Below are 57,363 nucleotides of genomic sequence, written 5' to 3' on the forward strand. Positions count from 1 at the left end.
AGCGCCGGCATGTCTTCGTGGGTCTTGATGTTGTCGTACAGGGTGGTGAGTTTGGAGACCGGCACAGCCAGCAGCTTGGCATCCTGCCCGCCTTCGTCTTCCATGGCCAGCATGCCGAGCGGACGGCAGCGGATGACGACACCCGGCGGCAGCGAGAAGGGGGTCACCACCAGGACATCGACCGGATCGCCATCGCCGGCGATGGTGTGGTTGATGTAACCATAGTTGCAGGGATAGTGCATCGAGGTGCCCATGAAGCGGTCCACAAAGAGCACGCCGGAGCCGTCATCGGCTTCGTATTTGATTGGATCGGAGTGGGCGCTGATCTCGATGATGACATTGAAATCGTCAGGCAGCGACTTGCCGGCAGAAACCAGATTCAGGGACATCTTTGGACTCTCTGTAGTTGAGTTGCAGGTTAGGTAAAAGGGGGGAAATTATAACGCCGCCGTCACTTGCTCAGGCCCAGGCAGCGAGAAATTCGGGCCAGGGAGGCGCGGCGACGGTGTGCAGATGGTTCCTGACGAAAAGATGCTCGGCAGCTTCGTCCGCCGCGCTCAATTCACCACGCAGTCGACGGAAACGGGTATAGACGAGGTAGGTGTTGACGACATCGGTTTCACAGTAATCGCGGATTTCCGCTGCCTGCCCGGCCTGCCAGGCATCCCATACCTTGCTGCCATCCATCCCGAGCTTGCCGGGAAAGCCGAACAGCTTGGCCAGTTCGTCGAGCGGGGCGTTGGCACGACCGTTGTACATCGCCAGCAGATCCATCAGATCGAGATGGCGCATGTGATAGCGGCTGATGTAGTTGTTCCACTTGAAGTCGCGGGCATCGGCGTAATCGCCCTCGCCCATTTCCCAGTAGCGCGGCGCGCTCACACCATGCAGCATGGCGCGATAGTGCAGCACGGGCAGATCGAAGCCACCGCCGTTCCAGGAAACGAGTTGCGGGCTGAATTTTTCAATGCCGTCGAAAAAGCGCTGGATGATGGCCGCTTCGTCCAGTTCGGGGGCGGCCAGCGACCATACCTTGAAGCCCTCGCGCGTGCGCAGGACACAGGAAATGCAGACGACCCGATGCACATGCAAGGGCAGGAAATCCCCCCCTGTTTTGGCCCGGCGTGCAGCAAACGCCCGCTCGGCCACCTCGGCATCGGGCACTTCCGCCGGCCAATCGTTGATGCGCCGGATTCCCGCCACATCGGGAATGGTTTCGATATCGAAAACGAGCACCGGCTTCATGCCGGAAAAACCCCGGTGGACAGATAACGGTCACCCCGGTCGCAGACGATGCTGACGATGGTGGCGTTCTCCACCTGCTCTGCCAGCCGCAGCGCCACGACAAGCGCACCTCCGGAAGAGACGCCGGCAAAAATCCCCTCTTCAGCTGCCAGTCGTCGGGTCATGGCTTCTGCCGCCGCCTGGCTGACGTATTCAATGCGATCAACCAGCTCCGGACGATAGATTTTCGGTAGATACTCCTGCGGCCATTTGCGGATACCGGCAATCTGGCTGCCCTCTTCCGGCTGGCAACCGATGACCTGAATGTGCGGATTTTGCTCTTTCAGGAACTGTCCGGTGCCGACGACGGTACCGGTGGTGCCCATGCTGGAAACAAAATGGGTGATTCCACCGGCAGTATCGCGCCAGATTTCCGGACCGGTACCGGCATAATGCGCCGCCGGATTGTCGGGGTTGGAAAACTGGTCGAGCAGGACGCCGCGACCTTCGGCCTGCATCCGCTGGGCGAGATCACGCGCCAGTTCCATGCCACCTTCCTTGGGCGTCAGCACCAGTTCGGCCCCGTAGGCACGCATGCTCTGCCGCCGCTCGACGCTCTGGTTCTCGGGCATCACCAGAATGAGGCGATAGCCCATGATGGCACTGGCCATGGCGAGCGCGATTCCGGTATTCCCCGAGGTCGCTTCGATCAAGGTATCACCGGGACGGATGCTGCCCCGTGCCGCGGCTCGCTGGATCATGGACAACGCCGGCCGGTCCTTGACCGAACCCGCCGGATTGTTGCCCTCAAGCTTGAGCAGCACACGATTACCGCGCGCTTCGCCGGCGGCGCCGGGCAAACGCTGTAACGCCACCAGCGGCGTGTTACCCACAAAATCCTGCAGTGTTTTAAGCATGTGCCTGCAACCAGTCGATGTAACGGGAGACACCTTCCTCGACAGTCGCCATGGGCGCCGAGTAACCCGCCGCACGCAAGGCACCGAGATCGGCCTGGGTGTAGGCCTGGTACTTGCCCTTGAGGGCTTCGGGAAAGGCAATGTATTCGACCTGGCCCGACTGCTGCAGTTCCGCCAGAGCCTGTGGTTCCAACCCGTTGTGCCGGCGACAGCCATTCACTGCCGCCACGGCCACGTCGTTGAAACTCTGTGCCCGGCCAGAACCCAGGTTGAAGATACCCGATTGCTCGGGGTGATCGAGAAAGAACAAATTGACCTTGGCCACATCCTCGACGTAGACAAAATCACGCATCTGACCGCCATCGGCATAGCCATGCGAACCTGCAAACAGCTTCACCTTGCCCTCGGCTCGGTACTGATGGAAATTATGGAACGCGACCGATGCCATGCGCCCCTTGTGCTGCTCGCGCGGGCCATAAACGTTGAAGTAGCGGAATCCGACGATCTGCGATGAGGGCGCCTTGGCCAGCCGCTGCCGCACGATCTGGTCGAAGAGGAATTTGGAATAACCGTAAACATTGAGCGGTGCCTCGTGCTGACGTTCTTCCTTGAATACGCTGGAGGCACCGTAAGTGGCTGCCGACGAGGCGTAAAGGAACTGTACGTCCTGATCCAGACACCAGTCGAGCAGGATGCTGGAATAACGGTAGTTGTTTTCCATCATGTACCGACCATCGGTTTCCATGGTGTCGGAACACGCGCCTTCGTGGAAGATGGCTTCGACATCACCATCGAAGTGACCGGCCTGGATACGGGCAATGAAATCCTGCTTGTCGATGTAATCGGCGATATCGCAATCAACCAGATTCTTGAATTTTTCAGCCTTGGCGAGATTGTCGACCGCAATGATCTTGCTCACCCCGCGTTCATTCAGGGCCTTGACCAGATTGGCGCCGATGAAGCCGGCCGCGCCGGTAACGATGGTGTACATCCTCTCTCCTTACAAAGCGCCAGCGATTTCGTCGCGGCTGACGACGGCGGTACCAAGTTTGCCCACCACAATACCTGCCGCCACGTTGGCAACGCGAATGGCTTCTGCCCATTCCGCACCCGCCGCCAGCATCACCGCCAGGGTAGCAATGACAGTATCACCGGCACCGGAGACGTCGTACACCTCCCGCGCCAGGGCTGCCTGGTGGTAGGTGTGCCCGTCGGTCAGCAGGCTCATGCCTTCCTCGCTGCGGGTGACGAGCAAGGCATCCAGCCCCAATTCGCCGCGCAGCTTTTCTGCCTTCTGCAACATATCCGTTTCCGAGTGCCAGCGACCGACGACACCGGCAAGTTCGGCGCGATTCGGCGTCATCACCGTGGCCCCGGCATACTTGCCCCAGTCATCGCCCTTGGGATCGACCAGCACCGGCTTGGCGGCAGCACGCGCGAGGCGGATCATCTCGCCGATATGCGTCAGCCCACCCTTGCCGTAATCGGATAACACGACAATGTCACAGTGCGCCAGCTGCCGCTCGAACTCGGCCAGCTTGGCCCGCAGCACTTCATGCGACGGCGTGGTTTCAAAATCGATACGCAGCAGCTGCTGCTGTCGGCCGATGACGCGTAATTTGACCGTGGTATCGATCTCGGCATCGACCTGCAGATGGGCCGCAATCCCGCCTTCCTGCAACAGACGCTGCAGGGCACGACCGGCATCATCCTCGCCCACCACCGAAATCAGCGCCGTCTGCGCGCCCAGCGCCGCCGCATTGCGGGCCACGTTGGCGGCGCCACCCGGGCGCTCTTCCAGCCGTTCAACCTTGACCACCGGCACCGGCGCTTCCGGCGAGATGCGGCTGACATCGCCAAACCAGTAGCGGTCGAGCATCACATCGCCAACGACGAGCAGGCGCACCTGCGCAATTTTTTCCAGCATCATGTTCACAAATTCTGATCGAATTCTTCGTTACGGCGCGGCGGCGTGCTTTCCCAGTCGCCACAGGCTGGGCAGCGCTAGTAATACTGGCGGGCCTTGAAACCGCAATGGTTGCACCGATAGCGGGACAACCGTCGGGTGTAGTTCTGGATGATGGTCCGCGCCAGCTCCAGGTCCCCCTGGCTGTCCGGTGTCGCCAACGGCAGGCGCGCACTCATCAGCTTTTCCAGACCGACCAGACTCGGATGGCGCTGCAATTCGGCCTGCACCAGACGGTAAGCCGCCTCCGTACCTTCGCACTCCAGCACCAACTGGTACACCACCTCGATCAGATCGAGCGAGGGGTAATGCTCCAGATAGCCACGCAACAGGGCCACCCCTTCAGCCCGGCGGTCCAGCTTGCGATAGGCCTCCAGGAGACGATGTGCCAGCAGCGACAGATAATCGGGATCCTGCTGCTCGACCCGCTGCCAGGCGGCAATCGCGGCTTCCGTCTGCCCTTCCTGGGCCAGCAGATCGCCCAGCAGCACGTTGGCCCGCACGCAGTTACGGTTTTCCCGCAAGGCAGCGGCCAGATGCTCTCGCGCCGCGTCGCTGCGCGACCGCATGATGTCGCCAGCGGCCAGCTCGCAGTAATACTCGGCCACTTCCTTCGGGCTGGCGATTTCCGGCAACTCACGGGCAAGATCAATGGCTTTCTGCCATTCCTTGCCCAGTTGGTAGATTTCCAGCAGGTAACGCTTGGCCTCCGTGGCCTGCGGCGTATCCTGCAGCCGGTTGAAAATCTCTTCCGCCCGATCAAGCAGGCCCGCCCGGAGAAAATCCTGCCCCAGTTCGATCATGGCGTGCAGACGGTGCTTTTCTTCGACATCGGGCAAATCGAGCAGATTCTGGTGCATGCGGATGGCACGCTCCGTTTCACCACGGCGGCGGAACAGGTTGCCCAGAGCGAAATGCAGCTCCACCGTCTGCGAATCGACGCGCGCCACTTCAAGGAAGGAATCGATGGCCCGATCTGGTTGTTCGTTCAACAGGAAATTCAGGCCGGTGAAATAGGAGCGCGGCAGTGCCCGCGATTCCTGCACCACCTGCCGCATGTCGATGCGTGCAGCAATCCAGCCCAAGGCAAAAAAAACTGGCACCAGAATGAGTTGCCAGTGGTCAAGAAAATCGTTCATGCGTGTGCCGGCGTATCCATATCAGTGGCCGCAGCGGCTGCCGGAGCATGCAACAGGCTCTCCACCCGCGCCATCTCCGCCCGCTCCAGTTCCCGCTTCAGACGGGTGATTTCACGACCTTGCCGGTACAGTTTACCGACCAGGGCCAGCATGCCGAGGAAGGTGCCGGCAGCAAAAAAAATCAGCAGCACCACGACCAGCGGCGCTTCCCATTGGTAATCGGCAGCCAGCTTCAGGTTAACCAGCTCGGTGTTCTGAATGGCAAAAAGGATCAGTACAGCAAAGACGACAAAACGCAGAATCCAGATGATGGCGGTCATGAGAATGATTTGAGCAAGAAAAAGGGGCAGTCACCGACTGCCCCTGAATTTAACACAATGGACCGACCTGGATTGAGTGCAATGCAGGTCAAGCAGAGCAATTCAAACCGCTTGATCGACCCGTTCGCGCAATTCCTTACCCGCTTTGAAGTGGGGAACCCACTTCGCCGGCACATCAACCTTCTCTCCCGATTTGGGATTACGGCCGAGGCGTGGCGGGCGGTAATTGAGCGCAAAGCTGCCGAAGCCGCGAATCTCGATACGGTCGCCGCGCACCAGCGCTTCCGACATCGCATCAAGAATCATCTTCACGGCAAGATCGGCATCTTTCGCCACCAGCTGGGGAAAACGTTCCGCCAGCTGGGCGATGAGCTCAGATTTGGTCATCGTGTCAGATCCGCTCAGCCTTGCTGATTCAGCTTGGCCTTGAGCAGTGCACCGAGGTTGGTCGTGCCGGAAGCAGCCGAAGAGGCATCCGCAGAGAACTTCTGCAGGGCTTCGTGTTGCTCGGCTTGATCCTTGGCCTTGATCGACAGATTGATGCCACGGGTCTTGCGATCCACGTTGATGATCATGGCTTCGACTTCGTCGCCCACCTTCAGGTGTTGCGACAGGTCTTCGGTACGTTCACGCGAGAACTCGGAGGCACGCAGATAGGCTTCGTTCTCACCGTCCAGCGCAACCACGGCACCACGGGCATCGACCGACTTGACCGTACCGCGCACGATGCTGTTCTTTTCGTGCGTGGCGATGAAGTTGGCGTACGGATCACCGTCGAGCTGCTTGATGCCGAGGGAGATACGCTCCTTCTCGACGTCGATGGCGAGCACCACGGCCTCAACTTCGTCACCCTTCTTGAAGTTGCGGATCGCTTCTTCGCCAGTTGCGGACCAGGACAGGTCGGACAGGTGCACCAGACCATCGATGCCACCTGGCAGGCCGATGAAGATACCGAAGTCGGTGATCGACTTGATGGCACCCTTGACCTTGTCGCCCTTCTTCTGGTTCATGGCGAAATCGTCCCACGGATTGGCCTGGCATTGCTTCATGCCGAGCGAGATGCGGCGACGGTCTTCGTCGATTTCCAGGATCATGACTTCGGTTTCGTCGCCCAGCGACACCACCTTGGACGGATGCACGTTCTTGTTGGTCCAGTCCATCTCGGACACGTGCACCAGGCCTTCGATACCCTGTTCGATTTCAACGAAGGCACCGTAGTCGGTCAGGTTGGTGACCTTGCCGAACAGACGGGTGCCGGCCGGATAACGGCGGGCAATACCGACCCACGGATCGTCGCCCAGCTGCTTCATGCCCAGCGAGACGCGGTTCTTGTCGGCGTCGAACTTGAGGATCTTGGCGGTCACTTCGTCGCCCACGTTGAGCACTTCGCTCGGGTGACGGACACGGCGCCAGGCCAGGTCGGTGATGTGCAGCAGGCCATCGATGCCGCCCAGATCGACGAATGCGCCGTAGTCGGTGATGTTCTTGACGATACCCTTGACGGTCGAACCTTCCTTGAGGTTCTCCATCAGCTTTTCGCGATCCTTGTCGGCGGTGGCTTCGAGCACAGCGCGGCGCGACAGGACGACGTTGTTACGCTTACGATCGAGCTTGATGACCTTGAATTCCATGGTCTTGCCCTCGTACGGCGTGGTGTCCTTGACCGGACGCATGTCGACCAGCGAGCCCGGGAGGAAGGCACGGACGCCGTTGGACATGACGGTGAGGCCGCCCTTGACCTTGCCGGTGATCGTACCGGAGACCAGCGCGCCGTCGTTGAGGGCTTGCTCGAGGAAGTTCCACGAGGCGATGCGCTTGGCGCGATCGCGCGACAGGCGGGTCGAGCCGTAGCCGTCTTCGAGCATTTCGATGGCCACTTGCACGAAATCGCCAACGGCAACTTCGACTTCACCCTGGTCGTTCAAAAATTCTTCTACAGGAACGTAGGATTCGGATTTCAGGCCGGCATTGACCACAACGAAGTTGTGATCGATGAGCACCACTTCTGCAGTGATGACTTCGCCTTGACGCATTTCCTGGCGGGCCAGGGACTCTTCAAATAGTTGAGCAAAGGATTCCATTAAGGACTGACTTTCGTGCCGCAAAACCGAAATTTCACAGCGGGTTAGGGATGAAAAAAATCATTGCCGGCCCAAGAAAGCCGGCAATGCCTTGTACAACAAGCACTTGCAACCACTTACAACTTCACTGACGGGACGCCGCCGCAAACCATGCCAGCACCTGCGCCACCGCCTGCTCGATGCTGAGTTTGTCGGTATCGAGCAAAAACGCATCGGCCTCCTGACGCAATGGCGCCACCGGGCGCGCTTGATCGCGCGCGTCACGAGCTTGCAATTCCGCCAGAAGGGTCGGCAGATTAGCAGAGAAGCCTTTTTCGATCAACTGCTTATAGCGCCGTTCGGCACGCACCTGGGCGCTGGCGGTGAGGAACACCTTGAGCCGGGCCTGCGGAAAAACCACCGACCCCATGTCGCGCCCATCGCCCACCAGGCCCGGGCGAGTGTTGAAGGCGCGCTGGCGGAACAGCAAAGCAGCACGCACCGCTGGCAGCGCGGCAACCTGCGATGCGCCGGACGAGATCTCTTCGGTGCGGATGGCATCGCCCACCGGCACGCCGGCAAGCAACACCTCGTCTTCGCTGAAGACCACATCCAGCGCGGCGGCGACCTGCGCCACACCGGCCTCGTCGTCCCAGGCCACCTGCGCACGTTGCGCCGCCAGGGCAGTCAGGCGGTAAAGGGCGCCCGAATCGAGATAGGCAAACCCCAGCGCCGCCGCCACCCGCGCCGCCACTGTCCCCTTGCCGGAAGCGGACGGGCCGTCGATGGCGATCACCGGGGCCGCCTGGGTGACTGTGGCGAAGCGCGCAAAATAATCCGGGAAGGTTTTCGCCACACAGTTAGGATCGTTGATCCGCAGCGGCGTGGCAAACGCCGCCAAGGAGAAACACATCGCCATGCGGTGATCATCATAGGTCGCGATCGCTGCCGGCTGCACACGCTCAACCGGCGTCACACGAATGTAATCAGCCCCCTCCTCCACGACCGCGCCCAGCTTGCGTAACTCGGTGGCCATGGCGGCGATACGGTCGGTTTCCTTGACCCGCCAACTGGCAATATTGGTGAGTTTGGTCGCGCCCTGGGCAAAGAGCGCAGTGGTGGCCAGCGTCATGGCCGCATCGGGAATGTGATTGCAATCGAGCTCCAGCCCGCGCAAGCCGCCAGCCGGCGCCCTTGCGCTCATCCAGTTGGGGCCGGTGTCGATGATGGCGCCCATCTGCCGCAGCGCCTCGGCAAACTTCACATCGCCCTGGATCGATTCGCTGCCCACACCTTCCACCCGGACCGGACCGCCGCCGATGGCCCCCAGAGCGAGAAAATACGATGCCGACGAAGCATCGCCCTCGACATAGACCGTCCCCGGCGCCACGTAGCGGCTGCCTGCGCGCACGGTGAAACGCTGCCAGCCCTCACGCTCGACGGTGACGCCGAAACGCGCCATGGTGGCGAGCGTGATCTCGATATACGGCTTGGAAATCAATTCACCGGCCACCTCCACCACCACCGTCCGCGCGAGCAGCGGCAGCGCCATCAGGAGGCCGGTGAGGAACTGGCTGGAGACATCGCCACGCACGGAAATCCGCTCCGCTGCTGCGTCGGGCAGGCGGTGCCGGATACGCAGGGGCGGATAACCGGGCTCTCCCAGGTAATCGATTTGTGCCCCCAGCTGACGCAGGCCATCGACCAGATCACCGATCGGCCGTTCGTGCATGCGCGGCACGCCTTTCAGCACGTAATCGCCGCCCGCCAGGGCCAGGGCCGCCGTCAACGGGCGAAACGCCGTGCCGGCATTACCGAGGAACAATTCTGCCGCCTCCGTCCGGAAGACGCCGCCACACCCGTCGATGCGCCAGTTTTCTCCCCCCAGATGCGTGACGCCCACGCCCAGCGCCTGCAAGGCTTCCAGCATGCGCTCGGTATCGTCGGACGCGAGCAGGTCGCGCACTTCAGTGGTCCCGGCAGCCAGCGCCGCCAGCAGCAGCACACGATTCGAAATGCTCTTCGAGCCAGGCAGACGCACCGTGCCGGAAGCCGAAAGCAATTGGGGGAGGTCGATAAATTCCATGTCAGGCTGCCAAAAAACGTGGGAGGCTGGCACGCTAGGGGAAGCAGTGTGCTTTGTCAATTGAGCCAGCAGGCTCCCGGATCAGGCGATCCGTGACAGGCCAGCACCCTGAAACGCCTCGCCCGCAGAGGGGGCACTCAGCGCAAATCAGGGGTAGACTCGACAGAACCCTGGGCCATAGACCGGATCACTGATCCAGCCGAGCAAAGTGAAAAACAGGCTCCAGGCCGCAACCCAGAGCAGGCGGCGCGCCGCCACCGGATGACGCGCCAGCCAGGTGACGCAGGGCGGACACAGCCTGTGCAGCATGTCCGCCTGCGTACTTACTGCGCCGTGGCGCGCTGGGCGCGCTTGCGGTCGTTTTCGGTGAGGTGACGCTTGCGCAGACGAATGGATTTCGGCGTCAGCTCGACCAGTTCGTCGTCCGCAATGAATTCGACGGCGGCTTCGAGACTCAACTGGATCGGCGGCACCAGACGTACGGCCTCATCGGTACCGGAGGCGCGAACGTTGGTCAGCTGCTTGCCCTTGATCGGGTTGACCACCAGATCGTTATCGCGGCTGTGGATGCCGATGATCATGCCCTCGTAGAGCTTGTCGCCCGGATTGACGAACATGCGACCGCGATCCTGCAGTTTCCACAGGGCATAGGCCACGGCTTCGCCGTTGTCCTGCGAAATCAGCACACCGTTGCGACGCTCCGCCACTTGCCCTTCCTTGACCGGCGCATAGTCGTCGAAGACGTGGCTGATCAGGCCGGTACCGCGCGTCAGGTTCATGAATTCACCCTGGAAGCCGATCAATCCACGCGCCGGAATGCGGTACTCAATACGCACCCGACCGCGACCATCCGGCACCATGTCGAGCATTTCACCACGACGCAGCCCCAGGCTTTCCATGACGCCCCCCTGGTGACCTTCCTCGACATCAACGGTCAGCATTTCGTAGGGCTCGCACTCGACGCCATCGATGATCTTCTTGACCACCCGCGGACGCCCCACCGCCAGCTCGTAACCTTCACGCCGCATGTTTTCCAGAAGAATGCCCAGGTGCAGCTCGCCACGCCCGGCCACATCGAACACATCACTGATGTCGGTATCGTGCACACGCAGCGCCATATTGGTCAGCAGTTCCTTGTGCAAGCGGTCGCGGATCTGGCGGCTGGTGACGAACTTGCCTTCGGTACCCGCCAGCGGGCTGCTGTTGACCATGAACTGCATGGACAGCGTCGGTTCGTCGATTTTCAGCAGCGGCAGCGCTTCCGGCTGATCCGGATCGGTCACGGTGCAGCCCAGCACAAGATCCTCGATGCCGGTGATCTGGACGATGTCGCCGGCCACCCCTTCCTCCATCTCGACCTTGTTCAACCCCTTGTAACCGAACACCTGACCGATCTTGGCCTTGATCGGCTGCCGGTCGTGCTCGGCAGCTTCTTCTTCGGTGCCGAACATCACCATCACCGGCATACCGGTCTTGACCCGGCCACGGGTAATGCGGCCAACGCCGATGCGGCCGACGTAAGTGGAATAATCCAGCGCCGAAATCTGCAGCTGCAGCGGCGCATTCAGATCGGTATCGGGGGCCGGCACGTGCGACAGAATCATGTCGAACAGCGGCTTCATGTCCGTGCGCGGCGCATCCAGCGACAGCGCCGCCCAGCCATTCAGGCCGGACGCGTACACAATCGGGAAATCGAGCTGCTCGTCGCTGGCACCCAGCTTGTCGAACAGATCGAAGGTGAGATTGACCGCGTTGTCCGGATCGGCGCCATCGCGGTCCACCTTGTTGACCAGCACGATCGGCCGCAGACCGAGGGCCAGCGCTTTTTTGGTCACGAAACGGGTTTGCGGCATCGGCCCTTCGACGGCATCGACCAGCAGCACCACGCCATCCACCATACCCAGCACACGTTCGACCTCACCGCCGAAATCCGCGTGCCCCGGGGTATCGACGATGTTGATGTGGATACCGTTGTAATCGACCGCCGTATTCTTGGCGAGAATGGTGATGCCGCGCTCTTTTTCGATATCGCCCGAGTCCATGACGCGCTCGTCCACCTGCTGGTGCGAGGCAAAGGTGCCGGATTGGCGGAGCAGCTGGTCGACCAGCGTGGTTTTACCGTGGTCAACGTGAGCAATGATGGCGATGTTGCGAATAGCGCGGGCGGACATGAAGAGCAATCTGGAAAATTTTGGGAGGCGTGATTCTATCACCGGTGCTGCAATGCAACATCACCCTCCGGAAGAAATACGGGAAAACTGTTGCAGAAAACCGCGTAAACTCGCCTGAAAACAGTCCAACCAAGGAAATCCCGTGCCCATTTACTCTCTTCCCGGCAAGAAACCCGCCATTTCCAGCAGCGCCTGGGTCGCCCCCAACGCCACCGTCATCGGCGACGTACACCTGGCAGCGGGGGCTTCAGTCTGGTGGAACGCCACGCTGCGCGGCGACAACGACCCGATCCACATCGGCGAAAACAGCAACATTCAGGACGGCAGCGTGCTGCACACCGACGAAGGCATCCCCATGCACATCGGCCGGGGCGTGACCGTGGGCCACCTCGTCATGCTGCATGGATGCACTGTCGGTGACAACTGCCTGATCGGCATCGGCTCGGTGATCCTCAACCGGGCTGAAATCGGCGCCAACAGCATTGTCGGCGCCAACAGTCTGGTGCCGGAAGGCAAGAGCTATCCCGAGCGCAGCCTGATCCTCGGCTCACCGGCGAAGGTCGTGCGCCAACTCACCGACGAAGAAGTCGCACGCCTGCAGCATTCCGCTGCCCATTACGTCAAGAACGCGCAGCGCTATGCCCGGGATCTGGCCAAGGTGGAATAAGCGGCAACCGTCAGAGGCACTGAGGCTGCCCGCCGCAGAGATCAGGCCAGCCCCGCCACAAACTGGCTGATTGCCGCCAGCACCGCGGCTTCCTGGTCGCGCTGCGGGGTATGGCCGCATTGATCGAGCTTGAGCAACTGCGCGCCATGCGGCGTTTTTTCGGCAATCACGTCAATCTGGCGCAGGGTGGCGTATTCGTCCTGACGCCCCTGGATAGCCAGCAGCGGGCAGGTAATGGCGGGCAGAAAATCCTCGATATTCCAGTGGCGGAATGGCGGCGACAGCCAGCAGTCGTTCCAGTCGGCAAACACCCGGGCGGCATGCTTGTGGTAGCGGGCGAGTTTTTTCGGCCAGTCGGTGCTTTCCCAGAGCTCGCGCGCGGCGCGAATGCCGGCCAGCGTTTCTTCTTCGACAAATTCGTGCGGCGCCATGACCACCGCCGCACGCAACTGCGCGGGATAACTGCCGGCAAAAATCAGGGCAATGCTGCCGCCATCGCTATGGCCGATCAAAACCGGCTGCTCCACATCTAGTGCAGCCAGAACGGCGGGCAGAATGTCGCGCCCTTCGCGATGCATGTAATCCGTCTGGCGGCGATCCGGGTACGGATCGGAGGCGCCATAGCCCGGACGCGAATACGCCAGCACCCGGCAACCGGTGGCTGCCGCCAGTTTTTCCGGAAAATCGCGCCACATCGCCACGCAGCCAAGTCCCTCATGCAGCAGTACTAGCGGCGGACGGCCGGCGACGGTGGCGGGAAAATCGACGTATTCGATAGCGTAGCTGCGGTTCTGGAAAACGATGGAAACAGTATTCATGGGGTCTTATGAGTTAAGCAAAAAATTTTCTACCACGGCAATCTGCGCCGCGTTGTGGAACATGGGAGCGTGACCGACAGCGGGGATTTCCACCAATTGCGCGCATGGGCCGCACGTAGCCATGCGCTGCCAGGTGCTGCGGCTGAGCAAGTCGGAACATTCACCCCGCACCGCCAGCGTCGGACAGCGGATGGTAGCGTAGAGCGGCCACAAATCGACGCCTTCGTCCGACAGTTCGGCCTTGAACGGTTCGGCGATGCGCGGATCGTAACGAAAGCGCCATTGGCCATCCGCCTGTTGCTGAATGCTGCTGGCCGTCAGCGCCTGCCACTGGGCCGGCGTCAGATCACCGAAGGGCGCACTGATGACCTCGATCGCCGCCTGTGCCGCCGCAAAGCTTGGCCAGGCGGGGTCGGCACCGACATAAGCGGCAATACGGCGCAGCGCAGCGGCATCGAGAAACGGCCCGATATCGTTCAGAATCAGACGCCGCACCGGCGTTCCCTGCTGCGCCGCGAGCGCCATGCCGATCAAACCGCCCATCGACGTCCCCAGCCAGTCCACCTGCTCGACCTGCAGGCGGGCAATCAACGTCACCATGTCGGCCACGTATTGCGCAATGACATAACCGGCCGGATCGTGCAAATGGCTGCTCAACCCACGCCCGACCACATCCGGGCAAATGACCCGGTAATGCGCCGCCAGGCGTTCGGCCAGCCAGTCGAAATCACGACCGTTGCGGGTCAGGCCATGCACGCAGATCAGCACGCGCGGATTATCCGGCGCGCCCCACTGGTAGTAATTCATGTCATGCAGGCCGCCGGGATTGAGGCACTGCACTTTGCATTGCTGAAAATTCATGACCCACTCTCACGCATAACATTCAGGATGACCACCCCGAATGTATCACCGCCCATGCCAGTAACGCGCGCGCTGCTGCCGCCAGCCATGAACCTGCACCCCTGCAGACTCCAGCCGCAGATGAATGCTGCCGGCAAGATCGGTCCGCCACAGACGTGCCCCCTGCCCGGCATAACGTTGCAGGATGGCTGGCCGGGGATGCTGGAAACGGTTACGGTAGCCGACGGAAAAAACCGCCTCACTGGCCCCCACCGCCGCCACAAAATCCGGAGAAGATGAGCCGGCGGCACCATGATGCGGCACCAGAATCACATCGGCAGCCAGCGCCTCAGCCGAGCGGGCCAGCAAATCAGCCTCCTCGGCCACTTCGATATCGCCCGTCAGCAGCATGCGCCGCCCACCCGCATCGATACGCAGCACACAGGACAGCGCATTGTTCTTCTTGCCAGCCGCATAGTCCGCAGGCAGCGGGTGAAGCAGGGTGAAATCGACACTATCCCACTGCCAGTGCTGGCCGGCGGCGCATAAACTGCCGGGCTGATCGACACTGGACGACGCCACCGCAGCAATCGCCATCCCCGCCTGCAGCGAAGCAAAACCGCCCATATGATCGCTATCGCCGTGCGACAACAGCACACGATCCAGCCGCTCCACGCCCAGCCAGCGCAGATAAGGCAGCACCACCCGCTGCCCGGCATCGGCCTCGGCGCTATAGCGCGGCCCCGCGTCGTACAAGAGCGCATGCCCCCGGGTGCGCACCAGCACCGCCTGCCCCTGGCCCACGTCAAGCACATCGATCTGCGCCACGCCCGGCGGTAATTTCTCGGCAGGCCAGTAGAGACAGGGCAGGATCAGCACACAGCCGAGCGCCCGCCCGGGCACCCCGCGCGGCAGCAGGCAGACCGTTACACCAATGAGCGCCAGCGGGGCCGTCCACCACGGTGGCACTGCCGCCTGCCACACCGGCCAGGCAGCACACCAGAGCAGGAAATGCATCAACCCATCGAGCACCCCATGCGCCAGCAGCAACAAAGGGGGCCAGGGCAGCACCGCCGCCAGCAGCGCCAGTGGCGTCACGATCAGGCTGATGACAGGAATCGCCACCGCATTGGCCAGCGGCGAAACCAGCGAAAACTGCTGAAACACCAGCATCAGCACCGGCAGTGTGGCCAGCGTCGCGGCCCACTGAACCACACCCCAGGTCCGCAGCCGCGCCCGCCAGCCTGCCCCGGCCTCCAGCCGCGCGCTGCCGATGTACAGCAAGGCCGCCACCGCCGCAAAAGACAACCAGAACCCCGGCGCCAGCACCGCCCACGGATCAATCAACAGCACCAGCAGCAAGGCCAGCGCCAGGATGTGCCGCGCTGCCGGCAGGCGACCAGAAAGCACCGCCAGCGCCACCACCAGCAGCATGTAAAAAGTCCGCTGGGCCGGCACACCAAACCCCGCCAGCAGGGCATATAAAAACGCCCCGCCCGCTGCCGCCACAATACCCGCCCGTTGCGCCGGACAGCGCAGCACCAGCGCCGGCACCCGCCGCCAGAGAAAGGCAACCAGCCCACCCAGCATGCCGGCCACCATGGTCACGTGCAAACCGCTGATCGACATCAGGTGCGTGGTGCCGGTACGGTTGAACACGGTCCACAACGCACTCTCCACCGCCTTCTGATCCCCCACCGCCAGCGCCGTCAGGATGCCGGTCCACGGCCACTCGGCAGCCGGCAGGGTGCGACTGAAACGCGCACGCACGGCCGCACGCAGACGCTCCACCCCACTCCCGAAACCCGGCACGAAACCATCCAGGCGCGTTCCCCCCGACGGGCGCACATACCCCGTCGCCCGGATGCCGCGCTCGAACAACCACATTTCATAATCGAACCCACCTGGATTGGCACTACCATGCGGTTTCTTCAGACGCACCGTCAACCGCCAGCGCTCACCTGGCGCAATCGCCGGTACCCCTGCCCCGCTGCCGGGCGAGGCATACCAGTTGAGCAACACCCGCTGCGGCAAGCGCGCCCCCGGCGTCAGCACCGATTCCACCAGAAACTCGAAACGCACCGCGCGCGCTCCGGGCTGCGGCAATCCCGCCACCACGCCCTGCACCACCACATCGCGCCCTTCCCACTGCGCATCCAGCGCATCCTGCAGCCGCAATTCCGCCCGCCAACCCGCCCAGCTGACGCCCAGCAAAAATGCAGCACAAACCAGCACCAGCGAACGCGCCTGGCGCCAGCAGAAATGGCTGAGCAACAAGCACCCAAGCGCCCCCGCCAGCACCAGCCAGAGCGGCGGCAAGCTGGCACAGGTCTGCAAAAAGAAGACGCCGCAGGCAAAGGCCAAAATGACAGAAATCATGCAAATATCATTACACGATGCCAGCCAAGGCGCCAGACATTCGCAGCGTTTCTATCGCAACTCAACCCGAGCCTCTGTTTAACCAGCCCTTGCGTGGGGATTACCCCATGCCCACTACTGGCCGATTTGAGACAGTTGCAGAAAGTGCAAAACACGAAAGCATCTTCCCCCAAAACCTGTGGTCCGAATCGCGACCAAGTCTGTCGACACGAAATTCCAGTAACATCATGCGCCTGCCCATATTGTCATCTCGAGATGTCCCAGAGCACGCTCAGACCGCAAAACCGAACCATCAATTACATCGGCATGGCGGCTATTGTTTTCACCATTGGCATTCAGGCTCATGCCGTCGAAACACGGCGCTGCCAAATTAATGGCAAGACAATCATTACCAACCTGACTTGTGAACAGCTCGTCAATGAAGCCGGTGCTCCGCCACCTGGAAGCGAAAAAACCCAGCCAGTCACACAGCCGAAGCCGACTCAAGCACCACAGAAAAAGACCACCAAGAAACAACCGGTCACTGCCAGCGAAAGTACAACTGCTGCCTCAACCGCAATTCGAACCGGTATGGATAATCTGGTATCTACGATCCTCATCTTTGGCGCCGCTGTCCTCCTTGTTTTTGGACTCATCATCTGGCTAAAGCATAAAGCCAGGCAGGTTGTACACACCTGCCTAGAGGAACTTGCACCGCTTGCGAGGAACACAAAGGAGCCTGTACTGAACAAGGTCCTCAGCAACGAAGACGAGGAGCTACCGTACCGTCAGACCTCAGTAATGTCCCGCTACGAACTTGAAATGTTCGAACGTATCAAGAGCGCACTTCCAGAATGCGAGATATTCCCGCAGGTTCCACTTGCATCATTCATTCGTATTGATCCCCAGCGTGCTGGTACTCGTCTAGCGACCAACAGTTACCGCTGGCAGAACCGCATTGGCCAGCAACGTGTGGACTTCCTGGCTTGCCTGCGCCGAGACATGTCGACCGTTGCCGCCATTGAGCTTGACGATCCAAGCCATGAAAGCACAGATGCCCAACGTCGCGATGCCAAGAAAAATAAGAGTCTGAGGGATGCCAATGTCCCGCTGATCCGCTGGCGGGTGGAAACGATGCCGAATGCAGAGGAAATCCGGCAAGAATTTTTGCAGCGGAAGTTGATTCCAGTGTAGTCACTGGTGGCGCACTTAGGCGGCAATCGCAAATAATGACTTGATTCATACAAACGCCGGGAATAACTCCTAGGCAGCCCCTCTGACAATAACGGCCAACGGCCACTCTCCGTGGCCGGACGGCAAGAAAACGATACCGGAGCCTGCTTCGGCCGAAATTCTGCCTGACCGGGTGCCTTTCTTGACTGGCCCCTCATTCGTTTCAAAAGCGAGCCGACGCGAAGCTATCGCCCGATTCAAGCCCCAGAATTCGCGTGATGCTGCGGCCCTCAACGGCAAAAAACCTTTGGAAACCCTTGCAGTCCCAAGGTTTGCCATCCCTCCCCCTGCGGCGACAAAGCGCAGAACCAGAAAATTTATTGACAAGACATGTCGATATAACTAAGATTTTCGACATGAAGAATGATTACAGCCAAACCATTCCCCCCGCCTGGCAGGCGATGTCAAAAATCTTTGTCGCCCTCGGCGACGAGCATCGGCAGCGCATTCTGCTGTTGTTCGAGCCGGGAGAGCGGCTCAATGTGGGCCAGATTGCGGAAGTGTCCACCCTGGCGCGGTCGACCGTCTCCCACCATCTGAAAATCCTGCACGAATCCGGCGTGCTGGCTTCCGAAAAAATCGGCAAGGAAGTCTGGTTCTGGATCAACCGCGACGTTCTGGCGACAACTTTCAGCAACGTCCTAGATTATCTGAAGGAGTCCACCTGATGCTGCGCTCGCTCATGCGTCGCCTGCTGCGCCCGGTACTGCGCACCTTGGCTCGCCTACTGTTCCGTATCGAAGTTTCTGCGCAGGCGATAGATTTCCATCATTCGCGGCTGCTCGTGGTTGCCAATCACCAATCGTTTCTCGACGGCTTGTTGCTCGGCCTGTTTCTACCGATCAATCCAGTCTTCGTGGTGCACACCACCATCGCCAGAAGCTGGATGTTCCGGATACTGCTGTCGCAGGTGGATTACCTGGCGGTGGATCCCGCCAGTCCGATGGCGATGAAGAAAGTCATCCGGCTGGTGGAATCGGGGCGGCCCGTGGTGATTTTCCCGGAAGGGCGCATCACGCTCACCGGTTCCCTGATGAAGGTTTACGATGGCCCCGCCTTCGTCGCGGCCAAAACCGGTGCAACCGTGCTGCCGGTACGTCTTGACGGTGCCGAGCGCAGCTATTTTTCCCGTCTGTCGGGGCTCAACCGCCGGCAGCTGTTTCCAAAAATCCGCCTGACCATTCTGCCGGAACGCCATTTCCCCATGCCCACCGGGGCGACGGCCAAGCTGCGCCGGCACCAGTCCGGTGAGGCCATGCGCCGCCTGATGCAGGAGATGGTGGTCGCTGCACGCCCCGCCGATACACTCTACGGCGCCCTGTGCACCGCCGTGGCAACGCACGGCCGGCGCCGGCGTCTGCTGGAAGACGTGAAGCAGGTTGAGTATTCCTACAATGATCTGCTCAAGATGGCACTCATCCTCGGGCGTCAGATCGAGCGACTGAGCACCCCCGGCGAACACATCGGCCTGCTGCTGCCCAATCTGGCGCCGACTGTCGGGCTCATTTTCGGACTCTCGGCACGACGCCGCATTCCGGCCATGCTCAACTACACCGCCGGAGTCGAAGCGATGCAGGCGGCCTGTACCGCAGCGCAGGTGCGCACCATCGTCACTTCACGCGCTTTCGTCGAGCAGGCCAAACTGGCCGACAAACTGGGCGCGCTGCGTGCGGTACACCTCGTCTATCTGGAGGATGTCCGGGCCGCCATCGGTGTCGCCGACAAATTATGGCTGCTGCTGTGGGCGCTGCATTTCCCGCGCCGCTTCGCCCTGCCGGCCACACCGGACGAAGCGGCGGTGGTGCTGTTCACCTCCGGCTCGGAAGGCAAGCCCAAGGGGGTCGTGCTGGCGCATCGTGCCATTCTCGCCAACATCGCGCAGATTCGTTCGGTGATCGATTTCTCGGTACACGACAAGGTGCTCAACGCCCTGCCCGTCTTCCATTCTTTCGGTCTCACCGCCGGCACCCTGCTGCCCATCCTGTCTGGCGCCAGCCTCTTCATTTACCCCTCGCCGCTGCATTACCGGGTGATTCCGGAACTCGCCTACGACCGCGGCTGCACCGTGCTCTTTGGCACATCGACCTTCCTCGCCAACTACGGAAAATTCGCCCATCCCTATGATTTCTACCGCCTGCGCTATGTCGTTGCCGGGGCGGAGAAACTTGCCGACAGCGTGCGCGGCCTGTGGTTCGAAAAATTCGGCCTGCGCATTTTCGAAGGCTACGGCGCCACCGAAACCGCCCCGGTGCTGGCGGTCAATACCCCGATGGCCTACCGTACCGGCACCGTCGGTACGCTGCTGCCCGGCATCGAGCTGCAGTTGCAGCCGGTTCCCGGCATCGACACCGGCGGCATCCTGCACGTGCGTGGCCCCAACGTGATGAGCGGCTACCTGAAAGCCGACCAGCCCGGCATCCTGCAACCCCCCGTTTCCGACCTTGGCAACGGCTGGTACGACACCGGCGATGTGGTGGAAGTCGATGCCGACGGGTTCATCCGTATCGTGGGCCGGGTCAAGCGCTTTGCCAAGATCGCCGGTGAAATGATCAGTCTCGAAGTCGTCGAGAAACTCGCCAACGCGGCATCCCCCGACCAGCACCACGCCGCATCCAGCCAGCCCGACGCCAGCAAGGGCGAGGCGCTGGTGCTATTCACCACCGACCCCGCCCTGAACCGCGAACAACTCAGCACCGTGGCCCGCAGCAGCGGCGCGCCGGAGCTCGCCGTCCCGCGCAAGATCTGCCACCTCGACGCCCTGCCCCTGCTCGGCACGGGGAAGATCGACTCCGTGACACTGAAAAAAATGGCCGAGGCGGCATAAGCCGGAACCAAAGTGCATATCGGGCCTGTCATCGTAGTCCAGTTACTAACCTTCCTCATTCCTGCCTGGGCGCTCAAACGATTTCTAATGCGTCACTGCCATGCTGGGGGCTCGCCGCAACTGGCAAGCCTGATTTTTCTCTCCTGGCTCGCCATAGCCCCCTATGGCTTGTCGTATGTTCTTGCACCTTTGGTCAATTGGCTATTCATGACTTACCCCAGTCTGCAGAAAGGAGCTTGGGATGTTGGTCTGGCACTGGCCTTATGGGCAGGCATGGCTCTGTCGTATTTAGCAGCAATCGTGACTGGCATCCCGAGCGTAGCAAGTTTTTTCCGGACAAATCCAGACAAGGAGCAAGAAGATGTCTGTTGAACGCAATCCCGATCGAAGTCGTCGCCATTTCCTCAGCCTCCTTGCCGGCGGCAGCGTTCTGGCGGTTGCCGGCGCCTCGTTTGCCAGGCCGGCGCTCATCAACCCCTGCCGGGCTGCGATTCCGGTCGCACTCCTGGATAGCCCGTGGCTGCGTCAGGCCTGGGCGGGGATCGACCCGGCCGGCGTGTGGGACTGCCATGTACACCTTGCGGGGCTGGGCGATGGCGGCAGCGGCATCGAGATCGGGCCGCAACTGTCGACGCCCCTGAAGCCAGTGCATTACGCGCAGCGCCTGTTCTACATGAACGCCGGCTGCGCGCACGATGCGCCGGGTAAGGTGGATACCGCTTATGTGGCACGTCTGCTCAACCTGTGCGATGCGATGCCAGAAGGTTTCAAGGTCATGCTGTTCGCCTTCGCGCATTTTCATGATCCGGCCGGTCAGGCCCACCCCGAGCATTCAGCCTTTTACGTACCGAATGCCTGGGCGGCCAAACTGGCGCGAGAATTTCCGGCCCGCTTCGAGTGGGTGGCGTCACTGCACCCCTATCACGCCAGCGCAGTCGATGAACTGCAACAGGCCATCGCCGACGGCGCCTGTGCCGTCAAATGGCTACCGGCAGCGCAGGGCATGGACCCGGCCTCCGCGCAATGCGATGCCTTCTACCGCGTGCTGGCTGCTTCCGGCATCCCGCTCATCGTGCATTGTGGCGAGGAAAAAGCTGTGCAAGGCAGCGACACCCAGGCCTTCGGCAATCCGCTGCGCCTGCGGCGCGCGCTCGATGCCGGGGTGAAGATCGTCGTCGCACACTGCGCCTCGATGGGCAGCGATGTCGACGACGACGGCAGCACCCGCTCCAGTTTCGACCTGTTCCTCAAGGCAATGGCCGAGCCGCGCGCCCGCAACCTGCTCTACGGCGACATTTCCGCCATCACCCTGCGCAACCGCCAAGCGGCGGTCATCCGTACCCTGCTCCAGCGCACCGACCTGCATTCGCGCCTGCTTTACGGCTCCGACTACCCGCTACCGGGAATACTGCCGCTGATTTCCTCGGCCACGCTGGCCCGCACCGGCTTGCTGCCGAAGGCGGCTGTCGCCGATCTGAATGCGCTGCGCGAACACAACCCGCTGCTGTTCAATTTCGTGCAGAAACGCCTGTTGTCCTGGCAAGGCCATTTCTTCTCCGCAGCGGTGTTCGATACCCGCCGGATTTTTGCGCGCACCGGCTGATGCTGCCCCCACTTTTACCGACAGAAGCCCGCCCGGGTGCTGCTGTCACCGGATCACTTTTCTGAAAGCCATAGCAACCATGAGCGGTCAGTTTTCCCTTCTCAAGAACAAACGGTTCGCCCCGTTTTTCACCACGCAGTTTCTCGGCGCCTTCAACGACAACATGTTCAAGAACGCGCTGATCGTGCTGCTCACTTTTCACACAGCACAGTGGACGACGCTGGCGCCGGAATTGCTCGCCAATCTGGCGGCGGGAATTTTCATCCTACCCTTCTTCCTGTTTTCCGCCACCGCCGGACAGCTGGCGGACAAGTACGACAAAGCAATGCTGGCCCGGCTGGTGAAAGTGCTGGAAATGCTCATCATGGGGGTTGCCGCTGCCGGCTTTTTCCTCACCAGCCTGACGACGCTGCTGGCGGCGCTGTTCCTGCTCGGGCTGCATTCGACCCTGTTCGGGCCGGTCAAATACGCCATCCTGCCGCAGCATCTGCACACTGATGAACTGGTCGGCGGCAATGCGCTGGTTGAAGCCGGTACGTTCGTGGCCATCCTGATCGGCACCCTGGCCGGCGGCCTGCTCGCCGGTTCGGTCACCTATCCCGCCTGGATCGCCGCCGGCGGTTTTGTGGTGGCGTTCGCGGGTTACCTCGCCAGCCGGGGCATTCCGGTGGCGCCACCGCCGGTGCCGGAGTTGAGGGTGAACCTCAACCCGTTCAGTGAAACCTGGCGCAATCTCTCCTTTGCCCGCCAGGAGCGCGCCGTATTTCTCTCCATCCTCGGGATTTCCTGGTTCTGGCTGTACGGCGCGCTCTTTCTCGCGCAGTTCCCGGCGTACACCCGCAATGTCCTCGGCGGCGGAGAATTGATGGTCACGGTATTGCTCGCCACCTTTACGCTCGGCATCGGTGCCGGCTCCCTGCTGTGCGAGCGACTGTCCGGCAAGCAGGTGGAAATCGGGCTGGTGCCCTTCGGTTCGATTGGCCTGACGCTGTTCGGTCTCGATCTCTATTTTGCCTCGCCACTCGGCCTGGCCGGCAACGGCACACACGACACGCTGGCGCTGCTGAGTGTGGCGGCGGTCTGGCGGGTCCTGTTCGACCTTCTGCTGCTGGGCGTCTTCGGCGGTTTCTTCATCGTCCCGCTGTACGCGCTGGTACAGCTGCGCAGTGCGCCGGAGCAGCGGGCGCGCATCATCGCCGCCAACAACATCATGAACGCACTGTTCATGGTCGCCGGCGCACTGGGTGCAGCGGCACTACTCGGCGCCGGTCTTGCCATCCCGTCCCTGTTCGCGCTGGCAGCCCTGCTGAACGCTTTGGTGGCGATTTACATCTACACCCTGGTGCCGGAATTCCTGCTGCGCTTCATTGCCTGGCTGCTCGTCAAAACGGTGTACCGCCTGCGAATTCATGGCATCGACCAGGTACCCGAGGAAGGCGCGGCGCTGATCGTTGCCAATCATGTCAGTCTGGTTGATGCGGTCATTCTGATGGGCTGCTGCCGCCGTCCGATCCGCTTCGTGATGGATCACCGTATCTTCCGCCTGCCGTTGCTCGGCTTCGTGTTCCGCCACTGTGGCGCCATTCCGATTGCCCCGGCCAAGGAGGACCCGGCGCTGATGGAGCGTGCCTTCGCCGAAATCGATGCCGCGCTGGCAGCCGGTGATCTGGTCGGCATTTTCCCGGAAGGCGGCATCACCCGCGACGGCGAGCTCCAGCCCTTCCGCCCGGGGGTGACGCGCATCCTGCAAGCGCGGCCGGTACCGGTGATTCCGATGGCCCTGTCCGGCCTGTGGGGAAGCTTCTTCTCACGCATAGATGGCGCTGCGATGAAAAAACCCTTCCGCCGCGGGCTGTTCTCAGCGGTCGATCTGCGTGTCGGGCCCCCAGTCGCCTCCAGTGCCGCCACGCCGGAGCACCTGCACGCCGAAGTACTGCGCTTGCGTGGCGAACGGCGATAAGGCGGCTGCCGACCCCGGCGGGCCTTTTCTCAACCGGTCAGCCCGCCGTCCTTCAGTTCCACCTGCCGCATGGCACGGGCGGCCAGGTCGCGGTCGTGCGTGACCATCACCAGACTCGCTCCCTGACGCTCGACGTGTTCAAGCAGCAGGTCAAAAACCACCCCGGCGGTCTGGCTGTCGAGATTGCCGGTCGGCTCGTCGGCAAGGATGCAGGCCGGACGGCTGACCAGGGCACGCGCGATGGCCGCCCGCTGGCGCTCGCCACCGGAAAGCTCGCCCGGACGGTGTGCCAGCCGATGCCCCAAACCGACCGCAACCAGCGCTTGTGCTGCTTCGGCCAGCGCCGCCGCACGTTCCTGGCGGCGGATGAGCAACGGCATGGCCACATTTTCCTGCGCTGAGAATTCCGGCAACAGGTGATGGAACTGGTAGACAAAACCCAGATGCTGATTGCGCCAGTCTCCCCGTGTTGCTTCCGACAAATCGGCGAGCGGCTGCCCCTGAATCAGTACCTGTCCGGAACTGGGCGCATCCAGCCCGCCCAGCAAATGCAGCAAGGTGCTCTTGCCGGAACCTGAGGCGCCGACGATGGCCAGCGTCGTCCCGGCAGCAATGCCGAGATTGATGTCGTGCAGGACCGGCACCTCCAGGCCGCCCCCCTGAAACACCTTGCCCAGCGCACGGGCTTCAAGAATGAACTCACTCATAGCGCAACGCCTCCGCCGGATTCACCCGTGCCGCCCGCCAGCTGGGATACAGCGTCGCCAGCAGCGACAGCACGAAGGCGATCAGGGTCACGCCCCAGACATCGCTCCAGAGCAGCTCGGAGGGCAGATCGGAAATGTAATAGACATCCTTGGCCAGGAACTGGATCCCCAGCAGGCGCTCCAGCGCCGGCACCACGACATCGATGTTGAGGGCCAGGGCAATGCCGCCGGCCACCCCCAGCACCAGCCCGATGCAACCGACCAAAGCCCCCTGAATCATGAACACCGCCATGATCGAGCGCGGCCGCGCGCCCAGCGTGCGCAGGATGGCAATATCGGCCTGTTTGTCGGTCACCGCCATGACCAGGGTGGACACCAGATTGAATGCCGCCACCGCCACAATCAGCGACAGGATGATGAACATCATCGTCTTCTCGATCTGCACCGCCCGGAAGAAATTGGCGTGACTCTTGGTCCAGTCGTGCAGATAGGCATCGGCATTGATGGTCGCGGCCAGTTCGCGCGCGATACGCGGCGCCGCGAACAGGTCATCGACCTTCAGCCGCACCCCGCTCACCGTTTCGCCCATTTGGTACAGGCGCTGCGCATCCTGCAGATTGATCAGGGCGAGGCCGGCATCGTATTCATACATGCCGACTTCAAAAATGCCGACCACCGTGAAGGAGCGCACCCGTGGCACCACGCCGGCCGGTGTCACGCTGCCCTGCGGTGCGATCAAGGTCAGTTTGTCGCCGACATAGACCTTCAGGGAACGTGCCAGATCGGCCCCGAGCACCACGCCAAAACGCCCCGGCTGCAAGGCATCCAGGCTGCCGCTGGTGATGCTTTTACGAAAATCGGCGACCCCGTCTTCCAGCTCCGGTTCGATGCCACGGATCAGCGCCCCCTTCACGCCGCCATCCACCGAGAACATCCCCTGCGACTGCACGAACGGCGCGGCCTTCAGCACTTCCGGGTGTTTCATGGCCTGCTCCGCCAGCGCAGGCCAGTCATGCAAACCGCCATCGATGCCGGTAATCTGGATATGCGAGGCCACCCCGAGAATGCGCGTCCGCAGCTCTTTCTGGAAACCGTTCATCACCGACAGCACCACGATCAGCGCCGCCACCCCGAGGCCGATGCCGGCCATTGAAATCAACGAAATGAAGGAAATGAAGTGGTTGCGCCGCTTGGCCCGCGTGTAGCGCAGGCCGATCAGAATTTCATAGGGCAATGACATGGAAGAAGCCGGGGCAGCAAAAGCCGCTATGGTACATGCTCCGGGCCGGGCCAATGCACATTCCCGGAGAGGCAGGGCAAGCCTGCGGGGGGCGATGGTAGACTGCGCCCTTTGTTTTTCTCCCCTTTCCCCGTGCACCTGACGCTACTCGTTCCCGAACTGATCTGGCCCGAACCGGGCGATGCGCTGACGCTGGCGCAGTTGCCGGCGGAGCATTTCTCCTGGCTGACGGGCCGCGCCAGTTTCCAATTGCAGCCTGCCAGCGCACACGAAGCCTGTCTGCTGGCACTCTGCCAGGCCGCCGGCCGGAACATGGCCCAGCTACGCGGCCTGGGCGAACGCTCCGCCCTGTCGCTGGGCGCAAACACCCTCTGCGCCGACCCGGTGCACCTGCGCTTTCACCAGGAACGCATTGTCCTTGCTGATGCGGGCGCCTTTCCGCTCGACGAATCCGAGGCAAGCGCTCTGCTGGCCGCCCTGAACGACGAATTTTCCGCCCTCGGCCGTTTTCACCTGGGCGATGCCCGGCGCTGGTATCTGGAATTGCATGCGCCGCTCCCACATGCCGCCGCCCCCCTGTCCCGCGTCGCGGGCCGCCGCCTGGATGGCGAAATCGACAACAAGACCACCCCGCTCTACCGCTGGTTGAACGAGGTGCAGATGTTCCTCCACCAGCATCCGGTCAATGTTGCCCGCAGCGGACGCGGCGAACCCGCCATCAACAGCCTGTGGCTGTGGGGTGAAGGTCATGCCGCCCCCTGCACCCTCCCGTTCGACGCCATCTATGCCGACGACCCGCTGGCACGCGGCCTGGCTGCGGCGGCGGGCCTGACTGCCGAAAATCTGCCGCACAGCGCCGACACCGTACTCGCCAGCAGCAGACAACGCCCTCTGGTGCACCTCGACTCGCTGCTGCCCGGCGTGCTGTACGAAAACCCGGAAGGCTGGCAGCAAGCCTTCGCCGCACTGGAAAACGCCTGGTTTGCCCCCTTGCGCCAGCAACTCGGAAAAACCCTGCGCCGTCTCGATTTGGTTGCCCCCACCGTGTACGGCACCCTGCACTGGTCGCTCACAGGCAGCGCCCGCTGGCACTTCTGGCAACGGGGCCGCAGCCCGCAACAGCTGGCCCTAGCCCTCGCCGGCCCCGCCACCCCACAAGGAATGACACCGTGACCCGCATCACCACTCGCACTGCGCCAGCCCGCAGCGCCTGGCAACTGGAACAACAAGGGGTGCATCCCCTGCTGGCGCGGCTCTATGCAGCCCGTGGCGTCAGTGACCGGAAGGAACTCGACTACGACCTGAAAGGATTGCTGCCGCCGCTCAGTCTCACCCATGCCGGCGACGCAGCCGTACTGCTTGCTGACGCCATCGAAGCGGAAGCCCAGCTGCTCATCATCGGCGACTATGACTGCGATGGCGCTACCGCCACGGCCGTCGGCATCCGTGCCCTGCGCGCCCTCGGCGCCCAGGTCGATTTCCTGCTGCCCGACCGGTTCAAACTCGGCTACGGCCTCTCCCCTGCCATCGTCGATCTGGCCGCCGAACAGGCACCGGACCTCATCATCACGGTCGATAACGGCATCGCCAGCCTGGATGGTGTCGCCCGGGCCCAGGCGCTGGGTATCGCCACCCTGATTACCGACCACCACCTGCCGGGCGACGAATTGCCCGCCGCCGACTGCATCGTCAACCCCAACCAACCGGGCTGCAGCTTCGCCTCGAAGAACCTGGCCGGGGTCGGCGTGCTGTTCTACGTCATGCTGGCGCTGCGCGCCGAACTGCGCCAGCGCGGTTATTTCCACGACCGCCCGGAACCCAATTTTGCCGATCTGCTCGACCTGGTTGCCCTGGGCACGGTCGCCGACGTGGTCAAACTCGACCGCAACAATCGCATTCTGGTCAGCCAGGGACTGCAGCGCATCCGCGCCGGCCGCCTGCAACCGGGATTGGCGGCACTGTTCAAGGCCGCTGGCCGCGATCCGAAACGCGCCACCACCTTCGATCTGGGCTTTACCCTGGGACCGCGCCTGAATGCCGCCGGCCGACTTGCCGACATGCGTCTGGGCGTCGAGTGCCTGATCACCAACGACCCGGCCCGGGCTCTCAACATTGCCCAAGAACTCAACGCACTCAACGTGGCCCGGCGGGAAATCGAGGCTGACATGCAGGCGCAGGCCCTGACCCTGCTTGAGGCCATGGACGTCAACGATGCCGCGCCCGGCGTCGCCCTGTTCGACGCCAGCTGGCACGAAGGCGTGGTTGGCATCCTCGCTTCGCGCATCAAGGAAAAGCTGCATCGCCCGGTCTTCGCCTTCGCCCCCGGCGAGGGCGGCGTCATCAAAGGCTCCGGCCGCTCCATCCCCGGGCTGCACCTGCGCGACGCCCTGGACCTGATGAGCAAGCGCGCCCCCGACCTCCTGCTGCGCTTCGGCGGCCACGCCATGGCTGCCGGTACCACACTGAAGGCTGCGGACTTCCCCCGTTTCCAGAGCCTGTTCGCCGAGGTCGCCGGAGAACTCCTGACCCCCGCCGATCTCACCCGTAGCCTGGAAACCGATGGCCCCCTCGAAACCGGCTACGTCAACCTGGAAACGGCGCACCTGCTGCAGAACGAAATCTGGGGCCAAGGTTTCCCCGCACCGCTGTTCGTTGACGATTTCGACGTCGAACAACAACGCATCCTCAAGGAAAAACACCTCAAACTGCAGCTACGCAAAGGTAATCAGCGTTTCGAGGCCATCCAGTTCAATTTCAGCCAGCAACCGGAAGCTCGCACACGCGCGGTGTTTCAGGTCCAGATCAACGAATACCAGGGCGTTGAAAATCCGCAGCTGCGCATCGAGTACCTAGAGTAAAAAACCCCGTGGCAACTGCCACGGGGTTTGCGCCATGTGCCGCCATGTGCCGACGGGCGGCAGCAAGACTTACGGCTTGATCGCGATCTTCAGCACGCCATCGCGCTGATTGGCAAACAAGTCATAGGCGGCGACGATGTCGTCCAGTTTGTACTGATGGGTGACCAGCACGCCCAGATCGAGCCGTTCGGCCGCAATCACGTTCATCAACCGGCGCATGCGCTCCTTGCCGCCGGGGCAGAGGGCCGTGCGAATGGTATGGTCGCCCAGTCCGGCGGCAAAATTGGCCATCGGAATCTTCAGGTCTTCCGAGTACACGCCCAGGCTGGACAGGGTACCGCCCGGTTTCAACACCTGCAGCGCCTGGTTCCAGGTCGCTTGCGTCCCGAGCGCTTCGATGGCGCTGTCGGCACCGCGCCCGCCCGTCAGTTTCATGACTTCGGACACCACGTCGCAGTTACGGAAATTGAGCGTCACATCGGCGCCCATCACCTTGGAAATGCCCAGACGGTGATCATTGCCATCGACCGCAATAATGGTGGTGGCCCCCAGCAGGCGTGCCCCGGCGGTGGCACACAGGCCAATCGGCCCCTGCGCAAAGACGACCACGGTATCACCGATCTTGATATTGGCGTTTTCCGCTCCCTTGAAACCGGTGGACATGATGTCCGGACACATCAGCACCTGCTCGTCCGTCAACCCATCGGGAATCGGCGCCAGGTTGGCCTGTGCATCCGGCACCAGCACGTATTCCGCCTGGGTGCCATCGATCAGGTTGCCAAAGCGCCAGCCGGCAGTCGCCTTGTAACCGTGGCAGGCACACTTCCCGCTTGGGATCAGGTAGCTACCATCCTGCGAAGGAAAACCATCCTGCGCTGCATAACTGTTGAAATTGGGACAGATCGCACCAGCAATGACCCGCTGTCCCTCCTGGTAGCCTTGGACAGCGCTGCCCAGTTTCTCGATCACGCCAACCGGTTCGTGACCCACGGTCAGACCGGGAACGACCGGATATTCGCCCTTCAGGATATGTACGTCGGTCCCGCAGATGGTGGTGGTCGTAATCCGGATCAGCGCATCATTCGGTCCGACATCCGGGATTTTCTTGTCCGCCAGTTCGATTCGACCCGGGGCGACAAAAACGGCTGCTTGCATCATGCTCATGAGCGTCTCCTTTTGCTTTGCATCAAGTTACGTGTGAGTGCTGCGACAACGCAGGGCCAGTATAGGCCAGGCCAGACAGAATCTCCTCCTGTACATTCTTCTGGACAAAAAAAGCCCGGCGATGCCGGGCTCTTGAAGATCCATGCGTACCGTGCGGACACGGCACCTGATCCTCAGCTTACTGGTAGTGCCGCAATGGTCTTGAGTTTTTGCCATCAGACAAGCTACTCACTGGGCTACTCGTTTGTGCAGTGCTAGACCTCAAACCGCTGCCAGTCGATCAACGGTATCAGGGAATTTCTCGACCAGACGAATCAGCAGGGAAGCCTGGGCATTCGGCTTGGCCCGGCCTTGCTCCCAGTTCTCCAGCGTCCGTGGATTGGTGCGCAGGTAGCCCGCAAATACCGGACGCGACAGATGCAGACGCTCACGCAACATCACCAGTTCCTCGGCCGTAACCTCCGGCGACGGACGAGCCTCGACTTTGTGCGTGCGCAGCGTCTGCTTGCCGGCGCGCTCGTCCGCCAAGGCATCAAAGCCCTCGGCAATCTCTGCAAACAGGTTCCGCTTTTTCATCGTCTCGCCTCCAGTTCCACTTTCAACATTCCCTTGAGCACCTTCTTCTCGTCGGCACTCAAGTTCTCCATTTCGTCCTTGTCGTACAGGGTGAAGAGCCAGAATTGCCGACCTCCATCCCACCAGTAATAGATCACCCGCAATCCGCCGCGTTTGCCTTTGCCACGCCGCTGATCACCATGGCGCAACTTGCGCAGGCCGCCCGCACCTTCGATCACCTCGCCGGCCTCCGGGTTCTTCAGCAGCGACTGCTGCAAGCCGCGAAACCCCTCATCGTCCAAGTAGTCGGCACGATATTTGGCAAATGCCGGCAGTTCAACGAACAAGGCTTTCATTGGTTAAATATACGTAAGTTGCGGATAGTTAGCAAGGCAAACCACAGACAGCAAAAAAGCCCGGCAATGCCGGGCTCTTGAAGATCCATGCGTACCGTGCGGACACGGCACCTGATCCTCGGCTTACTGGTAGTACAGACCGCCGTTGATGTTGATGGTGGCGCCGGTGGTGAAGCCGGACAGTTCGTTCGACAGGTAGGCGCAGGCGAAACCGATTTCTTCCGGCTTGGCCAGACGCTTCATCGGCACGGAGTCGACGATGGTCTGCAGGATTTCCGGCTTGATCGCCATGACCATCTTGGTCGCCACATAGCCCGGGGCAATGGCGTTGACCGTCACGCCCTTGTTGGCCAGTTCGGCGGCCAGGGCTTTGGTAAAGCCGATGACGCCAGCCTTGGCTGCGGAGTAGTTGGTCTGACCCATTTGGCCCTTGACGCCGTTGACCGAGGAGATATTGATGATGCGACCCCAGCCGCGCTCGGCCATCTTGGCGGAGACTTGCTTGGTCATGTTGAACAGCGAGGTCAGGTTGGTGGCGATGACGGCATCCCAGCCTTCTTTTTCCATCTTGGCGAACATCCGGTCACGGGTGATGCCGGCGTTGTTGATCAGGATGTCGACCTGGCCGCAGGCGGCTTCAGCGTCGGCCACCATCTTCTGGCAGTCTTCGAGCACGGAGACATCGCCGGCAACGCAGACGAAATCCTTGAAACCTGCGGCAGCCTGTTCCTTCAGCCATTCATCCTTGTTGTCGAACTGCGGATGATAGGCAGCGACTACCTTGTGACCAGCCTTGGCCAGTTCCTGGCAGATGGCGGTGCCCAGGCCGCCCATGGCGCCGGTAACGAGTGCAACACGTTGAGTCATGCTGTTTCCTTCCTTGTTGGTAAAGCGGGGTTGAAAAAACGGCTCATGACACCTGGCCAGTCGCCGTCAATATGAATCGAGAATTCAGACGGCACGTTCGCGCACATAGCGCCCCGGTGCTGGTTCGATCGGTGGATGCGCCGTACTGCCCAGCTTGCGCGCTGCACGCGCCGCGCCTTGTTGCGGCTTGAGCCAGGCGGCCCAGTCATTCCACCAGCTGCCTTTGACCTCGGCTGCATTGGCCAGCCAGTTCCCGGCATCAAGGCTGATATCTTCGTTGACCCAGTAGCTGCGCTTGTTCTTGCTGGCCGGATTGATGACCCCGGCGATGTGACCGGAAGCCCCGAGCACAAATCGCTGCTTGCCGCTGAGAATACGGGTGCTCTGATACGCCGTTTGCCAGGGCACGATATGATCTTCGCGGGTGGCAAGGATATATACCGGCATGTCGAGTTCCGACAGGTCCACCTTGACGCCGCACATTTCAAGCTTGCCTGGCACGCGCAGACTGTTGTTCAGGTACATGTTGCGCATGTACCAGGCCGCAAACGGACCAGGCAGATTGGTTGAATCGGAATTCCAGTACAGCAGATCAAAGGCCTGCGGTTTCTGGCCCTTAAGGTAATTGTTCTGCACGTAATTCCAGACCAGATCGTTGGCGCGCAGGAAGGAGAACGTGTTCTGCAGATCGCGCGCCGGCAGCAAGCCGCCTTGGCCGATGCTCTGTTCGCGCAGACTGACGGCCTGCTCGTCAATGAAAAGCCCGATTTCCCCGGTATCAGAAAAATCGAGCAGCGTCGTCAGCAGGGTCAGCGATTTGACACTGGTATCGCCACGCGCCTTGAGCACCGCCAGCGCTGAGGTCAGGATGGTTCCCCCGACACAGAATCCGAGCGCATTGATCTCCTTGGCCTTGGTGATTGCCTTGATGGTTTCCAGCGCGGCGACCGGCCCCTGTTCGAGGTAATCGTCCCAGCGCAGGTGGCCCTGTGCTTCCATGGGATTGCGCCAGGACACTAGGAACACCGTGTTGCCCTGCTCCACTGCGAAGCGGATCAACGAGTTGTCCGGCTGCAAATCCATGATGTAGAACTTGTTGATGCACGGCGGCACCACCAGCAACGGACGCGCACCCACTTTTTCCGTCAGCGGTGCGTACTGGATGAGCTGCATCACCTCATTTTCATAAACCACCGCACCTTCAGTGGTCGCGATGTTCTTGCCGACCTCGAAGACGCTCTCGTCGGTCATCGAGATCCGACCTTTTTCGAAGTCCTTGAGCAGATTATTGATACCGTCGGTGATGCTCTGCCCCTTGGTTTCCAGGGCATGCTTGATGAATTCCGGGTTGGTCGCAGCAAAGTTGGTCGGCGCCAGAGCGTCCGCAATCTGGCGAGCAAGGAAGCGCAGCTTTTCCCGCCCCTTGGTGTCTTCCACCGGCAGCGCCTCAACCATCTCATTCAGATGCTGGACATTGAGCAAGTAAGCCTGGTGGATGTAGTCATAAATGGGACTCGCCTTCCATTCCGGCGCATTGAAGCGGCGGTCGCCGGCTTCCGGCTCGACCTGGAACGTGGGGGTTTCTCCCTTCTGCTTGGCCAGCATGGCCTGCCACAGGGACATCTGCTGATCCATGAAGTTTTTCTGCAAGGCAGTCATGGCTTGCGGATCGATCGCCGGCAGATTCAGCGGCAAACCGGGGGGCACCTGCCCTGCGCCACCTTGCCCCTGGCTTTGTGCTACGGCCTGCATGAACTGCTGCATCATGTTCTGTCCAGCCTGCATGAACTGCAGCGCTGAACCCATGAATGCCTCGTTCCCCTTCGATTCTTGCGTCATGGATATTTTTCTCGCTTCATTTGGTCAGGCCTAGCCACCGGATTCTCCATAGCACAGCCGGGGCTGTCAATGCATAATCCTGCCATGTACATCATCGCTATCGGCTGGCTTTACGTCACCCTTCTCATCGCCGTCAATGAACGCAGTGTTTTCCTTGGCATCATTTCCTTCGTTTTCTACGGCCTGCTGCCCTGCGGCATACTGCTCTGGATGAGTGCCAGCAAGGTGCGCCGGCAGCGGCGAGCCTATCGCGAGATGCTGGCGCAGAAGGAAACGCCGGAAAAACCCGAGTAAGCGTTCCGGAAGGTGTTCAAAAAGCAAAAAACACCGGCAGCAAGGCTACGCACGCCAGCATCACGAGCAGTGTAAAAGGCACTCCCAGACGCACGAAATCGATGAAACGGTAGCGGCCAGGACCGATCACCAGCGTATTCACTGGCGATGACACGGGCGTCATGAACGCTGCCGAAGCGGCAAGGGCCACTGTCATGGCGAACGGATAGGGCGACACCCCAAGTTGTTGTGCCAGTCCCAGAGCAACCGGCGCCACCAGAACGGCGGTCGCTGTATTCGAGATGAACAAGCCGACCAGCGCGGTCAGCATGAACAAACTCGCCAGTACCATTCTGGGCGAGGCCGTCCCGGTGACACCCAGCATCGCATCAACAATCAGCGTGATACCGCCGGTTTTCTGCAAGGCCAGTGCAAAGGGCAGCATACCGACGATCAGGAGCAGGCTTTGCCAATGGATGGCACGATACGCACTGTCCATGTCGATGCAGCGAAAGGCGCCCAGCAGCATGCAGCCGATCAGGGCGGCGACCACATTGGGCACGATGCCAAAAATCATCAACACGACGGTGAGCGCCAGCGAAATCAGCGCAAACGGCGCCCGCCGCGCCGCCGGCGCAGCTTCAGCGATTTCTGCCGGCAGGGTCAGGACGAGGAAATCATGCGCCTCGGCGGTCAATGCCCGGATTGCTTTCCAGGTGCCCGCGATCAGCAACGTATCGCCAACCCGCAGCTTTCTTTCAATCAGGCCGGCAGCACTGAGCGCCCGCCCTTTGCGTCGCAAACCGACCACATTGATGCCACGCTGCGAACGCATGCGCAGTTCGAGGATGGATTTACCGATCAATGCCGAATCAGGCGGCACCAGTACTTCGGCCAGCCCCAGCTCGCGCACCGTATCGGCGAAGTAATCCTGCTGGAATCTGAGTTGCTGCAGACCCATGTCGGCGCAAAAACACCACAGATCAAGATCGGGATGGATGAAATCAACCAGCAGCACATCGGCCACTGCAATTTCCAGGTTGGCCGACGTCGACAACATGTCCCGCCCGAGCGGGCGCTGGCGCTCGATGGCCAGCACGTTGGCGCCGTACAACTTGCGCAGTTGCATGTCGCCCAGGGTCCTGCCAATCAGCGGTGACCCCGGCTTGACCTGCAGACGACGACCACGCTCCAGCAGGTCGTAATCCCGGGCAAGATCACGCAGGCGTCGCTGTGGGCTGGCCGGCTGTGCCCCCTCTGTACTGGCCGGAGCAATGCGCTGGCGCAGCAGGAGCATGTAAGCGATCCCCAGGCCGAGCACGATCAGGCCCATCGGCGTGAAATCGAAAAACCCGAATCCCGCCTGCCCGGCACGCGCCAACTCACTGTTAACAACCATGTTCGGCGGCGTGCCGACCAGGGTCAGCATGCCGCTCATCAGGCCGGCAAAGGCCAGCGGCATCATCAGACGCCCCGGGGGCACACCGATGCGACTGGCGATACCGAGCGTGACCGGAATGAAGATGGCGACCACGCCGGTTGAACTCATCACCGAGCCCAGTCCAGCCACCGCCAGCATCAGCAATACGAGCAGGCGTGGTTCACTATTGCCGGCACGCCGCACCAGCCAGTCACCCACACGGTAGGCCACGCCGGTACGAACCAGCGCCTCACCGATGACGAAGAAGGCCGCAATCAGCACCACGCTGGGTTCGCTGAAGCCGGCCAGTGCTTCGTCAACGGTGAGGATGCCGGTGAGTACCAGCGCCAGAAGCGCCAGCAGCGCCACCGCATCCATGCGCGGTCGATTGACGGTGAAAGCCAGGATACAAGCGCCCAGCAGCAGAAAAACAGTCAGGATGTCCTGCGTCATGCCATCACGTTGGCTGCAGCCAGATCAGACTGGCCATACGGCCGGTCACGCCGTCACGGCGGTAGGAAAAAAAGCGCGCGCTATCGGCAACCGTGCATTCCTCGCCACCATAGATGTGACGAACACCCGCCTTTTCCAGCCGCTGACGGGCAAGAAGATAGAGGTCGCACCACCATTTACCAGGCGCACCGGGGCGAAACGCCCGCTGGGCCTCCCCATCGGTCGCCATGAAGGCAGCACGCACCTCCCCGCCCACTTCGAAATTTTCCGGGCCGATTGCCGGCCCCAGCCAGGCCAGCACATCTTCCGGCGGCACGGCCAGGGCAGCCAGCGTCTGTTCCAGCACGCCCGCCTGCAATCCACGCCAGCCAGCATGCGCCGCCGCCACCGCCGAACCATTCCGGACGCAGAACAACACCGGCAGGCAATCGGCTGTCATGACAACACATACGCTGCCCGGGCCATGGCTGAAACTGGCATCGGCAATGCTGCCGGACGGCGCAGCGGCGGCATCAACGACCGTCGTGCCATGTACCTGTTCCAGCCAGCAGGGGGGATATGGCAACTGCGCCGCAAGCAGCTGCCGATTGGCGGCCACATGCGCGGGATCATCACCCACATGCCCGGCCAGGTTAAAGCTGGCCCAGGGCGGCAGGCTGTACCCACCGGTGCGCACCGTCTGCACCGCGCGCACGTTTTCCGGCGCAGGCCATTGAGGAACAATGAAATGCATGAGAAATCAGCAGTAACCGAGGTCTTCCAGCAACTGGCGCATGTCTTCCGGCGGCGGCGCTTCCCACTGCATGCGCTGCCCCGTCAGCGGATGCAGCAGGGCCAAGCGGGTGGCGTGCAAAGCCTGTCGAGCGAACACCGGCAACCGGGGATCGCGCTTGCCATACACCGGATCACCCACCAGCGGATGGCCGATGTGTGCCATATGCACCCGGATTTGATGCGTACGCCCGGTTTCCAGAGTGCATTCAACGTAAGTGCAGCCGGGGAAAAGCAGCAGGGGCCGGTAATACGTCAGGGCTGCTTTGCCCCCACGGCTTTCCGGCACCACGGCCATCTTGATGCGCTGCACCGGATGCCGCCCGATTGGCACATCAACACCGCCACTGCGCTCCAGTCGCCCCGCCACCAACGCCAGATATTGCCGCTTCACCGTCCGCGCCTGCAATTGGCGCACCAGATCGGTCTGTGCTTCCAGGGTTTTGGCCACCACCATCAAACCGCTGGTGTCTTTGTCCAGGCGGTGCACGATACCGGCGCGCGGCAGTGCCGCACTGCCCGGCACGTGGTGCAGCAAGGCATTGAGCAATGTCCCCTGGCGATTGCCGCTCCCAGGATGCACGACCAACCCTGCCGGTTTATTGAGGACCAGAATGGATTCATCTTCAAACACCGCCTGCAGCGGAATATCCTCCGGAATTTCCTCGCTGGGTGTGGCATCCGGCAGCAGCAGAGCAAGTTGCTCGCCACCTGCCAGCTTGCGTTTCGGTTCCGTGACCGTAACGCCATCCAGAGTCAGCAGACCATCGCGAATCCAGCCTTGCAACCGGTTACGCGAATGCTGTGGCAGGAGTTCCGCCAGTACCTGGTCCAATCTACGGCCACCGCTGGTAAGCGGTACCGCCATGTCGAAAGGCTCGCTTGGGCTATAATCGCCCGCGTTCTGATAAGGATCATTCATGATGCGCAGTGTACCTGCATTTTCCGCCTCGTCTTTCGTTCTGTTGCGCCGCCTGCTGGCGGTTTTCGCCCTGGCCACCCTGGCCGCCTGCAGCAGCACCACTGAATATGACGAAACAGCCGGCTGGTCGGCCAACAAATTGTATGGAGAAGCCAAGGAGGCACAGGCCGAAGGCTCATGGGAAAACGCCGTCAAATTCCTGGAAAAACTTGAAGCCCGCTATCCCTACGGCCGCTTCGCCCAGCAGGCCCAACTGGAGCTGGCCTACGTTTACTGGAAAGCTGGCGAGCCCGGTTCGGCTCTCGCCGCCGCCGACCGCTTCATCAAGCTGCACCCCAACCACCCGGCGGTGGATTACGCCTACTACCTCAAGGGGCTGGTCAATTTCAACGAAGACCTGGGCCTGATCGCCTATCTCAACACCCAGGACCAGACCGAACGCGACCCCAAAGCCGCCCGTGAAGCCTTTGATACGTTCAAGGAGCTGACCACCCGCTTTCCCAAGAGCAAATACACGCCGGATGCCATTGCCCGCATGAACTATCTGGTCAATGCGCTCGCGTCGCTGGAAGTGCACGTCGCCCGCTACTATTTCAAACGTGGCGCCTACATCGCCGCCGCCAATCGCGCCCAGATCGCGCTGGAAACCTACCCGCAAGCGCCGGCCATCGAAGAGGCCCTGTACATCATGGTGATCTCTTACGACAAACTGGGCATGCAGGATCTGCGCGACGATGCTGACCGTGTGTTCAAGAAAAACTTCCCCAACAGCCGCTACATCAGCACCGGACTAGAGAGAAAAACACCGTGGTGGCAACTCTGGTAGTCGCCTGGGCGCTGGAGATTCCCGGCGCCCACACCTGACATCGTCCCTGCGCTGCTTGTTCGCGGAGCGAACTTCACCGAGCAGATAATTGAAAAAGGCACCCGCAGGTGCCTTTTTCGTTGGCCGGAAACAGCTTATTCCTGAGCCGCACCCTCAGCCGCCGGAGCATCTTCCAGCAGCGCCTTCATCGACAGCTTGACGCGACCGCGATCATCGGTTTCGAGTACCTTGACGCGGACAACCTGGCCTTCCTTGACATAGTCTTCGACCTTGCTGACGCGTTCCTTGGCAATCTGCGAAATGTGCAGCAGACCATCCTTGCCCGGCAGAACCTGAACGATGGCACCGAATTCAAGAATCTTGAGCACGGTCCCTTCGTAGATCTTGCCGATTTCCACTTCAGCAGTAATCGCATCGATCTTGGCGCGTGCCAGTGCAGCGGCTTCGCCCGAGGTGGCGGCGATGGTAATGGTGCCGTCGTCCTGGATGTCGATGGTGGTACCGGTCTCTTCGGTCAGCGCACGGATGACGGCGCCGCCCTTGCCGATCACATCGCGGATCTTTTCCGGATTGATCTTGAAGGTGTACAGACGCGGTGCGTAAGCCGACATTTCCTGGCGCGGACCAGCTGCGGCTTCCTGCATCAGGTTCAGGATGTGCAGACGGGCGTCCTTGGCTTGCGCCAGAGCAACCTGCATGATTTCCTTGGTGATGCCCTGAATCTTGATGTCCATCTGCAGCGCGGTGATACCGCCGGTGGTGCCAGCCACCTTGAAGTCCATGTCGCCGAGGTGATCTTCATCACCCAGGATGTCAGTCAGCACGGCAAAACGGTTACCGTCCTTGATCAGACCCATGGCGATGCCGGCAACGTGCGCCTTCAGCGGCACGCCGGCATCCATCAGCGCCAGACAACCGCCGCAGACCGAAGCCATCGACGAGGAGCCGTTCGACTCGGTGATTTCGGAAACGACACGCATCGAGTACGAGAAGTCTTCCGGCTTCGGCAGCACAGCCAGCAGCGCACGCTTGGCCAGACGGCCGTGACCGATTTCACGACGCTTCGGCGTACCGACACGACCGCATTCGCCAGTGGCGTACGGGGGCATGTTGTAGTGCAGCATGAAGCGGTCGCGGTATTCGCCGGCCAGCGCGTCGATGATCTGCTCATCGCGGTTGGTGCCCAGCGTGGCAACCGCCAGCGCCTGCGTTTCGCCGCGGGTGAACAGCGCCGAACCGTGGGTGCGCGGCAGAACGCCGGAACGCATGGTGATCGGACGCACGGTGCGGGTGTCGCGACCGTCGATACGCGGCTGACCGGACAGGATGCGACCACGCACGATGGCGGCTTCCATTTCGAAGAACAGGTTGCCGACGGTGTTGGCATCGGGCGCACCCTCTTCGCCAGTGCACAGGGCGGCCACGGCTTCAGCGGAGATTTCCTTGACGCGCTGGCTGCGGGCCTGCTTGGAAGTGATGCTGTAGGCTTCTTCCAACTTGGCACCCACCAGATCCTTCAGACGGGCGACCAGGGCTTCGTCCTTGGCTGGCGCCTGCCAGTCCCATTCCGGCTTACCGGCTTCCTCAACCAGTTCGTTGATGGCGTTGATCGCCTTCTGCATTTCGTTGTGGCCGAACACGACAGCGCCGAGCATGACGTCTTCCGACAGCTGGTCGGCTTCCGATTCAACCATCAGCACGGCCGCTTCGGTACCGGCGACGACCAGATCAAGCTGGCTGTCCTTGAGCTGCGACAGGGTTGGGCAGAGTACGTATTCGCCATTGATGTAGCCGACGCGAGCGGCACCGATGGGACCGGCGAAAGGAATGCCGGAAATTGCCAAGGCGGCGGAAGCACCGATCATCGCCGGAATATCGGAATCAACTTCCGGATTCAGGGAGAGCACCGTCGCCACGACCTGCACTTCGTTGTAGAAACCTTCCGGGAACAGCGGTCGAATCGGCCGGTCGATCAGGCGCGACGTCAGGATTTCCTTTTCCGACGGGCGACCTTCACGCTTGAAGAAACCGCCGGGGATACGGCCAGCAGCGTAAACCTTTTCCTGATAATCCACGGTCAACGGGAAGAAATCCTGACCGGGCTTGGCATTCTTTGCGCCAACAACGGTCACCAGAACGACCGTTTCTTCCATCGTCACCACCACGGCACCGCCAGCCTGGCGGGCGACCTCACCGGTTTCGATGGTGACCTGATGTGCGCCATAAGCAAACGTTTTTTTCGCTACATTAAACATGAACTTCCTTTCTCTCACATTACTCAACAATAACAACGACTTAAAAACACGCTTCCGGAAAAGCAAAAAAGCGGCCGGAATCTCCTAGCCGCTTTTTTTGATTCGATCCCAGGCCGATTACTTGCGCAGACCAAGCTTGGTGATCAGGGTACGGTAACGCTCCACATCCTTGCCCTTCAGGTAGTCGAGCAATTTACGACGCTGCGACACCAGGCGCAGAAGACCACGACGCGAGTGGTGATCCTTCATGTGCTCCTTAAAGTGCGGCTGCAGATCGTTGATACGGGCGCTCAGGAGCGCAACCTGGACTTCCGGCGAACCGGTATCACCCTTGCCCTGAGCGTATTCGGCGACGATGTTCGCCTTTTGTTCGGTGGTCATTGCCATTTCAAAACCCTCTTTCGAAAAACGACGCCGCCCCGGTTTGATAGAGCCAGCGCCTGTTGTAAACCCCAACAGGGGAAAGCGCGGGAGTATAACAAATCAGCCCGACAGTTGCAGCAATCTTTTCGGCCACAAGCGCCCACCCGTGCCTGGCTCGCCAATGCCCAACAGTTTCCCGTCTGCATAGACCCGGATTTTTCCATGCAGCCCGGGCGGCAAATCGACGGGGTTACCATGCCCGAAACGCTGGGCGTCGTCAGGGGCGAGATCCACGCGCGGCAGATTCTGCAGCAAGGCGTCGAGCGGCAACAGGAAACGAGCGCGCTCGTCCTCACCGCTTGCATTAAGCGCTTCCAACGTGACCGCAGCGGCCAGATCAAGGGGACCGACACGCGTCCGGCGCAATGCCACCAGGTGGCCACCGCAACCCAGTGCCGCTCCGATATCGGCCGCCAGCACGCGGATATACGTCCCCTTGCTGCAATGGACAGAAAGCCGCAGGAAATCCTCACTGCATGCGAGCACATCGATCGCATGCACAGTCACCGGACGCGCTGCCCGTTCGACCACGATACCTTGCCGCGCCAGTTCGTACAGCGGCTTGCCATCGCGCTTGAGGGCCGAATGCATGGGCGGCACCTGCAGGATGTCGCCCATGAAGGCGGGCAGCACCCGTGCCACATCGGCCGCAGTCACTGCCGCCGGTGCCGTCGCAATGATCTGCCCCTCCGCATCACCGGAGTCGGTAGTCACGCCGAGGCGGATATCCGCTTCATAGGTTTTATCGGCATCGAGCAGATCAGCCGAAAACTTGGTGGCCTCACCGAAACACAAGGGCAACAAACCAGTCGCAAGCGGATCAAGCGTTCCGGTATGCCCCCCTTTGGCGGCAGAAAAAAGACGCCGGGCTTTCTGCAGGGCGTCGTTGGAACTGAGTCCGAGTGGTTTGTCGAGAAGCAGTACGCCATCGACCTTGCGCCAGACTTTTTTCGGGCGGATTTCCTGGGAATTAGGCAAATTCAATCTTCCGGCGTCTGGTCGCTGACGGCCTTGGCCTGCTCGATCAATGCCGACATGCTGGCCCCGTATTCGAGCGAGTTGTCGTGAATGAAATGCAGCTCTGGCAGGGTGTGAATATGAATGCGCCGGCCCAGCTCCCGCCGCAGGAAGCCGGCAGCACGGCGCAAGCCCTGCTCGATCTCCGGCAACTGATCCTGGTTCAGCGTGCTGAAAAACACTTTGGCGTGCGCATAATCCGGCGTCAGTTCAACCGCCGTCAGGCTGATCATGCCGACGCGCGGATCTTTCAACTCGCTGCGTATCAGTTCGGCCAGATCGCGGCGTACCTGCTCCGCGACCCGATCCGAACGTTTGAAACCGTGGGCTTGACGTTTCATTACAGCGACCGGGCGATTTCCTGGATTTCGTACGCTTCGAGCTGATCGCCTTCCTGGATATCGTTGTTACCGCGCAGCGACAAACCGCACTCAAAATTGGCCCGCACTTCCTTGACGTCGTCCTTGAAACGCTTGAGCGATTCCAGTTCGCCGTCCCACTGCACCACGTTGTTGCGCAGCAGACGCACGCGGGAAGTCCGCTTGACCAAGCCGTCCAGCACATAACAGCCGGCGATCGCGCCCACCTTGGAGACATGGAATACCTGACGGATTTCGACCGTACCGGTCACCTGCTCGCGTTTTTCCGGTGCCAGCATGCCTGACAAGGCGGCCTTGACCTCTTCTACCGCATCGTAAATCACGTTGTAGTAGCGGATATCGACACCAAAATTGTCGGCCAGCTTGCGCGCCCCGGTTTCAGCACGGATGTTGAAGCCGATGATGACGGCCCCCGACGCCTGCGCCAGATTGACGTCGGATTCGGTTATGGCACCGACACCGCCGTGGATGACATTGACCCGAACCTCTTCGTTGGAGAGCTTCTGCAACGTCTGCACCAGGGCTTCCTGCGAACCTTGCACGTCCGCCTTGACCACCAGCGGCAGCGATTTGACTTCGCCCTCTTCCATCTGCTGGAACATGTTTTCCAGCTTGGCGGCCTGCTGCTTGGCAAGCTTCACGTCGCGGAACTTACCCTGACGGAACAAGGCGATTTCGCGCGCCTTCTTTTCGTCGGCCAGCACGATGGCTTCCTCGCCGGCTGCCGGCACATCGGACAAACCAAGGATTTCCACCGGAATCGACGGCCCGGCAGCATCAATCGGCTTGCCGTTTTCGTCGAGCATGGCCCGCACCTTACCGAACACCTGACCGGCAAGAACGGTATCGCCGCGCTTCAAGGTACCGGATTGCACCAGCATGGTGGCCACCACGCCGCGCCCCTTGTCGAGACTGGCTTCGATGATGAGACCCTTGGCCGGCGCGTCCTTCGGCGCCTGCAATTCCAGCATTTCCGCCTGCAGGAGCACTTGCTCGAGCAATTCGTCAATGCCCAGGCCCTTCTTGGCGGACACCGGACAGAATGGCGAATCACCGCCGTACTCTTCCGGAATGACACCTTCAGCCACCAGTTCCTGCTTGACGCGATCCGGATTGGCTTCCGGTTTGTCCATCTTGTTCACCGCCACCACCAGCGGCACGCCGGCCGCCTTGGCGTGGTGGATGGCTTCCCGGGTTTGCGGCATCACGCCGTCATCGGCCGCCACGACCAGAATGACGATGTCGGTGGCCTTGGCACCGCGGGCCCGCATGGCCGTAAAGGCTTCGTGACCCGGCGTATCGAGAAAGGTGATCATCCCACGCGCAGTTTCGACGTGGTAGGCGCCGATATGCTGGGTAATGCCACCGAATTCACCAGACACCACCTTGGCGCGCCGGATGTAATCGAGCAGCGAGGTCTTGCCGTGATCGACGTGTCCCATCACGGTCACCACAGGCGCCCGCGACTCGAGCACAACGTCCTTGTGCGGACCACTCTCTTCGAGGAAAGCGTCGGGGTCGTCGAGCTTGGCGGCGAATGCCTTGTGCCCCATCTCCTCGACCAGAATCATCGCGGTTTCCTGGTCCAGCACCTGATTGATGGTGACCATCGAACCCATTTTCATCAAGGCCTTGATCAGCTCAATGGCCTTGAGTGACATCTTGTGGGCGAGATCGGCAACGGAAATGGTTTCCGGCACGTGCACTTCGCGTGCCACCGGTTCGGTCGGCGCCTGGAAACTACCCTGGCCATCATCGACACGCGACGATTTCTTGTGCCCGTGACGGTTGTCCTTCCACGAACTCCCGGCATCCGCACCACGCGTCTTGAGGCCGCCTTTTTTCTTGCCTTCATCAGCCTGACGACCTTTTTCGCCTTTTTTGCCAGGTGCCGCGTCGGGCCGCTTGTGCAAGGTACCTTTCTCGCCGCCTTCGGCATTACGGGCCTGCGCGGCAGCTTCCATTTTCGCCTGCTCGGCTTCCTTGGCCGCCGCTGCGGCCGCTTCGGCCTGCTGCCGCATCTGCGCCAACTGCACTTCACGCGCCTGCTTTTCTTTCAGCTCGCGTTCCTGGATTTCACGCAGACGATTGTGCCGGCGCGCTTCTTCCTCACGCGCCTTGAGTTCTTTTTCACCAATGATGGAGGCACGATCAAGGGTACGGCGCACCGGCGTCGGGGCCACTTCCTTGGCTTCGGGTTCAGGCTCGGCAGCAGCTTCTTCCGTGACTGACTCGGCTGCGACGACTTCGCTGACGGCCAATTCCGCTTGCGCTTCCGGTTCGGACTCGATCACGGCTTCGCCCACGGCATCCTTTTCCGCTTCGGTCGGTGCAGCGGCCACTGCATCCGGCACAGCCACCGCCTCGGTCGCCACGTCTTGCGCCACAGGCACGTCGTCGGCTGGCGCAGTTTCTGGCAGCATCTCCGGCTGGGTGGTCGCCAGCGACAGCGCTTCTTCGTCAGTCACCGGCTCCGCCGTAGCTTCCGGCGTGTCGCGCTTGACCAGGACACGCTTCTTGCGCACCTCGACCTGCACCGTCCGGGCACGGCCATGCGCATCCTTGGCCTTGATTTCAGACGTGGATTTACGGGTCAGGGTAATCTTGTTCTTCGGTTCAGCTTCGCCGTGCGAGCGGCGCAGATAATCGAGCAGATTGTTCTTGTCCTGGTCGGTCAGGCTGTCATCGCCACCTTCCTTGCTTACGCCGGCGCGGGCCAGTTGTTCCAGGAGCGCCGTGACCGGCATTTTGAGTTCTGTCGCAAATTGTGAGACTGTCGTCGTTGACATAGTGTTACCTCCTTCGCTCACTCGAACCAGTGAGCACGTGCCTTGAGGATCAATTCCTTGGCACGTTCTTCATCAATACCGGTCATTTCGGTCAGTTCGTCGACCGCCAGCTCTGCCAGATCATCTCGCGTCTTGATGTCATGTTCGGCCAGACAGGCGGCCAGTTCCTTGCTCATCCCTTCCAGACCAATCAGGTCCTCGGCCACACTTTCCAGCTTTTCCTCGGTGGCAATGGCTTCGGTGAGCAGGACATTGCGCGCGCGATTGCGCAATTCATTGACGATACCCTCGTCCAACCCCTCGATTTCCAGCATTTCCGCCAGTGGCACGTAGGCCACTTCCTCCAGCGTGGAAAAACCTTCCTCGATCAGAAGATCTGCCAGTTCTTCGTCGATATCCAGCTTTTCCATGAAGGTGACGCGGGTCACGGCATATTCAGCTTCAGCCTTCTTGACCGATTCATCCTGCGTCATCAGATTGATGGTCCAACCGGTCAATTCAGACGCCAGACGCACGTTCTGACCACTGCGACCGATGGCGATGGCGAGATTATCCTCATCCACCACCACATCCATGGCGTGCTTTTCTTCATCCACGACGATGGAGGAAACCTCCGCCGGCGACAGCGCACCAATCACGAACTGGGCCGGATCAGCCGACCACAGGACGATATCGATATTTTCACCACCAATTTCGTTACGCACAGCCGTCACGCGCGAGCCACGCAGGCCGACACAGGTACCGATCGGATCGATGCGCGGATCATTCGACTTGACGGCAATCTTGGCGCGCAGACCGGGGTCGCGGGCGCAGGCTTTCAGTTCCATCAGGCCGTCGTCGATTTCCGGCACTTCCAGGGCGAACAGCTTGATCACGAATTCCGGCGCGGTACGCGACAGGATGATCTGCGGCCCACGTTGCCCGCGGTCGATACGCAGCAGATAAGCGCGGACGCGGTCGCCAACGCGCAAGTTTTCCTTCGGAATCATCTGATCGCGCGGCAGCACGGCTTCGATCTTGCCTGCTTCAACGATGGCATTGCCACGCTCCATGCGCTTGATCGTACCGGAGACGATGAACTCCTTGCGCTCAAGGAAGTCCTGCAGGATCTGCTCGCGCTCGGCATCACGGATGCGCTGCAGGATCACCTGCTTGGCAGCCTGCGCACCAATACGCCCGAAATCGATGGGTTCCAGCGACTCCTCGATGCAATCGCCGATCTCGATTTCCGGGTCTTCCTTGAGCGCTTCCGACAGCGGCAGCTGCTGGTACTCATTGACATACTCGTTATCGGCCACAATGAACCAGCGGCGGAAGGATTCGTAATCACCCGTGGCGCGATCAATCGTCACGCGCACCTCGGCATCGTCATGGATACGCTTCTTGGTCGCGGAAGCCAGCGCCATCTCCAGAGCGCCAAACACAATTTCCTTCCCCACGTTCTTCTCGCGGGCCAGGGCATCGACCAACAGTAACAATTCACGGCTCATGGCTCAGATCTCTCCAGGATTTCAGTCGAATATTCAGTCAAATTGCGGCACCAGACGGGCCTTCTCGATGTTGTTGAAGGCCAGTGTCACATTCTCTTCCTTGCCATCGGCAGACAGATGCAGGCTCACCTGCCCCTCCTCGCACCCCAGCAACCGCCCTTGGAAATTACGGCGATTGTTGTGCGGAATGCGCAGCTTGATCTGGATCATCTGCCCAGCGAAACGGACAAAATCCGACTCTTTCTTGACCACGCGATCCATGCCTGGCGAGGACACTTCGAGCCGGTCGTAATCGACATTCTCGACCTCGAACACGCGCGTCAGGTGATTCGAGACCGTCGCACAATCATCAACATCGATGCCACCCGCTTTTTCCGGCGCATCGATAAAAATACGAATGGTCCGTCCGCGCGGCGACAGTTCGACATCGACCAGCTCGAACCCCAGCCCGCTCACCGTCGTTTCCAATAGCGAATTCAGATCCACGAACCTAACCCCATTCCTGTACAGCACAAATGAAAAGTGGGCGTAACGCCCACCTTAGGAAAACAAGATGTTGGCAAACGTCATTTTCCGCACCGGAAAACCACGTCTGCACTGAACTAAACCGCCGAATTGTAACGGATTTCTCCTATACCGACAAACAGTTTTGCAGACGAAGGGAAGCTCACGCGCCCTTCGAACGGCTGGCGCCAAGTTCTTTCAGGAGGAACTTCACTTCGTTTTCCTCCAGTTCCTTGCAACGCCCCCGCTTCAATTGCGGCGGCAGCAGCACCGGACCGTAGCGGACACGCATCAGACGGCTGACGGTAAAGCCAACCGCCTCGAACATGCGGCGTACTTCGCGGTTACGCCCCTCGTAAATAGTCACCTTGTACCAGCGATTAGCCCCTTCCCCGCCCGCATCGAGCAAGGTGGAGAAACTGGCCATGCCGTCTTCCAGCTCGACGCCGCTCAACAGCTGCTTCCTGGCCACTTCATCGAGTTCGCCCAGCACACGCACTGCGTACTCGCGCACCAGTTGCGAGCTGGGATGCATCAGCTTGTTGGCCAGCTCGCCGGAGTTGGTGAATAACAGCAGGCCGGAGGTGTTGAAATCGAGGCGGCCGACGTTGATCCAGCGTCCTCCGCGCAAACGCGGCAAAGCGGAAAAAACGGAGGGACGACCATCCGGGTCGTCGCGCGAGACAATCTCGCCCTCTGGCTTGTGGTAGAGGAGCACACGCGGCAGACGATCGTTGCCGGTGAAGCGGATGTTGATCAGCCTGCCGCCCACCTTGATCTTGTCGGTCGGCACCACGCTCTGCCCGAGCGTGGCCGTTTCACCATTAACGCTGACCTTGCCCTCGGCGATCCAGGCTTCCATTTCGCGACGCGAGCCAACACCGGCCGCAGCCAGCACCTTGTGCAGACGCTCCGGTTTGGCGGTAATGACCTGCTTGCCATCACGCCCGACCTGGCCCCGGTTAGCACGACCGGTCGCGGGTTTCCCCCGGCGCGTACGCACCGGGGCCGGTGGTGCTGACTCAGGCGCGGCCTCACCACGAGCGGCCGGCGCAGCGCTGGCCGGGGCCCGGAAGGGGGTGCGTTTATTGGTTTTCGGAGGATGTTTCATGAGTTAACTCCAGCGTCTGACTGATCTGTTCCAGCGCAGGCAATTCGCTCACACTGCGCAGCCCCAGATCGTCGAGAAATTGTTTGGTCGTGGCAAATAAGGCGGGCCGCCCGGGCGTGTCACGGTAGCCGACGACATCGATCCAGCCACGCTCTTCCAGGGTTTTTATGACATTACTATTGACGGCGACACCGCGAATTTCTTCGATATCGCCACGCGTGACCGGCTGCCGGTAGGCAATGATAGCCAAGGTTTCCAGGACTGCACGGGAATATTTTGGTGGCCGCTCCGGATTCAGCCGCTCCAGGTAGGGAAGATATTCGGCACGGGTACGAAATCGCCAGCCCGAAGCCAGTTGCAGCAATTCCAGCGGCCGCTCGGCTCTGGCCCAGTCGCTACGCAATTCGTCGAGCAGTTTGCGTAAGGTGTCGCCGGAAATTTCTTCGTCGAACATCTTTTTCATGTCATGCGCCGACATCGGCTCGCGCGCGGACAACAAGGCGGCCTCAAGTATTTTCTTGATCTGACTGGCGTCCATCCCCACTCTCCTCCAGCGCTGCTGACTCAGCTTCATCCAGAAGCTCTTCCGACTCACCCGCCCGCAAACGAATATAAATCGGCGAAAAGGCTTCATCCTGCGTGATGCGGATCAGTTTTTCCCGCCCCAGTTCGAGCATGGCAATGAAATGCACCACCAGCCCCGGTGGTCCCATGGCGGGATCGAATAGGTTTTCGAACTGCACAAACCCCTCGGCCTCCTGCAAGCAGCGCAGAATGATGCCCATGTGCTCGCGCACGGACAACTCCTCGCGGCTGATCTTGTGGTGACTTTTCAACACCGCCTGACGCAGCACTGCCTGCCAGGCAAGCTGCAGATCGTCCACGGAGACTTCTGGCAGACGTACCAGCAGGGATTTTTCCACCAGGGCATCCACCCAGTAGAAATCACGCTCTGCCTGCGGCAGTTCGTTCAGTTTCTGCCCGGCCAGTTTCATCTGCTCATATTCCATCAAGCGCCGTACCAGTTCCGCCCGAGGATCTTCCGCCTCGGTCTCGCCCGGCAGTTTGGGCCGCGGCAGCAGCATGCGCGACTTGATTTCGATCAGCATGGCCGCCATCACCAGATATTCGGCCGCCAGTTCCAGATTCTGCGCCCGCATCGCTTCGACATAATCCAGATACTGTCGGGTCAGGGGCGCCATCGGAATGTCGAGGATGTCGACATTGGCTTTGCGAATCAGGTAGAGCAGGAGGTCAAGCGGCCCTTCAAAGGCGTCCAGCATCACTGCCAGAGCATCCGGAGGAATGTACAGATCCTGCGGCAGCGACTCCAGCGGCTCGCCGTAGATCCGCGCCACCGGTTCGAACAGGGTGGCGGGCGGAACATCGAGCACGTGCATCAACGGTAATTCAACCCCATCGCCGAACGCACGTCGCGCATGGTGTCCTGCGCCAGCGCCCGTGCCTTGTCACAGCCTGCTTCGACAATGGCGCGCAAGCGGGCCGGGTCATCGGTATAAGCCTGCGCCCGTTCCCGCATCGGCGCCAGCTCGCGCAGGATGCCGTCGATCACCGGCTGCTTGCACTCCAGGCAGCCAATGCCGGCTGTACGGCACCCCTCGCCCAGCGCCGTGCGCGTCGTCTCGTCGGTGTACACCTGGTGCAGTTGCCATACCGGGCAGCGCGCCGGATCGCCGGGATCGGTCCGCCGCGCTCGCTGCGGATCGGTCGGCATGGTGCGCACCTTGCGCGTCACTTCCTCCGGCGTTTCGCGCAGGGTAATGGTGTTGTGATAGGACTTGGACATTTTCTGGCCGTCCAGCCCCGGCATTTTCGATTCCGGCGTCAGCAGATAACCCGGCTCGACCAGGATCATCTTGCCAGTGCCTTCCAGATGCCCGGCCAGGCGCTCACGCTCATCGTGCGTCAAGGCTTCGTTCTCAGCCAGCAGGGCCTTGCCGCGCGCCACAGCTTCCTTGTCGCCGCTTTCCTGAAAGCGTTTGCGCAGGTCGTTGAAACTGCGCCGGTTCTTGCTGTTCAGACGCGCCAGCGCTGCCTCCACCTTCTCGGCGAACCCCGGCTCGCGGCCATACATGTGGTTGAAGCGACGAGCCAGCTCACGGGTGAATTCGACGTGCGGAATCTGATCTTCGCCGACCGGCACCTTGTCGGCGCGGTAAATCAGGATGTCGGCGCTCATCAGCAGCGGATAACCGAGAAAGCCATAGGTGGTGAGATCCTTGCCGGCCAGCTTTTCCTGCTGATCCTTGTAGGTCGGCACCCGCTCCAGCCAGCCGAGCGGGGTCATCATCGACATCAGAAGGTGCAGTTCGGCATGTTCCGGCACCTTGGACTGAATGAAGATGGTCGCCTGCTCCGGATCAACCCCGGCGGCCAGCCAGTCGACCACCATGTCCCAGCTGGCCTGCTCGATACCCTGCGGATTATCGTAATTGGTCGTCAGCGCGTGCCAGTCAGCAACGAAGAACAGACAGGGGTATTCCCCCTGCAGCTTGACCCAGTTCTTCAACACGCCGTGGTAGTGGCCAAGATGGAGCGCACCGGTGGGGCGCATGCCGGAAAGGACTCGTTCTGCGAACATGATTTTTAGCGGGATGAATGAATGAGGAAAATCAAGACGCGCCGCAGGCACGCCTTTCTAGTAAAGACCGAACAGGGTTTCGATGAGGCCGGCAAGCATCTGCACCAGGGGTGACATCACCAGACCGAGAATGCCGGTAAACAACAGCAACAACAGGATGGGAAACCCCCAGCGTTCAAGCTGGGCGAATTTGCTGGCGAGCGGATACGGTAGCAGGCTGACGGCAATGCGCCCGCCGTCGAGCGGTGGCAGAGGCAGCAGATTGAGCACCATCAGCACGCAGTTGATGATCACACCGAGCTTGCTCATTTCCGACAAGGGTACAGTGAAGTCGTTGACCGGCATTTCCCAGGCCAGCTTGAGCAGGGCTGCCCAGACGAGGGCCATGAACAGGTTGGCGGCGGGCCCCGCCAGCGCCACCCAGAACATGTCCTGCTTCGGATTGCGCAGTCGGCTGAAATTGACCGGCACTGGTTTGGCATAGCCGAACAGGAAGCTGCCGGCGGAAAACAAAAGGATCAGCAGGGGAATCAACACCGTCCCCACCGGATCAATGTGCCGCAACGGATTCAGACTGATGCGCCCGGCCTGCCAGGCGGTGGGGTCGCCAAAATGGCGCGCCGCATAGCCGTGCGCCGCTTCGTGCAGCGTAATCGCGAACACCACCGGCAAGGCGGCAATGGCGATAGTCTGAATCAGGGCGTTGATGTCGAGCACAGGCTCACTCCAAGGCAAACGGGGTCAGCGGCCCGCGCCCGGCACGCACCAATTGCGGTGCCGATCCCGTCAGGTCGATGACGGTGGTGGGCTCGGTCCCGCAGTAACCGGCGTCGAGAATCCAATCCACCTGACCATCCAGTTGGTCCTGAATTTCCCAGCCTTCGGTCAGCGGCGCTTCATCGCCCGGCAATTGCAGGGTACAGGTCAGCAAGGGTTCGCCGAGCTCTTCCAGCAGCGCCAGTGCAACCGGATGATCGGGAATGCGCAAGCCAATGGTTTTGCGCTTCGGGTGCAACACCCGGCGCGGCAACTCCTTGCTGCCCTCGAGAATGAACACGTAACTTCCCGGCGTCGCCGCCTTGAGCAGGCGGTATTGCGTGTTATCCACCCGCGCATAGGTGGCAATCTGCGACAAATCGCGCACCATCAGGGTCAGGTGATGCCGCTCGTCCATCTGGCGGATGCTGCGGATACGGTCCAGCGCCTCCTTGTCCCCCAGGCGGCAGCCCAAGGCGTAACAGGAATCAGTAGGCAGGGCAACGAGTGCACCTTCGCGCACGAATTCAGCAGCTTGCACCAGCAGCCGCGGCTGGGGATTATCAGGATGGATGGCAACAAGTCGAGTCATGATTTCAAGACATGGATTACTGCAACAGCCGCCACACTGGCTTCAAGTCCTGCGGCAATTGCGGCAGGCGCCCAAGATCGACATAGCTTTCCTTGACGCCATGAAAATCCGAGCCGCGTGAGGCATGAAACGCGTAGTGACGGGCCAGACGGGCAAAGTGCAACACGTGATCCGGCGAATGACTGCCACTCATCACCTCGATTGCCTGCCCGCCAAGATCGTGAAATTCATCGAGAAAACGGCGCATTTCACCGCCCGACATGCGGTAACGCCCCGGGTGAGCCACCACCGCCACCCCTCCGGCGGCGTGGATCCAGCCCAGCGCGTCAGCCAGCGACACCCAGCGATGCGTCACGTAACCGGGCTTGCCCGGCACCAGATAGTGCTGAAAGACCCCGCTGGTATCGGGCGCGATACCAATCGAGACCAGATAACGGGCAAAGTGCGCCCGCGAAATCAGTTGCGGATTGGTCACCAGCGCCCGCGCGCCTTCGAACACACCGGGAATGCCGATCGCAGCCAGCGCATCGCCCATCCGTCGCGCCCGTTCCAGACGACCACTACGCAGGTCGGTCAGGCCATTGACCAGCTCAGGCTGTTCCGCATTGAATCCCAGGCCGACGATATGGATCGGAATCTCGTTCCATTCAATCGAAATTTCGACGCCGTTATAAAACCGCAGCCCCAGCTCTTCAGCCGTCGCACGCGCCACCGCAAGCCCGCCCAGATCGTCGTGATCGGTCAGCGCCCAGCAATCCACACCATTTGCAGCCGCCCGCGCAGCCACCTCCTGCGGTGGCATCAGGCCATCGGAGACCGTGGAGTGGCAATGAAAATCAAAGTTGGCAGGGGACACGAAAGTCGTCAGGAGCGGAAAAAACAGCATGGCATTCTAGCACGCCGCATCTGCCGCCCTTGACGTGGCGGCAGGTGTTCAAATTTTCCGGACACCTGAATCGGCTGCCTCAGTCGCCACGAAAAATGCATCCAGACTGCCACACGGTGGCAACAGCAAGCATTTCTTCTTGAGGCAAAACGGCAACACCCACAGCCGCAGCCCCGGCGCTTTCGGAAACTCGAACACCGGCAGTGCCTTGTTGAACGCATCCGTTCGCGGGTAAATCAAGACCACGGCACCATCACCGTCAAGATAGTTCTGGCCGTAGGCGTGAAGCTGATAAAAGTCCCCCTGCTAAAGCGGCCGCTGGCGGATGTCGGCAGGGATCGACGCCCAGCGTTCACGGGCGGGCTTGGTGAAAGTAGGCAATGATTCGATGGTCATGATTCAGCAGACCCAGCGACGGGCGTCCTTCAAGAGCAGTAGCAATTGCTGATCGCGCAGCGGTGACGCGACGAACCCGAACCGGGTGTAGAACCTCGCCGCTTCTTCATCGAGGGGATGGGTCAGCATGGCGCGGATGCCGGCCTGCTCGGCAATCAGCATCGTGCGGCGAATCGCATCCTGCAGCAAACCGAAGCCGATGCCTCGCCCCTGATCCGCTACCGAGACAGCGAGCCTGGCCAGAATCACCACTGGCAACGGATACTGCCCCATGCCCTTGCGGATGCGCTCCGGCGCCTCCAGTGTGTCGACCTGACCCACGGTCAGGCTGAAGTAGCCCGCCACGCGACCATCGTCCTCGGCAACGACAAAGGTCTTGGCCGAGCCGCTGCCCTGCGCCTGGCGGGCGTGGCGCAACAGCCAGTCATTCAACGCGGGCTTGCCGCAATCAAAACCATCCAGCAGATGCTGCGCGGCCAGAGGTTCCGGTGCGCGCAACGTCACTTCGTGTCCCAGGGCGCCTTGCGGGCAAACAGGTCACGCAAACCCTCGTTAGCCTGTTCGGGGCGATCCAGCAGATCCATCAGGGCCTGATACTGGCTGCCCGAGACCATGAACAATCGTTGATCCAGCAGGGTCTGCTCGGCAGCCAGGCACGCGCTGTCGAGAATGAAGTCGGTCAACGACTTGTGGGCCACCTCGGCGGCACGGCGCAATACCACCTCCTGTTCGGGGGTGGCGCGCAGCCCAAGTCGGGCAGAGCGGGTGGAAGGCGACGATGCAACAGCAGTCATGGCAACACCTATTGTGTTAGATCAACTGCTGCGATGTTAGTACAAGTGACGCACACCGTCTAGTTGCATGGGTAACCGCTGGCTTTGGTTGACAACGTGACGGCGACACTTCTCTTCAGCGCCCTGCCCCAGCGGCAATCCCTATTCCGCCCCGGCAGGTGCCTTGACCAGCACTTCTCGCCCGCCGCGTCCGTCCATGGTGGAGACCAGGCCGGCCTGCTCCATGGCTTCGATCAGCCGCGCCGAGCGGTTGTAGCCGATACGCAGATGGCGTTGCACCAGCGAAATGGAGGCCCGCTGATTTTTCAGCACGATCTCCACCGCCTGATCGTAGAGCGGATCGCTTTCGGCATCGCCGCCACCTTCGCCGCCACTACCCCCCTCCTCGTCACCCGCCGGGGCAGCGAGGATATCGGCGACGTATTCCGGTGCGCCGGTGGTCTTCAGATGTTCCACTACCCGGTGCACTTCATCGTCGGAAACGAACGCACCATGCACCCGCGTCGGATAGCCGGTGCCGGGCGCCAGATAGAGCATGTCCCCCATGCCCAGCAGGGCCTCGGCCCCCATCTGGTCGAGAATGGTGCGCGAGTCGATCTTGCTCGATACCTGGAAAGCAATACGGGTCGGGATGTTGGCTTTGATCAGACCGGTAATCACATCCACTGACGGACGCTGCGTCGCCAGCACCAGGTGGATACCGGAAGCCCGCGCTTTCTGGGCCAGGCGGGCGATCTGCTCTTCCACCTTCTTGCCCACCACCATCATCAGGTCAGCCAGCTCATCGATAATAACGACAATATAGGGCACCGTTTTCAGTGGTTCCGGCGCTTCCGGCGTCAGGCTCAGCGGGTTGGGCAGATGCTCGCCCTTCTTTTCCGCTTCCTTGATCTTGCTGTTCAGACCGGCGATGTTGCGCACGCCCATGGCCGCCATCAATTTGTAGCGTTTCTCCATTTCGGTCACGCACCAGTGCAGCGCGTTGGACGCCTGTTTCATGTCGGTGACCACCGGCGCCAGAAGATGCGGAATGCCTTCGTAGATCGACAGTTCCAGCATTTTCGGATCGACCATGATGAGGCGTACCTGTTCCGGTTCTGCCTTGTAGAGCATGGACAGGATCATGGCGTTGACCCCGACCGATTTACCGGAACCCGTGGTCCCGGCTACCAGCAGATGCGGCGTCTTGGCCAGATCGATGACCACCGGCAGACCGCCGATATCCTTGCCCAGACAAGCCGTGAGCGGACTGGCCATATTGTTGTAAGGCTGGCTGGAAATGATTTCGGTCAGTTTGACGATCTGCCGTTTCGGGTTAGGCAGTTCCAGCGCCATGCAGGATTTACCCGGCACCGTTTCGACCACGCGGATCGCCACCAGCGCCAACGCACGCGCCAGGTCACGGGCGAGATTGACGATCTGCGCGCCCTTCACTCCGACGGCCGGCTCGATCTCGTAGCGGGTCACCACCGGCCCCGGCAACGCCGCCACCACCTTTACCTGCACGCCGAAATCAGCCAGCTTGCGCTCGATCAGGCGCGAAGTGTATTCGAGCGTTTCCGGGCTGATGGTTTCGGTCGCGACCGGCGCCGGGTCGAGCAGATGCAGCGGCGGCAGGGTGCCGCCGACGATGGCTTCGGGGAACAGCAACGCCTGTTTTTCGCGATCGACGCGCTTTTCCGCTTTTTTCGACACCGGCACTTCCACCGGTGCCGGCGTTTCGATCAGGATCGGCTCGTGCAGTTCTTCGCGCCGCTTTTCTTCTTCCACCACCACCTCGCGCTGCTGCGCCATTTCCTTGCCGATGCGTCGGTCGCGCCAGGCGTCGATACGGCCATGCACCAGCAGAAAGATCGTTTCCAGAATCAGGCCGAGTTTTTCAAAGGCCCACAACCAGGACATGCCCGAAAACACGCTCCAGGCCAGAGCCAGTGTCGCCAGCAGGAACAAGGTGGCGCCAGTAAACCCCAGGTTGCTGGCGAGCCAGCGGCTCCCTTCCAGCCCCAGCACCCCGCCCGGCGCCAGCGGCAACTCGGTACCTGACGTGTAGAAGCGCAAAGCTTCCAGCGCACAACTAGCCAGCAACAGAACCAGAAACCCCGGCACAACGGCAAACCACGGCGGCGAGCTTTTCTGTCCGGAATGCAGGCGACGAAATCCCCACCACACCCACATCCCCAGCAACACGACCCACCACCAGGCAGACAGGCCAAATACATAGAGCAGCACATCCGCCACCCAGGCCCCCAGACGCCCGGCCGGATTCTGCAATGCCCCGGCCCCGACCGCATTCGACCAGCCCGGATCGCTCCGCTGGAAGCCCCACAGTGCCATGACGAGAAACACCATCAACGCCCCCACGCCCAGCCAGCGGGATTCCTGGAGCAAGTGCCCGATCTTGTCGGGCATCGGGGTGTTGTCAGTTCGGCGGGCCATACTCATAAGTCTATTTCCTGGGGCGATAAGTTAGGCAAATCATTTTGCTTCATATAGTTATCGTACGATTATAAACCGTTTTCTAAAACCCACCTGCAAGTAGCGACCCAAATCGGTTACCCTCTCGCTACAGAACAGCGTTTATTAGCAAGCTATAATTTACCCTTCCCGAACCCGGAGGCAAGACACCATGACCCAACCCACTCGCCACTCCCAGCTCATCATTCTCGGCTCCGGCCCGGCGGGCTACACCGCCGCCGTTTATGCCGCCCGCGCCAACCTGAAGCCGGTACTGATCACCGGCATGGCACAAGGCGGCCAGCTGATGACCACCACCGAAGTCGACAACTGGCCTGCCGCTGCGGCCGGCATCCAGGGGCCGGAGCTGATGGCCAACTTCGAGGCGCATGCACGCCGCTTCGACACCGAAATCATCTTCGATCACATTCACACCGCGCAGCTCAAGAACAAACCGTTCACGCTCATCGGCGACAG

Annotated in this window: 53 protein-coding genes and 1 pseudogene (2 of these 54 cut by a window edge); 12 read left to right on the plus strand and 42 right to left on the minus strand. The window is 61.1% G+C overall.

Annotated elements, in window-relative coordinates; translation table 11 throughout:
* From ppa to typA, 12 genes and pseudogenes are all read right to left on the minus strand, one after another.
* On the minus strand, positions 1-389 hold the 5' portion of the coding sequence (gene ppa / locus JYJ39_RS07310; RefSeq protein ID WP_205203247.1) for an inorganic diphosphatase. Its footprint begins 151 nt before the window's first position; the window shows 389 of its 540 coding nt (coding positions 1-389); the start codon lies at positions 387-389; its stop codon lies off the left edge, out of view.
* 70 nt (positions 390-459) lie between these two features.
* Positions 460-1,245, minus strand: a complete 786-nt coding sequence (locus tag JYJ39_RS07315) for a 3'-5' exonuclease (protein WP_205203249.1) — start codon at positions 1,243-1,245, stop codon at positions 460-462.
* A complete protein-coding gene (gene cysM, locus JYJ39_RS07320) occupies positions 1,242-2,141 on the minus strand; it encodes a cysteine synthase CysM (RefSeq protein ID WP_205203250.1) in 900 nt (299 codons plus the stop codon). The genes JYJ39_RS07315 and cysM overlap by 4 nt, the downstream gene beginning before the upstream one ends.
* Positions 2,134-3,132 (minus strand): ADP-glyceromanno-heptose 6-epimerase, encoded by a 999-nt coding sequence (gene rfaD / locus JYJ39_RS07325; protein WP_205203251.1) that lies wholly within the window; start codon positions 3,130-3,132, stop codon positions 2,134-2,136. Before rfaD ends, cysM begins: the two co-directional genes overlap by 8 nt.
* A 9-nt stretch (positions 3,133-3,141) precedes the next feature.
* On the minus strand, positions 3,142-4,071 hold the full coding sequence (gene rfaE1 / locus JYJ39_RS07330; protein WP_205203252.1) for a D-glycero-beta-D-manno-heptose-7-phosphate kinase: 930 nt from the start codon (positions 4,069-4,071) through the stop codon (positions 3,142-3,144).
* 2 nt (positions 4,072-4,073) lie between these two features.
* A pseudogene (gene lapB, locus JYJ39_RS07335) lies at positions 4,074-5,246 on the minus strand (lipopolysaccharide assembly protein LapB).
* A complete protein-coding gene (locus tag JYJ39_RS07340) occupies positions 5,243-5,566 on the minus strand; it encodes a LapA family protein (RefSeq protein ID WP_240189586.1) in 324 nt (107 codons plus the stop codon). The pseudogene lapB and the gene JYJ39_RS07340 overlap by 4 nt, the downstream one beginning before the upstream one ends.
* Positions 5,567-5,668: 102 nt before the next feature.
* On the minus strand, positions 5,669-5,953 hold the full coding sequence (locus tag JYJ39_RS07345; RefSeq protein ID WP_205203253.1) for an integration host factor subunit beta: 285 nt from the start codon (positions 5,951-5,953) through the stop codon (positions 5,669-5,671).
* 14 nt (positions 5,954-5,967) lie between these two features.
* Positions 5,968-7,671: a 30S ribosomal protein S1 gene (gene rpsA, locus JYJ39_RS07350; RefSeq protein ID WP_275887961.1), complete on the minus strand. Its 1,704-nt coding sequence runs from the start codon at positions 7,669-7,671 to the stop codon at positions 5,968-5,970.
* A 100-nt stretch (positions 7,672-7,771) separates the two neighbouring features.
* Positions 7,772-9,712, minus strand: coding sequence for a bifunctional 3-phosphoshikimate 1-carboxyvinyltransferase/cytidylate kinase (locus tag JYJ39_RS07355; protein WP_205203255.1), 1,941 nt, complete (start codon positions 9,710-9,712; stop codon positions 7,772-7,774).
* A 147-nt stretch (positions 9,713-9,859) separates the two neighbouring features.
* Complete coding sequence (locus JYJ39_RS07360) at positions 9,860-10,021, minus strand: hypothetical protein (RefSeq protein ID WP_205203256.1); 162 nt, start codon at positions 10,019-10,021, stop codon at positions 9,860-9,862.
* Between the two features lie 14 nt (positions 10,022-10,035).
* Positions 10,036-11,883 (minus strand): translational GTPase TypA, encoded by a 1,848-nt coding sequence (gene typA / locus JYJ39_RS07365; protein WP_205203258.1) that lies wholly within the window; start codon positions 11,881-11,883, stop codon positions 10,036-10,038.
* 142 nt (positions 11,884-12,025) lie between these two features.
* On the opposite strand from typA, the gene JYJ39_RS07370 reads away from it, so the two are divergent.
* Positions 12,026-12,550 (plus strand): gamma carbonic anhydrase family protein, encoded by a 525-nt coding sequence (locus tag JYJ39_RS07370; RefSeq protein WP_205203259.1) that lies wholly within the window; start codon positions 12,026-12,028, stop codon positions 12,548-12,550.
* A 41-nt stretch (positions 12,551-12,591) separates the two neighbouring features.
* On the opposite strand, the gene JYJ39_RS07375 is transcribed toward JYJ39_RS07370, so the two are convergent.
* The 3 genes from JYJ39_RS07375 to JYJ39_RS07385 are packed head-to-tail and all read right to left on the minus strand — an operon-like array spanning position 12,592 to position 16,587.
* Complete coding sequence (locus JYJ39_RS07375; RefSeq protein WP_205203261.1) at positions 12,592-13,368, minus strand: alpha/beta fold hydrolase; 777 nt, start codon at positions 13,366-13,368, stop codon at positions 12,592-12,594.
* A gap of 6 nt (positions 13,369-13,374) precedes the next feature.
* A complete protein-coding gene (locus tag JYJ39_RS07380) occupies positions 13,375-14,229 on the minus strand; it encodes an alpha/beta fold hydrolase (RefSeq protein ID WP_205203263.1) in 855 nt (284 codons plus the stop codon).
* A 45-nt stretch (positions 14,230-14,274) separates the two neighbouring features.
* The gene (locus JYJ39_RS07385; protein ID WP_205203265.1) at positions 14,275-16,587 is read right to left on the minus strand and encodes a DNA internalization-related competence protein ComEC/Rec2; all 2,313 of its coding nucleotides are present in this window, start codon (positions 16,585-16,587) and stop codon (positions 14,275-14,277) included.
* A 255-nt stretch (positions 16,588-16,842) separates the two neighbouring features.
* Here JYJ39_RS07385 and JYJ39_RS07390 point away from each other — a divergent pair, with 255 nt between their 5' ends.
* The 6 genes from JYJ39_RS07390 to JYJ39_RS07415 all read left to right on the plus strand — a co-directional run bounded on the left by JYJ39_RS07390 (position 16,843) and on the right by JYJ39_RS07415 (position 24,186).
* Complete coding sequence (locus tag JYJ39_RS07390) at positions 16,843-17,760, plus strand: DUF2726 domain-containing protein (protein WP_205203267.1); 918 nt, start codon at positions 16,843-16,845, stop codon at positions 17,758-17,760.
* Positions 17,761-18,155: 395 nt separating this feature from the next.
* The gene (locus tag JYJ39_RS07395; RefSeq protein ID WP_205203269.1) at positions 18,156-18,467 is read left to right on the plus strand and encodes an ArsR/SmtB family transcription factor; all 312 of its coding nucleotides are present in this window, start codon (positions 18,156-18,158) and stop codon (positions 18,465-18,467) included.
* Positions 18,467-20,623, plus strand: a complete 2,157-nt coding sequence (gene aas, locus JYJ39_RS07400; RefSeq protein WP_240189587.1) for a bifunctional acyl-ACP--phospholipid O-acyltransferase/long-chain-fatty-acid--ACP ligase — start codon at positions 18,467-18,469, stop codon at positions 20,621-20,623. The genes JYJ39_RS07395 and aas overlap by 1 nt, the downstream gene beginning before the upstream one ends.
* 12 nt (positions 20,624-20,635) lie before the next feature.
* Positions 20,636-20,995 (plus strand): hypothetical protein, encoded by a 360-nt coding sequence (locus JYJ39_RS07405; RefSeq protein WP_205203271.1) that lies wholly within the window; start codon positions 20,636-20,638, stop codon positions 20,993-20,995.
* The gene (locus JYJ39_RS07410; RefSeq protein WP_205203273.1) at positions 20,985-22,226 is read left to right on the plus strand and encodes an amidohydrolase family protein; all 1,242 of its coding nucleotides are present in this window, start codon (positions 20,985-20,987) and stop codon (positions 22,224-22,226) included. Before JYJ39_RS07405 ends, JYJ39_RS07410 begins: the two co-directional genes overlap by 11 nt.
* A gap of 79 nt (positions 22,227-22,305) precedes the next feature.
* Positions 22,306-24,186: an MFS transporter gene (locus JYJ39_RS07415; RefSeq protein WP_205203275.1), complete on the plus strand. Its 1,881-nt coding sequence runs from the start codon at positions 22,306-22,308 to the stop codon at positions 24,184-24,186.
* A gap of 29 nt (positions 24,187-24,215) precedes the next feature.
* Here the strand turns inward: JYJ39_RS07415 and JYJ39_RS07420 are convergent, their stop codons facing one another.
* Together JYJ39_RS07420 and JYJ39_RS07425 are read right to left on the minus strand one after the other, a co-directional pair.
* Positions 24,216-24,893 carry an ABC transporter ATP-binding protein gene (locus JYJ39_RS07420; protein ID WP_205203277.1) on the minus strand — a complete coding sequence of 226 codons (678 nt, stop codon included), beginning with the start codon at positions 24,891-24,893 and terminating at the stop codon, positions 24,216-24,218.
* The gene (locus tag JYJ39_RS07425) at positions 24,886-26,127 is read right to left on the minus strand and encodes a lipoprotein-releasing ABC transporter permease subunit (protein WP_205203347.1); all 1,242 of its coding nucleotides are present in this window, start codon (positions 26,125-26,127) and stop codon (positions 24,886-24,888) included. The genes JYJ39_RS07420 and JYJ39_RS07425 overlap by 8 nt, the downstream gene beginning before the upstream one ends.
* A gap of 117 nt (positions 26,128-26,244) precedes the next feature.
* Between JYJ39_RS07425 and JYJ39_RS07430 the strand changes: the two genes are divergently transcribed.
* Complete coding sequence (locus JYJ39_RS07430) at positions 26,245-27,306, plus strand: hypothetical protein (protein ID WP_205203279.1); 1,062 nt, start codon at positions 26,245-26,247, stop codon at positions 27,304-27,306.
* Positions 27,303-28,991: a single-stranded-DNA-specific exonuclease RecJ gene (gene recJ / locus JYJ39_RS07435; protein WP_205203280.1), complete on the plus strand. Its 1,689-nt coding sequence runs from the start codon at positions 27,303-27,305 to the stop codon at positions 28,989-28,991. Before JYJ39_RS07430 ends, recJ begins: the two co-directional genes overlap by 4 nt.
* A 69-nt stretch (positions 28,992-29,060) precedes the next feature.
* Here recJ and JYJ39_RS07440 read toward each other — a convergent pair whose 3' ends face one another.
* From JYJ39_RS07440 to phaC, 5 genes are all read right to left on the minus strand, one after another.
* A complete protein-coding gene (locus JYJ39_RS07440; RefSeq protein WP_205203282.1) occupies positions 29,061-30,155 on the minus strand; it encodes an NAD(P)-dependent alcohol dehydrogenase in 1,095 nt (364 codons plus the stop codon).
* 261 nt (positions 30,156-30,416) lie between these two features.
* On the minus strand, positions 30,417-30,731 hold the full coding sequence (locus JYJ39_RS07445) for a helix-turn-helix domain-containing protein (protein ID WP_205203285.1): 315 nt from the start codon (positions 30,729-30,731) through the stop codon (positions 30,417-30,419).
* Complete coding sequence (locus JYJ39_RS07450) at positions 30,728-31,066, minus strand: type II toxin-antitoxin system RelE/ParE family toxin (protein WP_205203287.1); 339 nt, start codon at positions 31,064-31,066, stop codon at positions 30,728-30,730. Before JYJ39_RS07450 ends, JYJ39_RS07445 begins: the two co-directional genes overlap by 4 nt.
* Positions 31,067-31,189: 123 nt before the next feature.
* Positions 31,190-31,933, minus strand: a complete 744-nt coding sequence (gene phbB, locus JYJ39_RS07455) for an acetoacetyl-CoA reductase (protein ID WP_205203289.1) — start codon at positions 31,931-31,933, stop codon at positions 31,190-31,192.
* A gap of 84 nt (positions 31,934-32,017) precedes the next feature.
* Positions 32,018-33,772, minus strand: coding sequence for a class I poly(R)-hydroxyalkanoic acid synthase (gene phaC, locus JYJ39_RS07460; RefSeq protein WP_240189588.1), 1,755 nt, complete (start codon positions 33,770-33,772; stop codon positions 32,018-32,020).
* 69 nt (positions 33,773-33,841) lie between these two features.
* Between phaC and JYJ39_RS07465 the strand changes: the two genes are divergently transcribed.
* On the plus strand, positions 33,842-34,066 hold the full coding sequence (locus JYJ39_RS07465; RefSeq protein WP_205203290.1) for a hypothetical protein: 225 nt from the start codon (positions 33,842-33,844) through the stop codon (positions 34,064-34,066).
* Between the two features lie 16 nt (positions 34,067-34,082).
* Here JYJ39_RS07465 and JYJ39_RS07470 read toward each other — a convergent pair whose 3' ends face one another.
* The 3 genes from JYJ39_RS07470 to JYJ39_RS07480 are packed head-to-tail and all read right to left on the minus strand — an operon-like array spanning position 34,083 to position 37,611.
* A complete protein-coding gene (locus JYJ39_RS07470; RefSeq protein WP_205203291.1) occupies positions 34,083-35,918 on the minus strand; it encodes an SLC13 family permease in 1,836 nt (611 codons plus the stop codon).
* A gap of 4 nt (positions 35,919-35,922) precedes the next feature.
* Positions 35,923-36,651, minus strand: coding sequence for a peptidoglycan editing factor PgeF (gene pgeF / locus JYJ39_RS07475; protein ID WP_205203292.1), 729 nt, complete (start codon positions 36,649-36,651; stop codon positions 35,923-35,925).
* Positions 36,652-36,657: 6 nt separating this feature from the next.
* Complete coding sequence (locus tag JYJ39_RS07480; protein WP_205203293.1) at positions 36,658-37,611, minus strand: RluA family pseudouridine synthase; 954 nt, start codon at positions 37,609-37,611, stop codon at positions 36,658-36,660.
* Here JYJ39_RS07480 and JYJ39_RS07485 point away from each other — a divergent pair.
* Complete coding sequence (locus JYJ39_RS07485; protein WP_240189589.1) at positions 37,610-38,437, plus strand: outer membrane protein assembly factor BamD; 828 nt, start codon at positions 37,610-37,612, stop codon at positions 38,435-38,437. The genes JYJ39_RS07480 and JYJ39_RS07485 overlap by 2 nt on opposite strands.
* Positions 38,438-38,571: 134 nt before the next feature.
* Here the strand turns inward: JYJ39_RS07485 and pnp are convergent, their stop codons facing one another.
* The 17 genes from pnp to JYJ39_RS07570 all read right to left on the minus strand — a co-directional run bounded on the left by pnp (position 38,572) and on the right by JYJ39_RS07570 (position 56,874).
* Positions 38,572-40,692 (minus strand): polyribonucleotide nucleotidyltransferase, encoded by a 2,121-nt coding sequence (gene pnp, locus JYJ39_RS07490; protein WP_205203294.1) that lies wholly within the window; start codon positions 40,690-40,692, stop codon positions 38,572-38,574.
* 117 nt (positions 40,693-40,809) lie between these two features.
* A complete protein-coding gene (gene rpsO, locus JYJ39_RS07495; protein ID WP_205203296.1) occupies positions 40,810-41,079 on the minus strand; it encodes a 30S ribosomal protein S15 in 270 nt (89 codons plus the stop codon).
* A 96-nt stretch (positions 41,080-41,175) separates the two neighbouring features.
* Positions 41,176-42,093, minus strand: a complete 918-nt coding sequence (gene truB, locus JYJ39_RS07500) for a tRNA pseudouridine(55) synthase TruB (RefSeq protein ID WP_240189590.1) — start codon at positions 42,091-42,093, stop codon at positions 41,176-41,178.
* Positions 42,094-42,095: 2 nt separating this feature from the next.
* Complete coding sequence (gene rbfA, locus JYJ39_RS07505; protein ID WP_205203298.1) at positions 42,096-42,473, minus strand: 30S ribosome-binding factor RbfA; 378 nt, start codon at positions 42,471-42,473, stop codon at positions 42,096-42,098.
* Positions 42,473-45,301: a translation initiation factor IF-2 gene (gene infB, locus JYJ39_RS07510; protein WP_205203300.1), complete on the minus strand. Its 2,829-nt coding sequence runs from the start codon at positions 45,299-45,301 to the stop codon at positions 42,473-42,475. Before infB ends, rbfA begins: the two co-directional genes overlap by 1 nt.
* A 17-nt stretch (positions 45,302-45,318) precedes the next feature.
* Complete coding sequence (gene nusA, locus JYJ39_RS07515; RefSeq protein ID WP_205203302.1) at positions 45,319-46,791, minus strand: transcription termination factor NusA; 1,473 nt, start codon at positions 46,789-46,791, stop codon at positions 45,319-45,321.
* A gap of 33 nt (positions 46,792-46,824) precedes the next feature.
* Positions 46,825-47,277 carry a ribosome maturation factor RimP gene (gene rimP / locus JYJ39_RS07520; protein ID WP_205203304.1) on the minus strand — a complete coding sequence of 151 codons (453 nt, stop codon included), beginning with the start codon at positions 47,275-47,277 and terminating at the stop codon, positions 46,825-46,827.
* A gap of 181 nt (positions 47,278-47,458) precedes the next feature.
* Positions 47,459-48,406, minus strand: coding sequence for a 23S rRNA pseudouridine(2605) synthase RluB (rluB, locus tag JYJ39_RS07525; protein WP_205203306.1), 948 nt, complete (start codon positions 48,404-48,406; stop codon positions 47,459-47,461).
* Entirely contained in the window at positions 48,381-48,944 is a 564-nt protein-coding gene (gene scpB, locus JYJ39_RS07530) for an SMC-Scp complex subunit ScpB (RefSeq protein ID WP_205203308.1), read from the minus strand. The genes rluB and scpB overlap by 26 nt, the downstream gene beginning before the upstream one ends.
* Positions 48,913-49,806 carry a segregation and condensation protein A gene (locus tag JYJ39_RS07535; RefSeq protein ID WP_205203310.1) on the minus strand — a complete coding sequence of 298 codons (894 nt, stop codon included), beginning with the start codon at positions 49,804-49,806 and terminating at the stop codon, positions 48,913-48,915. The genes scpB and JYJ39_RS07535 overlap by 32 nt, the downstream gene beginning before the upstream one ends.
* Positions 49,806-51,008 (minus strand): tryptophan--tRNA ligase, encoded by a 1,203-nt coding sequence (locus tag JYJ39_RS07540; protein ID WP_205203312.1) that lies wholly within the window; start codon positions 51,006-51,008, stop codon positions 49,806-49,808. The genes JYJ39_RS07535 and JYJ39_RS07540 overlap by 1 nt, the downstream gene beginning before the upstream one ends.
* A 57-nt stretch (positions 51,009-51,065) precedes the next feature.
* Positions 51,066-51,716: a site-2 protease family protein gene (locus tag JYJ39_RS07545; RefSeq protein ID WP_205203351.1), complete on the minus strand. Its 651-nt coding sequence runs from the start codon at positions 51,714-51,716 to the stop codon at positions 51,066-51,068.
* A gap of 13 nt (positions 51,717-51,729) precedes the next feature.
* On the minus strand, positions 51,730-52,356 hold the full coding sequence (locus JYJ39_RS07550; RefSeq protein ID WP_205203313.1) for an L-threonylcarbamoyladenylate synthase: 627 nt from the start codon (positions 52,354-52,356) through the stop codon (positions 51,730-51,732).
* Positions 52,357-52,372: 16 nt separating this feature from the next.
* Complete coding sequence (locus tag JYJ39_RS07555) at positions 52,373-53,242, minus strand: 3',5'-nucleoside bisphosphate phosphatase (RefSeq protein WP_205203314.1); 870 nt, start codon at positions 53,240-53,242, stop codon at positions 52,373-52,375.
* Positions 53,243-53,641: 399 nt separating this feature from the next.
* A complete protein-coding gene (locus JYJ39_RS07560) occupies positions 53,642-54,142 on the minus strand; it encodes a GNAT family N-acetyltransferase (RefSeq protein WP_205203315.1) in 501 nt (166 codons plus the stop codon).
* Positions 54,139-54,432, minus strand: coding sequence for a DUF1778 domain-containing protein (locus JYJ39_RS07565; RefSeq protein ID WP_205203316.1), 294 nt, complete (start codon positions 54,430-54,432; stop codon positions 54,139-54,141). Before JYJ39_RS07565 ends, JYJ39_RS07560 begins: the two co-directional genes overlap by 4 nt.
* Before the next feature lie 141 nt (positions 54,433-54,573).
* A complete protein-coding gene (locus JYJ39_RS07570; RefSeq protein ID WP_205203317.1) occupies positions 54,574-56,874 on the minus strand; it encodes a DNA translocase FtsK in 2,301 nt (766 codons plus the stop codon).
* A gap of 184 nt (positions 56,875-57,058) precedes the next feature.
* Between JYJ39_RS07570 and trxB the strand changes: the two genes are divergently transcribed.
* A protein-coding gene (gene trxB, locus JYJ39_RS07575) for a thioredoxin-disulfide reductase (protein ID WP_205203319.1) crosses the window boundary here: on the plus strand, positions 57,059-57,363 show its beginning. 655 nt of this gene lie beyond the right edge of the window; the window shows 305 of its 960 coding nt (coding positions 1-305); it begins with the start codon at positions 57,059-57,061; its stop codon lies off the right edge, out of view.

Origin of the sequence: Azonexus hydrophilus, assembly GCF_905120355.1 — a bacterium.
Classification (GTDB): Bacteria; Pseudomonadota; Gammaproteobacteria; order Burkholderiales; family Rhodocyclaceae; genus Azonexus.

What these genes read in the sequence shown, in the direction of transcription:
- pnp (WP_205203294.1), bottom strand. Translation starts at nt 40,692, where the DNA reads ATGTTTAATGTAGCGAAAAAAACGTTTGCTTATGGCGCACATCAGGTC.
- rfaD (WP_205203251.1), bottom strand. Translation starts at nt 3,132, where the DNA reads ATGTACACCATCGTTACCGGCGCGGCCGGCTTCATCGGCGCCAATCTG.
- rfaE1 (WP_205203252.1), bottom strand. Translation starts at nt 4,071, where the DNA reads ATGATGCTGGAAAAAATTGCGCAGGTGCGCCTGCTCGTCGTTGGCGAT.
- cysM (WP_205203250.1), bottom strand. Translation starts at nt 2,141, where the DNA reads ATGCTTAAAACACTGCAGGATTTTGTGGGTAACACGCCGCTGGTGGCG.
- JYJ39_RS07450 (WP_205203287.1), bottom strand. Translation starts at nt 31,066, where the DNA reads ATGAAAGCCTTGTTCGTTGAACTGCCGGCATTTGCCAAATATCGTGCC.
- typA (WP_205203258.1), bottom strand. Translation starts at nt 11,883, where the DNA reads ATGTCCGCCCGCGCTATTCGCAACATCGCCATCATTGCTCACGTTGAC.
- phbB (WP_205203289.1), bottom strand. Translation starts at nt 31,933, where the DNA reads ATGACTCAACGTGTTGCACTCGTTACCGGCGCCATGGGCGGCCTGGGC.
- JYJ39_RS07570 (WP_205203317.1), bottom strand. Translation starts at nt 56,874, where the DNA reads ATGAGTATGGCCCGCCGAACTGACAACACCCCGATGCCCGACAAGATC.
- JYJ39_RS07535 (WP_205203310.1), bottom strand. Translation starts at nt 49,806, where the DNA reads ATGCACGTGCTCGATGTTCCGCCCGCCACCCTGTTCGAACCGGTGGCG.
- JYJ39_RS07340 (WP_240189586.1), bottom strand. Translation starts at nt 5,566, where the DNA reads ATGACCGCCATCATCTGGATTCTGCGTTTTGTCGTCTTTGCTGTACTG.
- phaC (WP_240189588.1), bottom strand. Translation starts at nt 33,772, where the DNA reads ATGACGCAAGAATCGAAGGGGAACGAGGCATTCATGGGTTCAGCGCTG.
- JYJ39_RS07485 (WP_240189589.1), top strand. Translation starts at nt 37,610, where the DNA reads ATGATGCGCAGTGTACCTGCATTTTCCGCCTCGTCTTTCGTTCTGTTG.
- rpsO (WP_205203296.1), bottom strand. Translation starts at nt 41,079, where the DNA reads ATGGCAATGACCACCGAACAAAAGGCGAACATCGTCGCCGAATACGCT.
- nusA (WP_205203302.1), bottom strand. Translation starts at nt 46,791, where the DNA reads ATGAGCCGTGAATTGTTACTGTTGGTCGATGCCCTGGCCCGCGAGAAG.
- JYJ39_RS07345 (WP_205203253.1), bottom strand. Translation starts at nt 5,953, where the DNA reads ATGACCAAATCTGAGCTCATCGCCCAGCTGGCGGAACGTTTTCCCCAG.
- JYJ39_RS07315 (WP_205203249.1), bottom strand. Translation starts at nt 1,245, where the DNA reads ATGAAGCCGGTGCTCGTTTTCGATATCGAAACCATTCCCGATGTGGCG.
- JYJ39_RS07415 (WP_205203275.1), top strand. Translation starts at nt 22,306, where the DNA reads ATGAGCGGTCAGTTTTCCCTTCTCAAGAACAAACGGTTCGCCCCGTTT.
- pgeF (WP_205203292.1), bottom strand. Translation starts at nt 36,651, where the DNA reads ATGCATTTCATTGTTCCTCAATGGCCTGCGCCGGAAAACGTGCGCGCG.
- JYJ39_RS07375 (WP_205203261.1), bottom strand. Translation starts at nt 13,368, where the DNA reads ATGAATACTGTTTCCATCGTTTTCCAGAACCGCAGCTACGCTATCGAA.
- JYJ39_RS07565 (WP_205203316.1), bottom strand. Translation starts at nt 54,432, where the DNA reads ATGACTGCTGTTGCATCGTCGCCTTCCACCCGCTCTGCCCGACTTGGG.
- scpB (WP_205203308.1), bottom strand. Translation starts at nt 48,944, where the DNA reads ATGGACGCCAGTCAGATCAAGAAAATACTTGAGGCCGCCTTGTTGTCC.
- JYJ39_RS07390 (WP_205203267.1), top strand. Translation starts at nt 16,843, where the DNA reads ATGTCCCAGAGCACGCTCAGACCGCAAAACCGAACCATCAATTACATC.
- JYJ39_RS07480 (WP_205203293.1), bottom strand. Translation starts at nt 37,611, where the DNA reads ATGAATGATCCTTATCAGAACGCGGGCGATTATAGCCCAAGCGAGCCT.
- JYJ39_RS07540 (WP_205203312.1), bottom strand. Translation starts at nt 51,008, where the DNA reads ATGTTCGCAGAACGAGTCCTTTCCGGCATGCGCCCCACCGGTGCGCTC.
- JYJ39_RS07355 (WP_205203255.1), bottom strand. Translation starts at nt 9,712, where the DNA reads ATGGAATTTATCGACCTCCCCCAATTGCTTTCGGCTTCCGGCACGGTG.
- JYJ39_RS07555 (WP_205203314.1), bottom strand. Translation starts at nt 53,242, where the DNA reads ATGCTGTTTTTTCCGCTCCTGACGACTTTCGTGTCCCCTGCCAACTTT.
- JYJ39_RS07410 (WP_205203273.1), top strand. Translation starts at nt 20,985, where the DNA reads ATGTCTGTTGAACGCAATCCCGATCGAAGTCGTCGCCATTTCCTCAGC.
- JYJ39_RS07380 (WP_205203263.1), bottom strand. Translation starts at nt 14,229, where the DNA reads ATGAATTTTCAGCAATGCAAAGTGCAGTGCCTCAATCCCGGCGGCCTG.
- JYJ39_RS07550 (WP_205203313.1), bottom strand. Translation starts at nt 52,356, where the DNA reads ATGACTCGACTTGTTGCCATCCATCCTGATAATCCCCAGCCGCGGCTG.
- rluB (WP_205203306.1), bottom strand. Translation starts at nt 48,406, where the DNA reads ATGAAACATCCTCCGAAAACCAATAAACGCACCCCCTTCCGGGCCCCG.
- rbfA (WP_205203298.1), bottom strand. Translation starts at nt 42,473, where the DNA reads ATGAAACGTCAAGCCCACGGTTTCAAACGTTCGGATCGGGTCGCGGAG.
- aas (WP_240189587.1), top strand. Translation starts at nt 18,467, where the DNA reads ATGCTGCGCTCGCTCATGCGTCGCCTGCTGCGCCCGGTACTGCGCACC.
- infB (WP_205203300.1), bottom strand. Translation starts at nt 45,301, where the DNA reads ATGTCAACGACGACAGTCTCACAATTTGCGACAGAACTCAAAATGCCG.
- JYJ39_RS07360 (WP_205203256.1), bottom strand. Translation starts at nt 10,021, where the DNA reads ATGCTGCACAGGCTGTGTCCGCCCTGCGTCACCTGGCTGGCGCGTCAT.
- JYJ39_RS07470 (WP_205203291.1), bottom strand. Translation starts at nt 35,918, where the DNA reads ATGACGCAGGACATCCTGACTGTTTTTCTGCTGCTGGGCGCTTGTATC.
- JYJ39_RS07420 (WP_205203277.1), bottom strand. Translation starts at nt 24,893, where the DNA reads ATGAGTGAGTTCATTCTTGAAGCCCGTGCGCTGGGCAAGGTGTTTCAG.
- JYJ39_RS07445 (WP_205203285.1), bottom strand. Translation starts at nt 30,731, where the DNA reads ATGAAAAAGCGGAACCTGTTTGCAGAGATTGCCGAGGGCTTTGATGCC.
- JYJ39_RS07395 (WP_205203269.1), top strand. Translation starts at nt 18,156, where the DNA reads ATGAAGAATGATTACAGCCAAACCATTCCCCCCGCCTGGCAGGCGATG.
- JYJ39_RS07465 (WP_205203290.1), top strand. Translation starts at nt 33,842, where the DNA reads ATGCATAATCCTGCCATGTACATCATCGCTATCGGCTGGCTTTACGTC.
- JYJ39_RS07440 (WP_205203282.1), bottom strand. Translation starts at nt 30,155, where the DNA reads ATGAGCATGATGCAAGCAGCCGTTTTTGTCGCCCCGGGTCGAATCGAA.
- JYJ39_RS07385 (WP_205203265.1), bottom strand. Translation starts at nt 16,587, where the DNA reads ATGATTTCTGTCATTTTGGCCTTTGCCTGCGGCGTCTTCTTTTTGCAG.